Genomic DNA, 56,648 nt, shown 5'->3' with positions numbered 1-56,648 from the left:
ACCTGGCCGTTTTCCCCAACCACCAGATCGCCTTCGGTAACTACCTCACCCTCCAAGGCACCATCAATGCGGATGGCCCCGCCAGAGACAAGCTTACCGGTTACCCTGGCACCTTTACCGATAACCGTATCTACCATCGTTGGCTCAGCATTATTCTTTTTTCCCAGCACCGGTTACTTCATCCCCTTCCTCCAGGTAATTTAGCGGGTCGACCAGTTCCCCGTTTAGTTTAATCTGAAAATGAACGTGGGGGCCGGTGCTGCGACCGCTGCTGCCCACCCGGGCGATGGCCTGGCCCCGCACCACCTGATCCCCTTTTTTGACCAGGAGTTCGAAATTATGGCCGTACAAGCTCGTAAACCCATAACCGTGGTCGATGATTACAGCCTGGCCATAAACCGGCATCCAACCGGCAAAGGTCACTCGGCCGTTGCCGGCAGCTTGGACTTCGGCCCCATAGGTAGCTGCAATATCAATGCCGTCATGGAACTCTTCCCGCCAGCCAAATGGGGAATCCCGGCGGCCGAAGGGTGAAGTAACAGGCCCCTGCACCGGCCAATGGGAGGGCCGGGCGGCCTGGTAAGCAAGGTGCTGTTCCAGTTCCCTGGCCAAATTCTGCAAGCGTAGTTGCTGCTGGGGTGCATCCCTGTCCACCTCTGCCAGGGCTTCCTGAACCCTGACCAGGGTCTGGGATTGTTCCGTTGGCCTCAGTCGACCGCTGCGAGAAGCCCCGCTGGAAAGCTGACCACCGCCCTGGCCCAGTCCCGCCAGGGAGCGTACTTGCTGATCCAGGCGGTCCAGGGATTGCATCTTATCCTGCAGCAGCCGGGCCTGCTCCTCCAGTTGGCGGATCTGCCGGGCCTGGGCGGCGTTCAACTCGTCAATGTGATGCAACTCAGCCACCCTTTTTTGATAATGGTAAACCCCCAGCAAGGCGCCGCTCAGGGCCACTAGCAGGGCTACCAGCATAGCCGCCAGAGCAGGAAAAAACCACGGTGGTAGCAACCACCGGTGTACATCCCGGCGTCCTTCCGGGATCAGCATCAGGGTAAAAAAACGATCGCGCCGGTTCTTTGGCACCCCTGGTCCCCCTTACCGACTATTGACTAGCTGACGGCCTTTTCCGGCGCCAGGAGTCCCAGGGCCATGGCCAGGGCTTTTTCCTCTTCTTCACTCAACCGGTACCGGGAACGGCCTTCTTGCACCGGCTTGACAAAGACCCGGGTCTCATCCCGGGCATAGAGACTGGTAAGGATAAAACCGTTGCCCTCACGGTTAAGGAGGGCCAGGGCAAAACTGAGATCACTGCCTGTATCCGGAAAAGCATTAAAACGAATAAGCCCCATCCGGCTAAGGCAGCTTTCAAAACCCACCTGGAGATCAGCAACTTTTTGCTGTAACCCATCAAGGGTTTTTCGGACCTCTCCCAGATCGTGAAAACGCCCCAGCACCTCGGCCAGGTCCTGGCCTTCACCGGTTTCAGCCAGCCGGCGGATACGCCCGTTCAAGCGCCGTAATTCTGCCTGGCTGTGCCAGAGCCAGAGAAGTAACACCACCTGGAGGACCAGCAATCCTATCAGGATCGGCGCATAATAGGGCATGAGCAAGGAATTTAGTGATTGCAAGTTAAAAAGCCCCCCCGCCATAATACAGCAACAGATATATTTCCACACTAAACGCCATTTTCCTCTCGCCTTTGCACATTTTTCATCGAAAACCCTGGAACCCGGGGTAATTTTTCCTGATTTAAACTAACCCCTCCAAGAAGGATTTATAGCCTCTGGAAGAGAAAAGATCTAAATTTGCCAGATCCAGGCCTGACTGAAGCTGGGAGCCTGTACCCACCCGCCCCTATGAACCAACAGTTGCCTAATCCGGTAGAAACCTACTTTCGGCATAGGAGATGATCAATATGTTGTCTGACTTAGCCACCAAGCTGGCCACCCTGCAAGAAAAACTACAAGAATGGGAAAGCATCCTGATTGCCTATTCCGGCGGCGTAGATAGCAGCCTGCTCCTTAAAGTAGCCAGTATGACGCCGGTTAAGGTCCTGGCTGTAACCGCGGCCTCACCTACCTACCCCCAGGTAGAAATCGACGCTGCTACCAACCTGGCCAAGGAATTGGGGGTCCAGCATATGGTAATGAACTCCAAGGAGATGGACAATCCGGAATTCTGTGCCAACCCCCCGGAACGCTGCTATCACTGCAAAAAGGAGTTATTCGCCGACCTGCAAAAACTGGCCCGGGAGCATGGACTCAAGGTGATAGTTGACGGGGCCAATGTCGACGATTGCGATGACTTCCGCCCCGGCAGAAAAGCAGCTCAGGAGTATGGCGTTAAAAGCCCCCTCCAGGAAGCTGGCTTGACCAAAGCCGACATCCGCCAGCTGGCCCGGCATCTGGGATTACCTAACTGGGATAAGCCCTCGATGGCCTGCCTGTCTTCGCGCATACCTTACGGCCAGGCGATAACACCGGCGAAGCTCGCCCAGGTAAACGCCGCCGAAGCCTACCTGCGGCAACTCGGCCTGCAGGAGCTACGGGTGCGCCACCACGGCAGCATCGCTAGAATCGAAGTTAACGCGGCCGCCTTTGCCCTGCTCATTGATAACCAGGTACGCCAGGCCCTGGTCAACCATTTTCATGAAATCGGGTTCACCTATATAGCCCTGGATCTGGAAGGCTTCCGCAGCGGAAGTATGAACGCCGTCCTGCCGGTGGAAGAGCATGGAGCCTGTGTACCACCAGCCCTGCAGCAATAATGTAAATCACATCCATTTTTGTTTTGGTATTGGTAGAAATCTATTTTCGAAGGAGATAAGAGGATGCGCATCGCTTATTTTGATTGTTTCTCCGGTATCAGTGGTGATATGTGCCTGGGGGCCCTGTTGGCCAGCGGCCTGAGCCGGGACGAACTGGTAGTCGGCTTAAATGAACTAGGGCTGGCCGGCTGGGAATTAAGGACTCAAGAGGTAAAGCAGCATAGTATAGCCGCTGTGGATGTCGAAGTCCAGGTCAGCGGCCCTCAACCCCATCGCCACCTGGGCGACATCCTGGAACTCATTAATAACAGTTCCCTGCCGGCCCCGGTCCGGGAAAAGGCTACAGCAGTATTTACCAACCTGGCCCGGGCCGAGGCCCGGGTGCACGGTATCGCCGCCGGCGAAGTCCACTTTCACGAGGTGGGAGCCGTTGATGCCATCATCGACATCATCGGTACGATCCTGGGCCTCCACCTCCTGGGGATTGAAAAAATAATCTCCTCGCCCCTGCCCATGGGTTCCGGCTGGGTTGAGTGCCGGCATGGCAAATTACCAGTACCAGCACCGGCCACCATGTACCTCCTCCAGGGTTTCCCTATTTACGGTACCACTGATCAAGCCGAGCTGGTGACCCCCACCGGTGCGGCCCTGATCACCACCCTGGCTGCTAATTTCGGCCCTTTCCCGGCCATGAACCTGCAGCGCGTCGGTTTCGGCGCCGGGAAAACCAAACTAGAGCGTCCCAACCTCCTGCGCCTGGCCGTTGGCGAAGTTATCACCGGGCAGCTAGAGGGGGAGGAGAACAGCCTGGTCATCGAGACGACCATTGACGATATGAACCCGGAGTTTTTTCCCGCCCTTATCGAGGCTACTATGGCTGCCGGCGCTGTTGATGCCTACTGCACCCCAATACAAATGAAGAAGGGCCGCCCGGGTGTTCTCTTTACGGCCCTCTGTCCGGAAAATAAGCTGGCGAAGGTAGCGGCAACTATCTTCCGCGATTCCACTACCTTGGGGTTACGCTTCCGGCGCGACGGGCGCCTGGTCTGCCAGCGCCGCACCGGCGAAGTCATGACTCCCTTTGGCCCGGTAATTGTGAAATGGGGGCTCTACCATGACACTGAAGGTCAGGCCATAACCCAGGTGGCGCCGGAGTATGAATCCTGCCGCCAGGCAGCTCAAAACGCCGGTGCACCAGTCAAGGAGGTCTACGCTGCCGCCCTAGCAGCTGCCCGGGCACTACCGGGGATTGAATAACAACTATTTAAAGCCAATTAAAGCCAAAAACACCCCGCACCTGCAGTCCAGCTGCGGGGTGTTTTTCTGATCTCATCAAGAAGGATACGTCTCGCCACGAAGGTTCACATATCCCTGCTGGGGCAAGGAGAACCATCTTAGAGCAAGCAAGGGATCCGAGAAATCGTTGGCAAAATACCCTCATGGAACCCTATTGCCATCTTAGCGCTAATAGGGCCGCCAAAAATATGGCCGGTAAAAGGTTACCCACATGGATCTCCTTAATCTTCAGCACGCCCAGAGAGATGGCGATAATCAACAAGCCGCCGGTGGCCGTGATTTCTGTTACTACCGCCGGCGTCAGGTAGTTCTGCAACCAGGCAGCCAGGAGGGTAATGCTACCCTGGTAAAGTAACACCGGCAGGGCCGACAGGGCAACGCCCCACCCGAGGGTAGAAGCCATAGTAACAGCCAAAATACCATCTAATAGAGCTTTAGCATAAAGAGTACTATAATTTCCCCGCAAGCCGGCATCCAGGGAACCCATAATGGCCATAGCCCCGACGCAATAGAGAAGGCTGGCGCTGACGAAGGCCCGGGTAAGCCGGCCACTACCGCCCCGGGTAAGGAGGGCTTCCAGGCGCCGTCCAAATCCCGCCAGGCGGCCTTCAATATCCAGCAGTTCGCCGCAAATACCCCCGCCCATCAGGCTGACAATCACCAGCACGCTATTTTTACTCTGGGTCGCCATGGTTATGCCTACCAGCAAAATACCCAGGCCCGTGGCCTGGGTGACAGTTGTTACCAAACGCTGCTCCAAACGCCAGCCGATCATGCTCCCCAGCAGGGAACCGGCAATAATAGCCAGGACGTTAACAAATGTACCCCACAAACTATCCACCCCGATAAAAATCTACCATATTTTATTCACGGTCTATTCTTTAAGGCTCTGATAATTGCCATTGTGCAACCTATGGTAGTCCCTACCAGCAAAGCTAGGAGTATCGTAATAGTGGCGTAGTAGGCATCCCCTAAATAACCTGTACCGGCGATCTGATGGGCAAAAAAGAAGGAAGCCACCGCCACGAGAAGGCCGGTCAACATCGCCGTCGGCATAACCTTCACCATCTTCCTCATAAGTTAATATTAAAACTCCCTGGGCTTGCAAATTATTTCTTTAATCCTGGTGGCAAAAAAGTCCTGGGAGTGGGCCGGCCGTAAAACCAGAGCCGTATCAACTCCTTCATTGCTGCCGCCCAGGGCGATAATATCCACCCCGGCTGGTATCAACCCCGCATCCAGGGCCATGCCGGCTACCTCCACCGCCACCTTAGTCCCTTGACCAAATAGGCGCAGGGTATTGGCTATAATCTCGGCCGGGTAGACCCCCTGGAAGGTGAAGCGCAGGGCCCGGTCCAGGCCGGCAAACAGGTGCGTAGTAGTAAGAACTTTAATTCCGCCATCTTCCAGCCGCCGGCGCGTGGCCGGATCTATCTCGATTTCCCCGGGATTTTTAAAGCCGGCCTGGTGGGTAACGCAAATTATATTTAGTTCTTGATGGCCCAGGCATAGGCTGGCGCTATAACCTGTAGCCGAGGCTACCACTATGTCCCTAAGGCCGAGTTCGCGAGCCCGATCCAGGGCCAGTTTCACCGTACCTTCCGTGTTTTGCTTGCCCTTATCTAGCCAGTAAGTAGTCATCATATTCGCCTCCATAAAAGCTCTAAAATGTTTCACGTGAAACATTTTCTCCGGTAAGGACAGTAATAATCCTCTCCAGTTCCTCGGGGCCGAAATAATATATTTCTATTTTGCCGCTGTTTTTACCTGCCTTCAATTTTACCCTGGTACTCAATGCTTGCTGCAAGCGTTCCTCGAACTGTCGGGTTTCCAGACTTACCGTGTCATCTTTTTGTTTCTTAACTATTACTTTCCTTTCAGTAAGCTTTTTAATTATGTTTTCCGTTTCCCTGACAGAAATGTTTTCAGCAACGATTTTTTTAGCCAGCTCGATCTGCAGTTTGCTATCTTTGATTCCTAATAACGCCCGCGCATGACCGGAAGATAGTTTATTCTCCCGCACCATGTCCTTAATTTTTTCCGGTAATTGCAGCAAGCGCAGGGCATTGGCAATTACCGGCCTGCTCTTACCTACGCGCCCGGCTACATCTTCCTGAGTCAGGCCATATTCTTCAAGCAGGGTTTGATAGGCTTCAGCTTCTTCCAGGGGATTAAGATCCTCCCGCTGGAGGTTTTCAACTAAAGCAATCTCGGCGGTAGTCCTGGCATCCAGGGATTTAATAATGGCCGGGATCTCTTGCAAACCCGCTTGCCGGCAGGCGCGCCAGCGTCGTTCGCCGGCGATAATTTCATATCCCTCGTTGCCTGCCGGTTTAACGACTATCGGCTGGATGATGCCGTGGGCTTTGATGGACTGGACCAGCTCCGCCATTTTAGCGTCGTCGAAATCCCGGCGCGGCTGGTGTTTTCCCGGCACAATCCGGTCTACAGCGACGCTGGTAATTGTGCCCGCCTCATTCTCTGGGGCAGTTTCCTTTGGCGGAAGCAGGGCGTCCAGTCCCCGCCCCAGCCCTCTTTTAGCCATTGGCGATTACCTCCCGGGCCAGTTCCTGGTAGGCTTCGGCGCCCCGTGAGCGGGGGTCATACAGGCTGATGGGTTGGCCATAGCTGGGGGCCTCACTCAAGCGGACGTTACGAGGAATAATAGTTTTCAAGACCTTTTCCGGAAAGTGATTCTTGACTTCATCAACAACCTGCAGGGAGAGATTCGTCCGGGGATCAAACATAGTTAAAACAACTCCTTCTACTTCCAGCTCGGGATTTAAGTGCCGGGCTACCAGTTGAATGGTATTCATTAATTGTCCCAGCCCTTCCAGGGCGTAATATTCACATTGGATGGGAATCAGAACCCTGGAGGCAGCCGTCAAAGCATTAAGGGTTAAAAGGCCCAGGGAAGGGGGGCAATCGATGATTATGTAGTCATACCTATCTTTAACTTCATCCAGGGCTCGCTTTAATTTTTGTTCCCGGGCAATAGCCGTTACCAGCTCTACTTCGGCGCCGGCCAGTTCAATTGTAGCCGGAACCAGGTCCAGGCCGTTTATCGCAGTGGCGATGATAACACTGCTTAAGGGAGCGCTGTTGATGATTACATCATAAATACAATGCTCGATTTTAAACCGGTCTACGCCCATCCCGCTGGTAGCATTACCCTGGGGATCAATATCCAGCAAGAGAACCTTTTTGCCTTCCTGAGCCATAAAGGCGCTTATGTTGACGGCAGTAGTGGTTTTACCTACACCCCCTTTTTGGTTAGCAATGGTTAATACCTTTCCCATGGACAGGCCTCTCTCCCTTTGTTTTTTCTTTAATTCGGCAGAAGATAGCCTACTTCCTCCTGGAAAAAATAATATCTCTAAGTCAGGGGACGCTTAGCAGGCATGCCCGGGCGCCGGGGATAGAGCGCCGGGGTAGGGTTTTCCTTGATGATCGTAATGAGCATCCTTTCTTCCCCTCCCCCGGGCAGGCGACCGCGCCAGATCTTCTCAATCCTCCCCCCTAAAATACTAATGGCTCTGGTCGCGTTTTTTAATTCTGCGGCGCCCCCCGGTCCTTTATAAGCAACCATAGAACCGCCGAGCCTTATCAAGGGGAGGCAGTATTCCACCAGGGTATTCATGCCAGCCAGGGCCCGGGCTACAGCCAGATCGAAACTCTCCCGGTAACCCGCCTGCCGGCCCAGCTCTTCAGCCCGGCTCCAGCGATACGTAATACCTCGGAGGCCCAATTTAGCGATTACCTCCTCCAGGAAGGTTATCTTTTTATGCTGGGACTCAACTAAAAATACCTGCAGATCCGGGCGGTAAATCTTCAGCAGCAGGCCGGGTATCCCTGCTCCGGTACCGACATCAACTACCCTGGCACCTGCTGGTATTTCCAGGGCTAAAAAAATAAGAAGGGAATCCAGGACATGTTTACGCCAGATTTCCTCCTCTGCCGTTATGGCTGTCAGTTTAACCTTTTGGTTATATCCCTGCAGCAGCCGGATATAATCCTCCAGGCGGGCCACCTGCTCCCTTTGCAGGTTAATTCCTGTAGCCAGGGCAAAATCCGCTAGTAAACCGTCTCTATCGTGCATAGGCTTGCCTTCCCTCCCGCCTTTTTTGCTCCAGGTAAAAAAGGAGGACGTTGATGTCGGCCGGCGTGACCCCGGGGATACGCAGGGCTTGGCCCAGGGATCGCGGTCTGACCCTTTCCAGGTGATCAACGCTTTCCCGGGAAAGCCCTCGGATGTCCCGGTAGTTTAAATCCGCGGGTAAACTCCTGTTCTCCAGCTTTGCCAATCTTTCGGCCTGGATCCTTTCTTTAGCAATATAACCTTCGTACTTAATCATCATTTCTACTTCGCCGGCTACATCCAAAGGCAATGCCGGCACCAAACCGGTGCTTTCCAAATCCTGATATCTTATTCCGGGCCGCTTCAAAAGATCATAGAGACTGGCGGTTCCCTTTAAAGGTACTTCCTCACATTGGGTTAAAAGAAATTGTACTTCTCGGTTATCACTAGCGACATGGCTTTTTCTCAAAGTCGCTATGCTTTCCTTAATGGCCTTCTCTTTTCGTTCCAGCTTTTGGAACTGGACGGCATCCAGCAGGCCTATTTCATAACCGATACCTCCCAGGCGCAGGTCAGCATTATCCTCGCGCAACAGCAAGCGATGTTCCGCGCGGGATGTCAATAACCGGTAAGGTTCTGTTACCCCCCTGGTTACCAGGTCATCGATTAAGACACCAATATAAGCTTGGTCCCGTCTTAAAACCAGGGGTTCCTGGGCCTGCACCAGTCGGGCGGCATTAATTCCGGCCATTAATCCCTGGGCTGCTGCCTCTTCATAACCGGAGGTGCCATTAAGCTGGCCGGCAGTAAAAAGGCCACTGATAGCCTTTACTTCCAGGGAAGATTTTAATTGCGTCGGATCAATATAGTCATATTCGATGGCATAACCGGGCCGCATCATTTCCGCTTGTTCCAGTCCTGGTACACTATGCAGAACTGCCAGTTGTACATCTTCCGGCAGGCTGGTCGACAGGCCCTGGACATACCACTCGTCGGTACCTAGTCCCTCCGGCTCTAAAAAAATCTGGTGCCCGGGCCGGTCGGCGAAACGAACTACTTTGTCTTCGATAGAAGGACAGTACCGCGGCCCCTTACCTTCAATTAAACCGCTGAAAAGGGGCGCCCGGTGGAGGTTGTCAGTAATAATTTTATGAGTTTCCTTGTTGGTATGGGTTAACCAACAAGAAACGTTGGGTCGGTCCTTTTCTTCTACCCAGAAGGAGAAGTTTAAAGGTCCGGGGTCGCCTGGTTGCTCAGCCAGCTTATCCCAGTTGATGGAACGACCGCTGACCCGGGGTGGTGTTCCTGTCTTAAAACGTCCCATACGCAGACCTAGCTCTTGCAGGCTTTCAGCCAGTTCAATGGCCGGTACCTGCCCGTTGGGACCCCCGGTATAAGCTAACTCACCAATAATAATGCGGCCGCGCAGGTAAGTTCCCGTTGTCAGGACAACTGCCCGGGCGGCAAAAAAGGCCCCGGTTCGGGTCAGAACACCCTGTACCCTGCCGCCGGCGGTTAAAATCCGCGTGACCTCGGTCTGTTTAAGATCGAGATTCTCCTGGTGTTCCAGGGTCAGGGTCATGACTTGCTGGTAAAATTTTTTATCGGCCTGGGCCCGTAGGGCCCTGACCGCCGGTCCCTTGCCGTTGTTCAAACGCCGGATCTGAATGCGGCTGCGGTCAATATTGATACCCATTATACCGCCCAGGGCATCAATCTCCTTTACCAGATGCCCCTTGGCGGGGCCGCCAATGGACGGGTTGCAGGGCATCATGGCTATACTCTCTAGGCTGATAGTTAACATGAGGGTCCGGCAGCCCAGTTTAGCTGCCGCCAGGCCGGCTTCACAGCCGGCATGACCGGCACCGATCACAATTACATCGTAATTACCTGCTTTATACACTCCTTTTCACCTACCTTTCCTTATTCCTTTGAAAATAGGTTAACTAAATTAGGCAATTGTTAGTTTGCTACCTGAGGGCTGTACCCGCCAGCTCATTAGCCAGCATTTTCATAGTTTCGTTGCGAGGGCGACAGCCACTATGGGTGGCTCCTCCGAAAATAGGCCCACTACTTACCGATACAAAAGTCGCTGAAGATCCGGTCCAGGAGATCCTCCCGGGCCGTAGAGCCGGTAATTTCACCGAGGTAATTTACGGCCGCCCAGAGGTCGACAGCGATTAAGTCCTCGGGCAACCCCTTCTCCCAGGCTGCGCTAGCGCTCTGGAGGTGCTCCCGGCATCTTTCTAGGGCATCCCGGTGGCGTACCTTCATGATTAAAGGTTCATCTGCCTGTCTGGAAACCCTACCGCCCAGAACTAATTCCCTGATACGCTGCGCCAGTTCATTCAGGCCGACACCTGTAAGGGCGGATATGGCTACGTAGGGATTATCGCCGGCAAAGGCGGCCAATCCTTCACAATTATCGCCGGCAAGATCCCTTTTGTTGCCGGTAATTATGACCTGTTTATTCTTTACAGTCGCCAGGATGCGCCGGTCTTCCGCCTGGATGCCGTCCTGGAGATCAATTACCATTAAAACCAGGTCGGCAGCCTCGATAGCCTGCTTGCTCCTGGCCACCCCAATACTCTCCAGGGTGTCAGCTGTTTCCCGCAAGCCGGCTGTATCTATTAAGCGACAGGTAAAACCGCCCAGCTGCAGGGTTTCCTCAATGGTATCCCTGGTGGTACCGGGAATGTTACTGACAATGGCCCGTTCCTGGTTTAACAGGGCATTCAGGAGGCTGGATTTACCCACATTAGGCCGGCCGACAATTGCTATCCGCAAGCCCTCACTTAGCAGGCGTCCTTCTTCCCAGGAAGCCAGGAGTTTCTCTACGCCGGCCAGGATCTGGCGCAATTCCTGGAGCTTTTCCTGGTCAACCGGGCCTACTTCCTCTGGAAAATCCATGCTGGCTTCAAAGGCCGCCAGGATGCCGGTTAAGCCTGTGCTTAATTCCTTAATCTTGCCGGAAAGTTGGCCCTGCAGGTGAGCCATAGCCGCCTGCAGGCCCTGGCTGCTGCGGGCGCGGATCACCTCCAGAACCGCTTCCGCCTGGGCCAGGTCCAACCGCCCGTTGAGAAAGGCCCGCCTGGTGAACTCCCCCGGTTCCGCCAGCCTGGCCCCCTGTCGCAAAACGAGTTGTAGGACCCTGGCCGTTGCCAGGGCGCCACCGTGGCAGTTTATTTCTACCACGTCTTCGGCCGTATAGCTGTGGGGGCCATACATGACGCTTATTAAAACCTCGTCAATGGTTTCCCCGGTGTCAGGGTCCTGGATTAATCCCAGGCGCAGGAAATGGCTCCGGGAAGCCGCCAGTCCCGGCCCTTGCCGGGGATTAAAAATCTTACCGGCTATAGCTACAGCCTGGCTACCGCTCAAACGTATGATGCCGATACCGCCTTCCCCCGGTGGGGTCGCCAGGGCGGCGATGGTATCCTCAAGCATATCCTTCCGGGCACACCTTTCTCACATAACAAGACCCAGTAATACAGGGGGTATCACTGGGCCGATCGACAATTCTATTTTAGCGCAAATAAATTAATGACGCAAGGCAATGACTACTTTGCGATTGGGTTCCTGTCCTTCACTAAAGGTTAAAATCTGGCTGTCGTTTTGCAGGGCTGTATGGATGACCCGCCTCTCCTGGGGGTTCATGGGTTCCAGGACAATCCGGTTACCCGTTTCTTTAACCCTATTAGACAGGCGCCGGGCTAAATTAATTAAGGTCTGTTCCCGCCGCTTACGGTAACCCTCCACGTCCAGGATAATCTTGATTTTATGCTCCAGGATCCGGTTAACAGCCAGGTTAGTCAAATACTGCAGTGCATCCAGGGTCTCTCCCCGGCGGCCAATCAGAATACCCAGATCCTGACCATGGAAACTGACAAAGTAATAACCCTCCCGGGGCCGTAGTTCCATCCTCGCCTGGATATGCATATCCGCCAAAACCTTACTTAAAAAATCGTTAATTACCTTTTCCGGGCTGTCAGGCAAGACTACCTTTACCCGGGCCTGGCGTGAACCCAGGAGTCCTAAAAAACCCTTGCTGCCTTCTTCTAAAATAGTGACCTCAACTTCCTCCCGTTTTGCCTGCAGGGATTTCAGCGCATTCGTAATAGCCTCTTCAACTGTCCTACCGCTTACTTCAATCTCTTTCATTTAGCGCTGACTTCCTCCTTCACCAGATGCGGCTGGCGGCGAATCAACCATTGCTCTAATATGCCCATCAAGCTAAAGGTTACCCAGTACAGGGAAAGGCCAGCCGAAAAATTACGGCTCATCCAGCCAATTACCAAGGGCATTACATAAAGCATCGTTTTCTGGGTCTGATCCTGACTACTGCTTGCAACCATGCTCACCTTTTGTTGGAAAAAGGTCCCAATGGCCACCAGTATCGGCAAGATATAGGGATCAGGTTGCCCCAGATTAGTTACCCACAAAAAGTTGGCATGGGCCATGTCTACCGCCGGGTTCAGGACCGGATTAAAAAAGTTCCTCAAGGCACTAAATAAAGCAAAGAGAATGGGCATCTGAATCAGCAAGGGCAAACAACCGCCCAAGGGGTTAACCCCTTCCTTTTGGTAGAGTTCCATCATCGCTTGCTGGGACTTCTGAGGGTTACCTTTATATTTTTTCTGTAACTCCTGGACCTTAGGTTGTAGTTCCTGCATGCGGCGCATGGAGCGCAACTGCCTGTAGGTTAAGGGATAGAGAATGACCTTCACGACAACAGTGAATAAAATAATGGCCAGGCCATAGTTGGGTATACCAATGGTCCTGGTGATATTATATAAAAATTGTATCGATTGTGAAAGGAAATCAACTAATATACTCAAAAGCAACCAGCCTTTAACCATCTCTCTATCTTATTATGGTTAAGACGGGTTTTCACCTCCGCAATTTTTTTAAGGGACCGGGTCATAGCCGCCACTATGCCATGGATGGCAGTGGGTTATTCTTTTAAGGGCCAGTAGACCTCCCTGTAACAATCCATACTTTTCCAGGGCTTCAATGGTATACTGGGAGCAACTGGGATAAAAACGACAGTGGTTTCCCAATAACGGTGAGATACATCTTTGATAGAAATGGATCAATTGGATCAATAAAATAACCAGTTTTTTAAGCAAGGGTCTTACTCTCTCCGTTTACTAAAATTTTCCCCCCACGGCCTAAATTTAATACTTCTTTTTCCAGTTCACTGTAAGAAGCGGCAACAGCCCTTTCCCTGGCTACCAGCACAACATCTATACCCGGCTGGAAAGAGGCTAGATGTTGCTGGCAAATGGCGCGCAAACGTCGTTTCAAGCGATTACGGATTACCGCCTTGCCTACCTTTTTCGAAATCGAATAACCGAAACGGGTGTTACCATACTTATTTACCAGGTAATAGAGTTTAAGGAACCTGCCGCTTTTTTTATTGCCGGAACGATAGACCCGGCGGAAATCCCTGCTGGTGGTGATACGACCTTCCTTCGTTAACAATACCTCTCCTCCTGCAGGGGGAAAGGCCTGCCTTAAGCAGACAGGCGCTTCCTGCCTTTCTGGCGACGCTTCTTTATAACCACGCGGCCAGCATGGGTCCGCATTCTTTTTAAAAATCCGTGTACCCGCTGGTGGCGCCGCCTTTTGGGTTGATAAGTCCTTTTCAACCTTTTCCCTCCTACCTATAACTGTATCTAAGCTTCCAGCCTATCATTTCAATTATAGCCGAGTTTTTTTTCATCTGTCAAGGAAAAGGAATTTCTTTGCCTGTTGATAGTTATCCCCAAACCTGTTATGATAAAAATACCAATTTTAACTGGGCCGAGCACCCTTTTCCCCAGGATCCTATTTATTAACAACCTGCTTTTTGAACACTTTTCAAGGAGGTTGCCTTTTTGGCTCCTGTACAGCTTGACCTGGCCTGGCAGCAGGCCCTATCAATTATAGAAAAAGAGATTAGCCCTTCGGCCCTGGATACATGGTTTTATGGTGCCAGGCCGATTACCATGCAGGGTAACACCCTGGTGCTGGCAGCACCCAATGAATTCGCCCGGGATTATCTCCAGAGCCGTTATTACCCTCTGGTGCAGGAAGCCCTGCAGCAGGTCCTGGGGCGCAAAAATATTAAAATCCAGGTTACCTGCTTCCCTCCAGGGGATGCTGACCAGCGCGAAGATATCCAGGGTGAAGATGCCAGCCTGCCTCGTCTCAATCCGAAATATACCTTTGAGACCTTCGTCGTCGGCAACAGCAATCGTTTTGCCCATGCCGCCTGCCTGGCAGTAGCGGAATCGCCGGCCAGCTCTTATAATCCGTTATTTATCTATGGTGGCGTTGGTCTAGGGAAGACTCATTTAATGCAGGCCATCGGCCACCGGGTCCGCCAGCATTTACCAGAACTAAAAGTGATGTATATCTCTTCGGAAAAATTTACCAACGATCTGATTAATTCTATTAAAGATAAAGCCACGGAGCAGTTTCGTACCAAATACCGCAATATCGACGTCCTTTTAATCGATGATATCCAATTCCTGGCCAAGAAGGAGAGCACCCAGGAAGAATTCTTTCATACCTTTAACCATTTATATGAAGCCAATAAACAAATAATTATCTCCAGCGACCGCCCCCCAAAGGAAATACCCACCCTAGAAGATCGCCTGCGCTCGCGTTTTGAATGGGGTTTAATCACCGATATTCAACCACCGGATCTAGAAACCCGAATGGCTATCCTGCGTAAAAAAGCAACTGACGAGGGTACTAACTTGCCTGACGAGGTCATGTTTTTTATTGCCCAAAAAATTGATTCCAATATTCGTGAGCTTGAAGGAGCCCTGATCCGGGTAGCTGCTTACGCTAACTTCACTAAAAAAGAAATAACCCCGGAACTAGCGGAGGGTATTTTAAAAGACGTCCTGGATCTGGCCCGGCCCAAACCTATAACCCCGCGTTTAATCCAGGAGGTCGTTGCCAATTACTTTAATTTAAAGATCGAAGACTTAAAGGCCAAAAAAAGGACGCGTTCGGTAGCCTTTCCGCGCCAAATTGCCATGTATCTCTGCCGGGAACTGACGGAGAATTCCCTGCCCGATATCGGTAAGGAGTTTGGCGGCCGGGATCATACCACGGTTCTGCATGCCTGTGAAAAAATACGTGAGGAACTAAATTCTGATCCTTCCCTGCCCCAGGTAATCACCCAGTTAATGCAACAGATTAGAAACCAGTAACCCACAGTCGTTTCTATTCCAGTTACTTCTCCGCGCGATTTTACTAACATATCAACAGCCCCTATTACTACTGTTACTATAATAATTTTTATATGATGATGGAGGCGAAAAGGCCATGCGGTTCCTTTGTCCTCAACCCCAGCTTGTTAATGCTGTGCAAAAGGTTTACCGCGCTGTAGCTACAACCACTACTCTGCCAGCTATTACTGGGATCTTACTGCAGGCCCACGATAATAACCTGACCTTGACGGGTACCGATTTAGATATGGGGATTATCTATAAATTTCCTGTTGAGATTATCGAGGAAGGAGATTTATTACTGCCAGGGCGTATTTTTACGGAAATGGTCCGGCGGCTGCCACCCACTTCCCTTTCCCTGCGTAGCCTGGACGCCACTGCCGTAGAGATTGCTTACCAGCAATCTCGGGTTCAACTCAATAGTTTTGATCCGGGCCAATTTCCGGCTTTACCACCGCTAGAGGGCGATTTTTCCTTGCAAATGCCGTTAAATGTTATCAAAGACGCTATTCGTAAAGTCACTATCGCCGCCGGTAACGACGACCTGCGCAATGTCTTTAATGGTGTTTTATGGGAGCTGGATCTTGAAGGAAACAGGTTAAACCTGGTAGCAACTGATACCCACCGCCTGGCTTTTTATGGCGGTCAACCTCAAAGTTTTACCTCAGATAAAGGTGCCAGCGCCCTGGTGCCTAACCGCGCTTTGAATGAACTAGCGCGGTTGCTGCCCGGAGATGAGGGTGCCGTAAGCATAACCCTGGGCGCAAGCCAGATCTATGCTCAGTTTGAAGGTCTGACCCTCTATACCCGTTTACTTAGTGGCAAATTCCCTCATTATCAACAGGTTATCCCAAAAGAACATACAACAACTGTTAATATCAATACCAGGGAATTACTGGATACAGTCGAACGGGCCACCTTACTGGCCAGGGATGAGAATAAGGCCCGGGCTCATATTATTATCCTGCGGGTAGGGGAAAAATCTTTAAAAATAACCAGTGAGGCAGCGGAAATCGGCCATCTGGAAGAGGAGTTAACGGCCGCTATCGAGGGCGAAGCCCTGGAACTAGCCTTGAATGGCCGTTACTTACTAGATACCCTGCAGGTAATAGATACGGAAACAGTTGTCCTGGAACTCCTGGCACCCTTAAAACCCGTCGTCGTCAGACCGGCCGGCCAGGATAATTACTTTTGCTTGATCTTGCCTGTTAGGATCGGGTGAAAGTATCCAGAGGTGATTGCCATGCAAAAAGTGATGCTTAACACGCCAACTATCAGGTTGGATCAGTTTTTAAAGTGGCAGGGTCTGGCGGCTACTGGAGGCCAGGCGAAGGAATTAATAATCGCCGGTTTGGTCCTGGTGAACGGACAGGTAGAAACCAGGCGCACTCATAAGCTCGTTCCCGGTGATGAGGTGGAGGTAAAGGGTGCCCGCTTTAAGGTTGCTGCAACTCCAGCTGGTTAACTTTCGTAGTTATAATTACCTTACCTGGGATTGCCTTCCCGGGTTAAATATTATCTATGGTCCCAATGCCGCCGGTAAAACCAACCTATTAGAAGCCATTGGTTACCTGGCTGTAGCCCGATCCTTCCGGCAACAGCTGGACCAGCAATTATTAGCCTGGGGAGCAACCTCCTTTCAAATTAAGGGTTTGTGTTTAAGCTACGACGATGAAGTAGAGCTTTTTATTAACTACCAGCAGCACAATAAAGGGTTAACAATTAACGGTATCCGCAGCCGCTTGGTGGAACTCCTGGGCGTTTTTCCCGGGATCTACTTTGGCCCTGACGACCTGAACTTGATTAAGGGCGGCCCGTACCAACGCCGCCAGTTTTTGGACCGGGAACTCAGCATGGGTGATCGTCTCTATTGTCGCAGTTTGCAGGAATACCGGCGTATCCTATTGCAACGTAACCTTTTACTGCGGGCCCTGAAGGTGGGAAGAGGGAAGGCGGACGAGCTGGAACCCTGGGATATCCAACTACTGCAGGCCGGCCAGGGAATTATGGCTAAAAGGGAGCGTTTTTTACAGGCCCTGGAACCCCTGGCTGCAGATTTATTTCAGAAGATGGCCGGTGGTACCGAACTGACCCTGGCCTACCGGCCGGGGGTGGGTGATCGCCAGGAATGGGAAGAAAGGTTGCAATCTGGGCGCGAGCGGGAAATCCAGGCTGGGATGACTCTCTGGGGTCCCCACCGGGACGATTTTAGCGTCACCTTTAACGGCCACGAAGCCCGCTATTTTGCCTCCCAGGGCCAACAAAGAACAATGGTCCTGGCCTTGAAACTGGCGGAAGCCCGTTATTATTGGGAGATGCTGGGGGTTACACCTGTCCTGCTCCTGGATGACGTCTTTTCCGAGCTCGATGAGCAGCACCAGCAAGCCTTATTGGAACTCCTGGCAGTAGCCGATCAGGCCTTCTTAACAACCACGGCGATTAGTTTATTACCAGAACAACTTATAAAACAGGCCCGGATCTGGGCATTATCCAGGGGAGAGGAACCCCGCCTGATTTCCTGCCCAGATGGGAAATAACTATATCTCAAGTGAGGACTAAGAAAGGGGCTGGATTACCTCGCAAACCCTATTTTCGGAGTAGCCGACCATGGTGGCGGATCACCACCAACGAAGGAAAGAAATGAGAGGCGGGCAAGCTTTAATCCGAAACTGGCGCAGCCAGTTTTGACAAGCCTCCCACCTCTCACCTTCAACCTCACACATATCATTTCGGAGGAGGCGTTAAGTATGTACCTGCATATCGGCAACGACACCGTAGTTCCTTATAAAGAGATAATTGCCATTATTGATCTGAATACAGCCGGACGGGCGGCAGCTACCAGGGAGTTTCTAGAAGGGTTAAACGCTAAAGCCCGAAGGGATTCCGGGACCGGCGAAATCAAATCCTGCGTCGTCACTGATAAAGAAGTCTATTACTCCACCATCTCCTCAGGAACCCTGATGAAACGAGCGACAACTTTTGACCTTGCTGACTAAAGAGCACCCATGCCCTGGCGGGCAGCATTAACTCCCTACCTCCCGGCTTGAATCAAGTATTGATTATATGCTATATTTGTTAAGGTAAAGATTAGGTACTGGAGGAAGAAATGGAACAGGTTCACACAGAGTATGACGCCAGTCAGATCCAGGTCTTAGAGGGCTTAGAAGCCGTCCGCCGCCGGCCCGGTATGTACATCGGCAATACCGGGGTCCGAGGGTTGCATCAATTAGTTTTCGAGCTTGTGGACAACAGCATTGACGAGGCCCTGGCCGGTTTTTGCGACCGCATCGAGGTCACCATCCACCAGGACGGCAGCCTGACGGTAGCCGATAACGGCCGCGGCATTCCGGTTGATATTCACGAAAAGACCGGCCTGCCGGCAGTAGAAGTAGCCCTGACCATGCTCCACGCCGGCGGAAAATTCGGCGGTAATGGTTATAAAGTGGCCGGTGGCCTCCATGGCGTCGGCCTTTCGGTTGTCAATGCCCTGTCGAAACGGCTGGAGATCAAGGTTAAGCGTGATGGAAAAATATACCAACAAGAATACCAGCGGGGGCAAAAGATCTCCGACTTAAAGGTTACCAGCAAAGCCAGGGGTACGGGAACCAGTGTCACCTTTTACCCGGACGGGGAAATTTTCGAGGACCTGGTGTTCCAGGATGAGATTATCGGCCGGCGGTTGCAAGAATTGTCCTTCCTGAACCGGGGCGTGAAGATAGTTTTGCGCGACGAAAGAAATGATAGCGAGACCACTTACTACCACACGGGTGGCCTGCTGGATTTCGTCCGCCATTTAAATAAAAATAAAACGGTCCTCTTTAATAAACCCCTGTACTTCAGCGGGGAAAAAGACGACGTCCAGGTTGAGATAGCCCTGCAGTATAACGACGGCTATAACGAACTAATACTATCATATGCCAACAATATCCATACCATGGAGGGTGGCAGCCACGAGATTGGTTTTAAGACGGCCCTGACCAGGGTAATCAATGACTATGCCCGCCGCTTCAATCTCTTAAAGGACGCCGAAGCCAACCTCTCCGGCGAGGATATCCGGGAAGGCTTGACGGCCGTGATCAGCGTCAAGGTTCTGGAGCCCCAGTTTGAAGGCCAAACTAAAACCAAACTCGGCAATACCGAAGTCCGGGGCATCGTCGACGGCCTGGTAGCTGACTGTTTGACTGCCTACTTAGAAGAGAACCCCTCCGTCGGCCGGCGGATTGTTGAAAAAGCCCTGAACGCTTTTCGCGCCCGGGAAGCGGCGCGCAAGGCCCGGGAGCTGACCCGCCGCAAAAACGCCCTAGAAATAACCTCCCTGCCCGGCAAACTAGCCGACTGCACCCATAAGGACCCGGCCTTAACCGAACTCTTCCTGGTGGAGGGCGATTCCGCCGGCGGCTCGGCCAAACAGGGACGGGATCGCCGTTTCCAGGCCATTCTGCCCCTGCGGGGTAAGATTTTAAACGTAGAGAAGGCCCGGCTGGATAAAATTCTCAACAATGAGGAGATCCGAACGATCATCACCGCCCTGGGTACAGGAATAGGTGACGATTTCAATATCAACAAAGCCCGTTATCACAAAACCATTCTTATGGCCGATGCCGATGTAGATGGTTCCCATATTCGCACCCTGTTGCTGACCTTTTTTTACCGTTACATGAGGCCCCTGATCAGCGAAGGCTACATCTATATCGCCCAGCCGCCCCTGTATAAGGTTTCCCGGGGCAAGAACGAACGCTATCTCTATAACGACGCCGACTTGGACAGGTTTCTCAAGGAACACAGCGGTGAACGCTGGGAGATCCAGCGCTATAAAGGCCTAGGGGAAATGAACGCCGAGCAGCTCTGGGATACGACCATGAACCCCGATTCCCGCACCCTCCTGCAGGTGAACCTGGAAGACGCCATGGAGGCCGACGCCATTTTTAATATTCTCATGGGTGATCGGGTAGAACCACGCCGGGAGTTTATCCAGCAGCACGCCCACGAAGTTCGCAACCTGGACATCTAGCCACGGTTTAGCTGCGGTGGGGTAGTTTCTTTCGGGGGTAAGGCCCCCGTTTTCCTTTAGTTCGCTGCAGGTGGGAGTACCGGGTAACGGCAATTCATAGGACCTGCAGCCAACGGGCAGGCCGAACCCTAGTGTATGCCGGCAAGAAGTATGGCAGTAAGAAACAGCAACATAGTTTGCCAGGTATAGAACAGGTATAGAATAGGTAGAGAAGCAAGGGTGAAGGAAGGTGGCAATTACTTGGCCCTGGAAACCGGCGGGAAAATAATGCCCGTAGTTTTAGAAGAAGAAATGAAGCGGTCCTACATCGATTACGCCATGAGCGTCATTGTCGGCCGCGCTTTACCTGATGTGCGTGATGGTTTAAAACCGGTCCACCGCCGCATCCTCTACGCCATGTATGAAGAAGGCTTGACCCCGGATAAGGCCTATAAAAAATCGGCGGTGGTCGTGGGTACCGTCCTGGCGCGCTATCATCCCCATGGTGATGCCGCTGTTTACGAAACCATGGTCCGGCTGGCCCAGGATTTTGCCTGCCGCTACCCTCTGGTAGACGGCCACGGCAACTTCGGCTCCGTGGACGGCGATTCCCCGGCGGCCATGCGTTATACCGAGGCTCGCTTGTCCAAGCTGGCCCTGACTATGTTGGCCGATATTGATAAAGAGACCGTCGATTTTATCGATAACTACGACGGCAGCCTGAAGGAGCCGGTGGTTCTACCGGCGCGTATTCCCCAACTCCTGGTGAATGGTTCGGCCGGTATCGCCGTGGGTATGGCCACCAATATTCCCCCCCATAACCTGGGGGAGGTCATTGATGCCCTGGTCCTGCTCATTGATAATCCCGATGCCGATCTCAAGGATATTACCAGGATTATCAAGGGACCAGATTTTCCCACGGCAGGGTTGATTATCGGCCGTGAGGGGATCCGGAATGCCTATCGCACCGGCCGTGGCAGCATCAAGGTCAGGGCCCGGGCCCAGGTGGAAACCCTGAACAACGGCAAGAGCCAGATTGTCGTCACCGAGATACCCTACCAGGTGAATAAGGCCCGCCTGGTCCAGACCATCGGCGAGCTGGTCCGGGAAAAGAAGATCGACGGCATTACTGAGCTGCGGGATGAATCCGACCGGACCGGCATGCGCATTGTTATCGAACTGCGCCGGGACGTTCAGCCCCGGGTGATCTTAAACCAGCTTTATAAGCACACCCAGATGCAGGAGAACTTCGGGGTAATCATGCTGGCCCTGGTGGACGGCCGGCCGCGAGTCCTCAACCTGCGCGAGATGCTGACCCTCTACCTGGATCACCAGAAAGAGGTTATCACCCGTCGGACCCGTTACCTCCTGGCCCAGGCCGAGGCCCGAGCCCATATTGTCGCCGGCCTGCGGATAGCCATCCAGTTCCTGGATGAAGTGATTCGTATTATCCGCCAGTCGCCCAACGAGCCCGAGGCCTGCCGGGGCTTGATGGAGCGTTTTCAGTTAAGCGACAAGCAGGCCAAGGCCATTGTCGATATGCGCCTGGGTCGCTTGACAGCCCTGGAGAGGGAGAAATTGGAGGAAGAATGGCAGGAACTGCAAAAGCGCATTGCTTATTATCAAGAGGTTCTGGCCAGCGAAGCCAAAGTCTATGGTATCGTCAGGGAAGAACTCCTGGAGATAAAAGGTAAATTCGCCGACCAGCGCCGGACCCAGATTGTTCTGGAAGAGGAAAACCTGGAGCTGGAGGATCTCATTGCCCAGGAGGATATCGTGGTCACCCTGACCCACCGGGGCTATATCAAGCGTCAGCCGGTAGATACCTACCGCAGCCAGAAGCGGGGCGGCCGCGGCATCCAGGCCATGGGCACCCGGGAAGAAGACGTGGTCAGGGATATTTTCGTCACCACCACCTATCACTACCTGCTCTTCTTTACCAACCAGGGCCGGGTTTTTCGCCTGCGGGGTCATGAGATACCCGAGGCTGGCCGCCAGGCCCGGGGTACGCCCCTGGTCAACCTGATCTACCTGAATAAAAGTGAAACCATCACGGCCGTTATTCCCATTCGCGACTTAGAAGAAGACGCTTACCTGTTTATGGCGACCAGGCAGGGCATAATTAAAAAGACGCGCTTGGGTGAGTATAATACCTCCCGGCGGGACGGCCTGATTGCCATTAACCTGGAGGAGGGCGATGAACTCGTTGGTGTCCTGCGGACGGAAGGGAAAAATGAGGTCATGCTGGTGACGCGCCAGGGTAAAGCCATCCGCTTCAGGGAAAACGACGTGCGGCCTATGGGCCGGGTAGCCCGGGGCGTTAAAGGCATTACCCTGGAAGGCGAGGATCAGGTCGTCGGCCTGGTGAAAGTTAAAGAGGAGGCCGAGCTGGTCGTCGTCTCCGAGAAGGGTTTTGGCAAGCGTACCGCCCTGGAGGAGTACCGCGCCCAGAGCCGGGGCGGTAAAGGGATAATAACCATGAACGTCACCAGCCGCACCGGTCCGGTAGCGGCGGTAACCATGGCCAAACTCGACGACGAGTTGATGCTGATCTCCGCCGAGGGTATTCTCATTCGCCTGGGGGTGGAGGATATCTCCCGCCAGGGCCGTAGCACCCAGGGCGTAACCCTGATGCGCCTGGAACCCAGTGACCGGGTAGTGGCCATGGCTCGTGTACAGTAACACTTTATTTAACGGCAACTTATAGAGTATAATTAAATAGTTATTGCCCGGAGGTTGTTGCTGTAGTAGAATTGAGAGGTAGATTTTAATAACTGCACGTAATAAGGCCCTATCGCCGGCGATTCCCGGGGAATAGGGCGGTAGAAGTAACCCGCGGGCTGGGGGCCGCCCGTGGGGTGGTTTTCCGGCAGGCAATATCCCGCCTTAGTAACTAGTAGTTTGAAGGGGACCTTCGGGGTAATTCTGACTAAAATGTTTAAGTGTAATATTATCAGGGGGGATTTATCGATGGCAGCAGCAGAAGTAGGAACCTGGACGGTCAAAAAAGGCCTGGCCGAGATGTTAAAGGGCGGCGTCATTATGGATGTTACCACCCCGGAGCAGGCTAAAATAGCGGAAGAGGCCGGCGCCTGCGCCGTCATGGCCCTGGAACGGGTACCGGCGGATATCCGGGCCGCCGGGGGCGTCGCCCGCATGGCTGACCCGACGATTATTAAACGGATTATGGATGCCGTCTCTATTCCGGTCATGGCCAAGGCCCGGATCGGCCATTTCGTTGAGGCCCAGATCCTGGAGGCCCTGGGAGTCGATTATATTGACGAGAGCGAAGTCCTGACCCCGGCCGACGAGGACTTCCATATCAATAAACACGAGTTCAAAGTACCCTTCGTTTGTGGCGCCCGCAACCTGGGCGAAGCCCTGCGGCGTATCGGCGAAGGGGCGGCCATGATCCGTACCAAGGGCGAACCCGGCACCGGCAACGTGGTGGAGGCCGTACGCCATATGCGTCGGGTAATGGGCGAGATCCGCCGCCTGCAAAACCTGCCCGAGGAGGAACTCATGACCTTTGCCAAGGAGATTCAGGCCCCCTATGAGCTGGTAAAGCAGGTTAAGGAGCTGGGCCGCCTACCGGTCGTCAACTTCGCCGCCGGCGGTATCGCTACCCCGGCCGACGCGGCTTTGATGATGCAACTAGGCTCCGACGGTATCTTTGTCGGCTCCGGCATCTTTAAATCCAGCGACCCGGTGAAACGCGCCCGGGCCATCGTCGCCGCCACCACCCACTTTCGCGAGCCGGAGGTTCTGGCCGAGGTTTCCCGGGACCTGGGCGAAGCCATGCCCGGCCTGGAGATCGCCACCATTAAACCCGAAGAGCGCATGCAGGAACGTGGCTGGTAGCTTCACGTATAGATGTTTTTGTCCTGCCGGGGCGCCGGTTCAGGACGGCTAAAGATGGATTGAGGTAGAGAGGCGAGTTAATAATGAAAATCGGCGTACTGGCCATGCAGGGCGCCTTCCGCGAGCACATTAAATCCCTGGCGGCCCTGGGGGTCCAGGGGGTGGAGATTCGTCACGCCAACCAACTGGAAAGCATCGCCGGCCTGATCATCCCCGGTGGGGAGAGTACCACTATTGGTAAGTTAATGGTTGAATTCAACCTGCTGGATCCCGTCCGCCATCTTGCCGGGGGGGGGCTACCTATTTTCGGCACCTGCGCCGGCATGGTCCTTATGGCCCGGGATATCATCGGCAGCGACCAGCCCCGCCTGGGATTAATGAACGCCAGAGTGCAGCGCAACGCCTTCGGCCGCCAGGTGGATAGCTTCGAAACCGACCTGGAAATCCCCGCTTTAGGGCCGGCACCCTTCCACGCCGTCTTTATCCGGGCGCCTTATTTAGAAGCAGTAGAGCCACCGGCCGAAGTCCTGGCCACCTTTAACGGCAAAATCGTCATGGCCCACCAGGGTAATTTCCTGGCCACGGCTTTCCACCCAGAGTTGACCGACGATTTACGGGTGCATCGCTACTTCTTAGGGATGATAAAATAACTTCTATGATATGGCTTTGATATGGCTTTCGGGTTAAAGATTAGAGGGATAATCTAAAGGGGTCTGGTGAAAGCTCCTGAATAGCCCTTTTTCAAAGTAGGCAGCCGGGCAGGCTGCTTTTTGTTGTATATGTATGTCTATTAAGTTTCGGTTACTTTCGTGTTAAAAAGATCTTGACAATAACAAGAAGCAGTCGTAAGATAAAAGCAACGAAAAGAATAAAAACGAAATATGAGAGGAACGGCGAATGTTCCCTAGCGAACGCAAACAAAAAATAGTGACCATCCTGGCGGAGACGCCGGCAGTTAAAGTGGCCGAGTTGAGCGAGCTTTTCCAGGTATCCGAAGTGACCATTCGCCGCTACCTTCAGGAACTAGAGGAAGCGGGTTTATTAAAACGTACCCACGGCGGTGCGGTGAGCATCACCACAGCCTCCTTTGAACCGGCACTGATTGAAAAAGAAGAAGAGTACCTGGAGGAGAAAAGGACCATCGCCCGGGCGGCCCTGGATTTAATTAGCGAGGGTGACACCATCCTGCTGGACGCCGGTTCGACTACCTTGCAACTGGCCCGCCTGTTAAAAACCAGCAAAAAACAAAAGCTAACCGTCGTGACCAATGCCCTGAATATTGCCTGGGAACTATCCTTTGACGAAAACATTGACTTGATCCTTACCGGCGGCCACCTGCGCCACCGCACCCTTTCCGCCGTCGGTCCCGTGGCCGATAATAGCCTGCAGGGTTTATACGTCGATAAAGTATTTCTAGCCACCAACAGCCTGGACGTAGAGCGGGGACTATCCACACCTAATATTTACGAGGCCCAGACCAAACAGAGGATGATTAAGGCCGGTCACGAGATCATTCTCCTGGCCGACCACAGCAAGTTCGGCCGCATCTCTCTGGGATTTGTTTGCCCCTGGACTGCCATTCACCGGTTTATTACCGACGCCGGTGCCCCGGCGGCGGACCTGGCGCGCCTGAGGGAGCAAGGAGTAGAAGTAATCGTCGCTGGGAGAGACTAACCCGCGTAGGGGGGACATTTTTGTCTGCACCTGTCGTCACTGTAACTTTGAACCCGGCTTTGGATAAGACAACCATTATCGAAAATTTTGAGCCGGCCAAAACTAATCGTTCCCGAAGGGTAAGCTATGAAGCCGGGGGAAAAGGAATAAATGTTGCTAAATTTTTACATGAATTAAATTATCCGGTTATAGCCACCGGGTTTATCGCCGGTCAAAACGGTTACTTAATTAAAAAAGCCCTGCAGCAAAAGGGAGTACCGCAAGATTTCGTTGAAATAACCGGGGAAACCAGGGTTAACCTCAAGGTTATCGATCCTGTCAGCCAGACCGAAACGGAAATCAACGAACCAGGATTTATCGTAAGGCCGGAGGATCTGCAGGACCTGGTGAATAAACTGGATGCTTTGTTGGGCAATTGCCGGTTGCTGGTTTTATCAGGGAGCCTGCCCGGTGGTCTAGCCGCGGACGTCTACGCCGGATTTATTAAGCGGGCCCGGAACCGGGGCATCGCCACAGTGCTGGATGCCGAGGGAGAAGCCCTGAAACAGGGACTGCGGGCCGTACCCCTGCTCGTAAAACCCAACAAGTTTGAAGCCGAAACCCTGCTGGGCGAAAAGCTAATTACCCCTGCCGACGCCGCCAGGGCCGGGGCTAAAATCCGGCGCCTGGGGGCGGAAATTGCGGTGATTTCCCTGGGGCCCCTGGGCGCCGTTGGGGTAGACAGCCAGGGGGCTTTATGGGCTCAGCCGCCCCGGTTAAATGTAGGCAGCACCGTGGGCGCGGGCGACGCCATGGTCGCCGTCCTCGCCCGGGCCCTCTGCGAGGGGATAGATTTACGGGAAGATCTGCCCCGGGCCGTAGCTGCCGGTACCTGGCTGGCGGCCAGCCGCGCCGGCCGGAGAGAACTAACCCTGGAAAACCTGGCCTGCCAGGTTAGAGTAGTGGTCCTGGAAACTGCACCTGGCAAAAATATAAGTACAGGGGTTAGCCTTTCTGGCTGAACCGGGAAAATGAAAAATTGAACCTATCCATGATCAGTAATTATTTAGCCCGTGCATTAACCGGTCTTTATGGAAGCCGCGGGATAAGAGCGCTAGCAACAACTAATATCAGTAGTGGGCTGAGTAGTTACACGAAGTGAGTTGGAGTAACTGCTGTTCTGACAAAAAAGGGGGAAACAGACTTGAATTCCTACGAACGCGCCGTAGCCACCCTGCAAGGGGAAATCCCCGACCGGGTTCCTACCTTTGAACTGATGATCGACCCGGCGGTGATGCAGGCCTTGATTGGCAGTGACGATTACGCCGACTTCTGTGAGTATGCCGGCCTGGATATAGTCGTCACCGGAACGCCTTCCAAGCTCTACGAGGAAAAGGTGATCGACGCCGCCAGCCGGACGGTCGTCAACGAGTGGGGTGTCGTCCGCCGCTACAGCGAGCAGGTGGTTTCCATCCCCCTGGAAGGTCCTATTAAAGAACCCGCCGATGTCGAGAATTACACTCCTCCCGATCCTTACGATGAGCGCCGTTATACCCAGCTGCAAGTCCTCCTGCAGCGCTTTAAGGGCAAGAAACTTGTAGGCATGCACCTCCATGACTCCTTCAACTACCCCGTTTACCTGCGGGGTATGGAACAACTCTTTATGGATCTGATTATGAACCCGGAACTGGTGCAAAAACTGGTCCACATCTCCGTGGAACACAACATTGCCATTGCCGAGCGGGCCATCGACCTGGGCGCCGATTTTATCATCCTGGGCGACGACTACGGCAGCAGTACCAGCACCCTGGTATCGCCGCAGCATTTCCGCGAGTTTTTCCTGCCGGGGTTAAAGGAAGTAGTCCAGGCCGTCAAGGCCAAAGGCGCCTTCTGTTTGAAACACTGCTGCGGCAATATCAACGCCATTGTTGACGACATGGTGGCCACCGGCCTGGACGGCCTCCATCCCCTGGACGCCGGCGCCGACATGGACATGTTGGCCGTGAAAAACCGCCATCCGCAACTGACGGTCATCGGCGGCATTAGCTGCGCCGAGCCGCTGACGGAGTACAGTGTCGACGAATTGAAGCAGGAGGTTCAAAGGGTGATTCAACGGGTAGCCCCCGGCGGCCGCTATATCCTGGCTTCCAGCAATTCTATCCACAGCAAAGTGAAGCCAGAGAACTTTATGGCCATGCAGGCAGCGGTAAGGGAGTACGGGAGGTATAATTAGCACTTTAATAGAGGCTGGTGAGCAATAATGCCTGAAGTAGTTTCCTTTGGCATCCTGGTAGCTGACCTGATTGCCTACCCGATCAAAGAGTTACCCGAGAAAGGCAAACTGGTTCTGGCGGAGCGGATGCAATTATCAACGGGTGGCGGTGCGGCCAATACTGCTGTTGGCTTGAAAAAGCTGGGCATCGACGTGGCCATTATCGGCCGCGTTGGCACCGATGGTCTGGGCGACTTTGTTATTAACAAGCTCAATGAAGCAGGCTTGAATACTGCTGGTATCAAGCGTGATCCTGATAAAGGGACCTGCAGTTGCATGGTTTTGGTCCATCCTGATGGGGAACGTAGCTTTATCTATTATCATGGGGCCAATACCAGCTTAAAAGCCGAGGATGTTGATTTCAGCCTGCTGAAGGGCTGCAAGGTTTTCCACGTCGGCTACGCCCTGTTTCTGCCCTCCTTTGACGGTCCGCCGGCAGGAGAACTATTGAAGAAAATACAGCAACGCGGCTGCTTAACCGTCGTCGATACGGCCTGGGATAATGAAGGCAAGTGGATGACCACCCTGGAGCCTTATCTTCCCTATACCGACGTTTTCCTGCCCAGCTTGAATGAGGCGCAGATGTTAAGCGGGAAGGAAGAGCCCCCGGAGATAGCCCAATTCTTCCTGGATTGCGGAGTTAAAGTAGTTGGTATTAAACTGGGGAGCCAGGGTTCCTACGTCCAGAGCCAGGAAGAAAAGATATGGGCGCCACATTTTAAAGTCAACCCAGTTGATACTACCGGTGCCGGGGATTCTTTTGTGGCCGGCTTTATCGCTGGCCTGGTTAAAGGTTGGCCCCTGGAGCAGGTAGCCCGGTTCGCCAACGCCGTCGGCGCCCTGGCGACGACAGGGCTGGGGGCGACGGCCGGGGTAAAGGATATGGAAACGACCCTGCGGTTTATGGAAAAAAGCTCCTATTAGAGTTAGGGAGGTTCAACAAAATGGACTTTGTAACCATGAATGACATTGTTACCCAGCCGGGTAAGCAGGGTTGGGCGGTAGGTTCCTTCATAACCTTTAATATGGAAATGACGGAGGCTATCTTGGAAGCTGCAACTGAAGAACAGTCACCGGTAATCATGATGCTTTACCTGCCCTTTTATCTTAAACTTGGTAAAGGCTTGGTTCCCATGATTCGTGCCCTGGCTGAAGATATAAAGGTACCAGTATGCCTACATCTAGACCATGGCCAGAACCTGGAGCAGATTGTACAGGCTATCAAAATTGGTTTTTCTTCAGTAATGATTGATGGATCGGTACTTCCCTTGGAAGAAAACATTGCTCTGACCAAGAAAATTGCAGAAGTAGCACATGCTAGTGGTGTTTCCGTGGAAGCCGAACTGGGACATGTACCGGGAGGTGAGCAGTATTTAGGCCAAGAAAAGGTTGGGGAGCAGAAAACCAATCCAAATATTGCCGCGCGTTTTGTGGAGGAGACAGGTGTGGACGCCTTAGCTATCGCTGTAGGGAATCTTCAAGGAGGTGAAGTTGGAAGCGCAAGTATTGATCTTGATTGCCTGGCAGAGATTCGCCGCAGGGTCTCTTGTTTACTCGTGCTGCATGGAGGGACCTCCCTGGGTTCTAAGGAAGTAGAACGAGCAGTAAAGGCTGGAATTGATAAAATCAATTACTTTACCGATTTACGTCGCGCTTATGCAAGGAGTCTATTAGGAACAATAAACGGCGACCCCGACAATGCAGAACCAGAGGATTTGATTTTTAATGCCAAGGAACAGGTGAAAAAGGTAATAAAAGGAAAAATGCGGGTGTTTGGAAGTAGCGGCAAAGTATTTTAAAGCATTTTTCAGGAGGTGAAATTTATAGGATAAAGTTTATAGGATAAAGATGCTGAAGGTTAATGATGGCAATAACATTTTATAGGAGGAGGTATAATCGATGAACATGAAGAAGATTATTATGGGTTTGCTAGTACTGGTTCTAGCTCTGGCTTTTATAGGGTGCGGGGTTAGAGGGCCCGGCCAAACGAAGCAGGAGGGCAATAACGGACAACAAACCGCCCAAAAGAGCGGCAAAAAAATTTCTAAAGTCGGCTTTACCGTTATGACTATGAACAATCCTTTTTTTGTCAAGATGAGGGACGTAGCCAGACAGGAGTTAGAGAAAAACGGTATTAGTATGGTAGAGGCCGATCCCCAGTTTGATCCAGGTAAACAGCTTTCAGCAGTAGAAGACTTTGTTAACCAGGGTGTTGGCGCTATTTTTCTCGATCCGGTAGATGCAAATGCTATTGTCCCGGCAATTAAGAAGGCCAACCAGGCTGGCATCCCGGTATTTACCTTAGATGGTAATGCTGCCGGTGGTGATATTGTTAGTTTCGTAGGGACTGATAATGTTCAGGCGGGTCGCATTGTTGGTGAGTATTTGGCCAAACGTTTGAATGGTAAAGGTAAAATCGCCGTAATTGACTATCCTTTGGTAACTTCCTGCCTGGAAAGGGTACAAGGTTTAAAAGAAGCTCTTGCCAATTACCCGGATATTAAAATTATAGCTGAGCAAAAGGGCGGGACCGTTACAGACGCTTTAAAGGTTGCTGAAACCTGGATGAATCAGTATAAGGATCTTGACGCTATATTTGCCATTAATGACCCCAATGCTCTCGGTGCTTTAACAGCTATCGAGAATGCTAAAAGGCAGGATCATATTTTTGTTGTTGGTATCGATGGAGCCAAAGAGGCTTATGACGCTATGAGCCAGGGTAGGAATTTTGGCGCTACAGCTGCCCAATTCCCCGACAAAATGGCTATAAAAACCGTGGACAACTTGCTTAAATGGGCTAAAGGTGAACAAGTAGAAAAGGAGACCAAAATTCCAACAGAATTAATTACCAAGGATAATATTCCAAAATCCTAACTGGACCTCATGCCGTCTTGGCGGTACCATCAAAATGTGTAAATAATAGATGCAGGATTTTCAGATGAAATTTTCGACTACCTGTACCGCCGGTTAACCCGGCGGTACAGGTAATAACTCAACCCACCAGGGGTGGGAGGGAAAGAAATGCCCCAAATGATCCTGGAAATGCGGCAAATAACCAAAAGCTACCCCGGGGTTCAGGCTTTAAACAAGGTCGATTTTGTTCTTTATGCCGGCGAGGTGCACGCCCTAGTGGGAGAGAATGGGGCCGGCAAGTCGACCCTGATGAAAATCCTGGCCGGGGCTGTCCCCAGGGACGCAGGGGAAATAAAAGTTAAAGGGGAAGCAGTTTCTACCTGGGACCCCCGGGAAGCCCAAGCTCAAGGCATAGCCATTATTTATCAGGAGCGCAACCTGATTCCCTACCTTAATGTAGCCCAGAACATCTTCCTGGGCCGCGAACCGGGCGCCAAAGGTCTGGTCGATTTTCCCCGGCTTTATCGTAATGCCCGGGAGCTAATAGGCAAAATAGGTGCGGATATAAATATCCACGCCCGGGTCGGCAAGCTCACTGCCGCCCAGCAGCAAATGGTCGAAATAGCCAAGGCCCTCTCCATGCAGGCCGAGATCATTTTAATGGATGAACCAACCTCATCCCTCTCCGAACGCGAAAAGGAAGCCCTGTTTACCCTCATTCGCCAGCTTAAAGACCAGGGAAAAGCAATCATCTATATTTCCCACCGCATGGAAGAAATTTTTGAGATAGCCGACCGGATAACAGTTTTACGCGACGGCGAGAAAATCGGCACCTATCTCCCCGCTGAGATTGACAAAGAGAGCCTGGTACGCCTGATGGTGGGCCGGGCCATTAAAGAAGATAGCTACTATCAGCAAATAAAGGTTGGCGCTAAGGTCCTGGAAGTTAAAAACTTAAGCCGCAAGGGTGCCTTTAATAACATCAGTTTCTCCCTGGCTGCCGGCGAGATCCTGGGGTTTGCCGGCCTGGTGGGAGCCGGTAGAAGCGAAATGGCCCGGGTGCTATTTGGAGTCGACAAACTTGATGGCGGGGCAATCTATTTTAAGGGTCAGAGGGTCAAAATTAATGCCTCCCAGGACGCCTTAAAGCTGGGCATCGGCCTGGTGCCGGAGGACCGCAAAGAACAAGGCCTGATTCTCGGGATGACAGTTAAGGAAAATATGACTCTGGCCCTGCTAAGGGAAATAGCTCCCCTGGGAGTTATATCACGTCTGAGACAGTTAAAGTTCTGCCAGCAGTACACTGCAAGGTTAAATCTAAAGACCCCTAGCTTCGAACAAAAGGTGCGTAATTTAAGTGGTGGCAACCAGCAAAAAGTAGTTATTGCCAAATGGCTGGCGGTCAATCCTGCCGTACTGATTCTTGATGAACCAACCAGGGGCATCGACGTCGGTGCCAAGAGCGAGATCCACAACTTGATCCGGCAGATGGCCGAAAACGGCATCGCCGTAATGGTCATTTCCTCGGAACTACCTGAACTCCTGCAGCTTTGCCACCGCATCCTGATCATGCGGGAAGGGGAGCTGGTAGGGGAAGTAGCCCGGGAAGCGGCCAGCGAGGAATTGATTATGTCCTATGCAACGGGAGGTAAGAGAGATGGCGGAAGTAGCATCGTCAGCTCAGGAAGAGGCTAAGAATAATAAAAAGAAAAAGGGGTTTAGTAATCTTTCCCTACAGCATGAACTCAGCGTTTTAATCGGTTTAATGGTGTTAGTGGGGATCTTCAGTCTCCTTTCCGATCGCTTTTTAACCTTGAATAACCTCATTAGCGTTGCCAACCAAGTTTCCATGGTCTTTATCATTAGCGTGGGCATGACTATTGTTATTATCCTGGCCGGCATGGACCTGTCGGTAGGCTCGGTGGCCGGCCTGGCGGGTATGATCACCGCCGGGTTTTTATCGGCCGGTCATGGCGTCCTGGTAGCCCTGCTGGTTGGCCTTTTAATCGGGGCTGCCGTAGGGTTCTTTAATGGCCTGGTAATTACTAAAGTCGGTATCACCGACTTTATCGTCACCTTGGCCACTATGTCGATAGCCCACGGTTTCATCTTCGCCTACACCGGCGGCTATCCCATTTATAAGAATATCCCGGACACTTTTTTATTGTTGGGGCAGGGTTATATCGGCTTTGTGCCCATACCGGTCATCCTGGCCCTGATAGCCTTCGCCGCCGGGCATTTTCTCCTCTCACGCTGCCGCCTGGGTACCTATTTCTATGCCGTGGGTGGCAACCGGGAGGCAGCCCGGTTGTCGGGAATTAATGTCGACCGGATCCGGTTGCTGGGCTACGTTATAAGCGGGGTTCTGGCAGCCTTTGCCGGTATTATTATGACCTCCCGTTTGGGCTCGGGACAACCGACTGCCGGTGATACCTTCCTCTTCGACGCCATCGGGGCGACTGTCCTGGGTGGGACTAGCCTCATGGGCGGCGAGGGCACCATGTTTGGTACGGTTATCGGTGTGGCCATCATCGGCATTATCAGTAACGGTTTAACCCTGTTAAACGTGCCTTTCTTTTACCAGGAGGTAATCAAAGGGCTGATAATCGTCCTGGCCGTGGCTTATAACTCTTATAAATCAATGCGGAATCGTTAAACACCCGGGTAAAAAAGGAGTCGGAGCAATGCTTTATCCCTTAAAATTTAAGCCTCAGGCCGGGGTTCTAAGTATGGCTCAGCAGCCGGCGATAAATTATATAGACCTGCTGATGGCAATGAAAGCTGGTATCAAGGCTGAAGTTCAAACGTAAAATGCATCTTTTTAGTAGTAGCGGTAAAGATGGATAAAGCTTATTTATTAGCGACCATAATTCATGCTTCGCTCGCATAAACTCCAAGGCCATTTGCCGCCCTGATTCTGGAAGCGCATTACCCCGTCCCATCACGCCTACGCAGTTAACGGTGTTGATCAGGGGCTTCAGCTTCCGCTCGCAGGATATTGCCTTTCATATATCATTTCATGGCCTCCTTCTCCCTTAAAAATACCAGTCTGGGTGGATCTTCCCCCTTAGACTCCCCCGCTAATCTAAAATAGTCCGGTAAACTCCGCCAAACTTCCTATTTTGATGCTTTTCCGGAGGAGTATTTTTAATTTACCAGGGTCTTCAATCATAGCCAGCTTCTGCTTGACGGAATCATCAACTATTCCAAAGCGCTCTTCCAGAACTTCGATAATGTCTTCCCTGGCTTTCTCCAGCTTCCCTTCTTCTCGCCATGGCTGGCCGATATACTTCAGTTGCAGGGACATCTCCTTCCACCTCCGCAGGGTTTCGTTGAATTCTTCCAGTTCCTGGGGGCTGTACATACCCTCCAGGTAATAGCCAAGCATGGTCAGGATCTTGTCTATGTATTCTTGCGCTACCTTTAACTCAACCAGCCTTTTTGCTATGGCAGCGACCATTTCACCGGGCGTCATTCTTGTCCGGGTAAAGGGTAACAGCGGCCATATCCCGGGCTCATCGCTGCTGAGCAATTCCGTGTCCTGCAGACTGTTCACCTTGAATACCAGGCAGGTAAAGGTGGCAATGGTTACGGTAGTTTCGGGTAGTCCCAGTTGCATCATGGGACGCGTTTGCCAGGTTACGGGGTTGCCCCCTTGTTTTTCTTTATTGTAGTCTACCAGGATGGGCAGGATAGTCAGCCCGTGTTTGCGCTTTAATAGTACGGCATACTCCCACAGGCGCTCCCAGATAGTCGGGTCATGGTAACGCTGAAACTCCTGGATGACACCGATGCTGCTACCGTCCGCCAGTATTATTTTTACCACCTGGTCGCTTTCTACCCAGCTGCGGAAGGTTTCCTTCACGATTTCTTTATCCAGCAGGGTCACTTCTTGGGGTTGAAGGCCAGGTAGCAGAAACTTTAAAAAATCCCTGGTAAAGTGTTCGGCCGCCGTCTTGTCACCCAGGTCCCAGTAGTTGGGCAAGCGTTCTTTGAGCCGTTCTTCTTTTTGCACAGTTGCCTTTTCACGATCCATTTTACCAACTCCTTTGGCTCATGTCGAGGCATAATTAACTCCATTCTTTTAGAATATATGTTCGTAATTAAACTTGATTTCCCTTCTTTATAAGGATAAAAAAGTGGCAAGCAGGAAAAGAATTTTTTAAAAAGCTAACCTTGTAAGCAGGAATCCCGAAAGTAACGTCGAATATATGACAACGATAGTCATAGACAACGTTATCAAATCAGAGGAGTAAGGTTTATTTTGATAAATGGAAACGATGCTTTCCGGAGCCTGCCGACAATAAAGGATGTAGCTGCCGCCGCCGGGGTTTCCCTAAAGACTGTTTCTCGGGTTATCAACGGCGACGAACACGTCCGCGAACAGACCAAAGCAAAGGTCCTGGCGGCCATCAAGGCGATGGGTTACCAGCCGAACGCCATCGCCAGGAGTTTGCGGGTTAAGAAAACCTATACCATCGGCGTCATCATCGCTGATATAACCAACAGCTTTTACAGTGCTATTGTCCGGGGCATCGAAGACATCGCCACTAATAAAAACTACAGCCTCCTTATTGCTAACTCTGACGAGATGCTGAAGAAAGAAAAGCAGTATACCCGTATCTTTGTGGAAAAGCAGGTAGAGGGTATGATTATCGTCCCGGCGGGCGGCTCCCACCAGTACCTGGAGCACCTGGCCGGGCACCTGCCCCTGGTCTTCGTGGACCGGCAACCGGAAGATTTTAAGAGCGCTTCCATTGTTAAGGTGGAAAATAGCCAGGGTGCCTATAACCTAACTTGCCATTTACTGCAACACGGCTACCGGGAAATTGCCTATATCGGCCATATCGCCGGTCTAACAACGGGGGAAGAACGCTTCGCCGGTTTTCAAAAAGCCATGGAGGAACATGGCCAGGAGATCACACCTTCCCTGGTGCGGATGGGTAGTAAAACGGTAATGGATGCCTTCCGGGCCACCCAGGAGGTTTTAACGAGACAGCTGCACCGCCCTCAGGCAATTTTTGCGACCAACAACATCATGGTGCTGGGAGCATTACGGGCCTTGACCCATCTGGGCCTGGAGGTGCCACGGGATATAGCCCTGGTGGGTTTTGATGACTTTGAAACGGCGGATACCTGCCGGCCCCGCCTGACCGTCGTATCCCAGCCGGCTTACGCCATGGGCCGGGAGGCAGCCATGATGTTGTTCCGCCAGATGGAAGGGACTGCCGCCGTGCAGGAAATTACCTTGTCGACGGAATTGATCATCAGGGAATCCTGCGGCTGCCTGGGGCAATTCCAGCGACAACCCGGACAGGAGAAGATAAGCTAAATTAGCATCAATTGACAACGTTGTTTTTTGTCGAGCTGCCGCATTAATATTTCAAAATTAGCGTTTATGTAACCGGAGCCTTTTAGCGAGGTGGCTGTTGATGCCGGAAGTAATCTGCCTGGGAATTATGGTAGCCGATTTAGTGGGCCGGCCCGTACGCAGCTTCCCGGAGAAAGGAAAATTAGCCCTGGTAGATGCCATGGAACTGCATACCGGCGGCTGTGCCGTTAATACCGGGCGAGCCTTGAGCAGGCTGGGGGTTAAGACGGGCGTTATTGGCAAAGTAGGAGCCGATGCCCTGGGCGACTTTATCATCAAGGAACTGGAGCGTGGTGGGATAGATACCGGGGGCATCAGGCGGGCCGCCGGCGTCAATACTTCAGCGACCATGGTCATGGTCAGTGAAGATGGTGAACGCTCCTTTATCCACTATATCGGCGCCAATGCTACCTTAAGACCGGAGGATATTAACTGGGATCTGGTCAAGGGCGCGCGCCTGCTGCACCTGGCCGGCAGTTTAGTAATGCCGGGTTTTGATGGTGAGCCGGCAGCCGCGGTGCTGAAAAGGGCGCAGGAGATGGGTTGCCTGACCAGCATCGATACGGCCTGGGACGCCACCGGCCGCTGGCGGGAACTCATTGACCCCTGCCTGCCCTATACCGACGTCTTTTTACCCAGCCTGGACGAGGCGCGGATGCTATCCGGCTATGAGGAACCAGCAGCGATAGCGGCCAGCTTCCTGCAGAGGGGGGTGAAGATAGTCGGCATTAAGATGGGTGCCGCCGGTTCTTTTGTGGCTTCGGCCGGGGAAAGCTTTTTGATGCCGCCCTTTAAAGTAGAAGCCGTTGACGCTACCGGGGCCGGCGATGCTTTTGTAGCCGGTTTCCTGGCCGGGCTGGTGCGGGGCCTTGATTTAAAAGCAACAGCCCGGCTGGCCAATGCCGTCGGGGCCCTGGCCGTCACCGCCGTGGGCGCCTCCAGCGGCATCCGTAGCTGGGAAGAAACTCAAGGATTTATTACAGCAAATTGTAATAACACCAACTAACAAAGGAGTCATAGTAGTATGCTTTATCCATTAAAATTTCGTCCTCATTTACGCTTTTATCCCTATGGCGGCTACCGCATTGCCCGCATGTTTGCCAAGGAGGATATCCCCACTGACAGGACCGTAGCGGAAAGCTGGGAAATCAGCGCCTGTCCCGGGTCGGAAGGGATCATTAAAAACGGACCCCTGGCAGGGTTAAACCTCCAGGAAGCAGTGGATAGATTCCAGGCCGGCCTGGTAGGGGAAGCGGTCTGGCAGCAATATGGGAATTACTTTCCCCTGTTAATCAAGTTTCTCGACTGTGCCAAGGACCTGCCGCCCCAGGTGCACCCCGATGACAAGTATGCCGCGCAAGTAAACCTGCCCTACCGGGGCAAGACCGAAGCGTGGTACGTTTTGGCAGCAGATGAAGGGGCCGGCCTCTGGTGCGGCAGCAAGCCGGGATTGACTGTAAAGGAATTTCGCACCCTTATCGAGAGGGGTGATACCTTTGCCCCTATGAAAAAGGTGCCCAGCAAGGTAGGAGCCACCTACTTTATCCCCGGCGGTCATCTCCACGCCATTGGCGCCGGCAATTTTATCGTGGAAGTGCAGCAGAACAGCGACGCCATCTTTGCCTGGGACTGGCTGGACTGGGATTTTGATGAAGAACGCCGTAAGAGCGATATTGAACACAGCCTGCAGGCAGCTGTCATCCAGGATGGCGATCCCGAGGATATCACTCCTATCGCTTTAGAAAAAGGGAAAAACCTCCAGGAATATCTTTGCGCCTGCCGTTACTTTACCATGGAACGATTAAGCCTCAGGGAACCCTGGGCCGAAGGCGGGGACCCAAGGCGATTTACTACCCTGATCCCGGTAGCAGGTCAGGGGCAGTTGCAGTACGACGACGGGGCGGAGCAGGTTAAAGCCGGGGAATCCCTGCTTTTACCGGCGCAGATGGGCGCCTGGACCCTGGAACCGGAAGGGGAATTGATTTTAATCCGTGCCCTGGTGCCGGTGGACTTGCTGGAGGATATCATCCAGCCCCTGCGTGCGGCTGGAATAAACGATGAGAGAATTATATCCCTTGGTGGTTATGGTATCCAGAACGACCTGCGCGTGGTACTTAAAAGATAAGAGATGCTCCCTTTCAGGGGTATCAATATAACTTTATCACAAAGGAGGAGGATCCTTTATAGTAGCAAAACTATCATAAATTAAACAAACTGGTAGGCATGAGGGTCGAGGGTTTCTAAGTTTTACTCAATTTTTTATGGGAGGGATTAAGATGAAAAATTTCCAGAGTGTAAAAAAGGTTTTAGTAGGGATTATTGTGGCGGTTTTAGCTCTATCGTTAGTGGCCTGTGGAGGATCCAAAAACGAGGGAACCCAAACTGGAGGTTCGTCAGCTACCCAAACGGAATCAAAGGCCTCTAAACCTGCTAAGATAACAGTGGCCGGCGTCGTATTCCAGGAAGATCAATTCATGAAGCTATTGCAAAAAGGTTACCAGGATGCGGCCAAGGCAGCCGGAGTAGAGTGCTTAGTGAGCAATACCAATAATGACCAGGCTAAAGAGACGGAGTTAATCAATACCTATGTTGCTCAGAAAGTCAACGGTATTGCCATAGCTCCCTTGAGCGCCGATGCTTCGGTGGTCACCCTTAAAAAAGCCTCCGAGCAAGGAGTGAAGATTGCTGTATCCAATATAAATTTAAACAATGCTCCCTTCATCGTAGGCGGCTATACTTCGGACAATAAGGAACTTGGAAAGCGTACAGGTCAGGAAGCCGCTAAGTTTATCCAGGAAAAACTAGGCGGAAAAGCTAAAATAGCTATTCTTCAATTTAAATCTCTTCTTCCTGAGCAAAGCGGTGACCGTACTAACGGATTCCTAGACGAAGTCAAGAAACTTCCCGGCGTGGAAATTGTGGCGGATCAAGATGCCTGGCTGCAGGATAAAGCGGTACAGGTAGCAGGCGATATTATTACCGCCCATCCTGACGTCAACATCATCTGGGCTGCCAATGAAGGCGGCACCATAGGCGCCACCATGGCAGTGCAAAATGCAGGTAAAGCAGGCAAGATATTTACCTTCGGAACGGATGCCAGTGAGCAACTGGTTGCCATGTTAAAAGATCCGGCCAATATATTACAAGCTGTAACGGGTCAGGACCCGTATAATATGGGGTACAAAACCATGGAGACCCTCATCAAAGCCGTCAAGGGTGAAGACGTAAGCAGCACAAAAGGTAAATGTATTACAGTTCCCGGTGTGGTTTTAAGTCGTTCCAATCCCGATGGCATAGCCAAATTTGAAGCCGATTTAAAGGAAAAGATGGGTAAATAATTAGGTACACAGAAAATATGAACAGTGGGGATTTGCAATTTGCAAATCCCCACCTATAAAAATGCGAGGTAAAATGTCATGAGCATTTTACAGACACGTAGCGTCACGAAGATATATCCTGGCACCATAGCATTAGAAAACGTATCCGTATCTTTTACCAGCGGTAAAGTTCACGCCTTAATCGGCAAAAATGGTTCCGGAAAATCAACCTTAGTAAAAATATTTTCCGGAGCAATAGAACCCACCAGGGGTGAAATTTTAATAGATGGCACCCCCATTAAATTTAGCGACCCGGCAGAAGCTTTTTTAAAGGGTATAGCCACTGTCTATCAAGAACTCAGCCTCATACCAGGCCTAACAGTAGCCGAAAATATCTTCATGGGGAGATTACCCATGAAAGGAAGATTTGTAGACTGGAAAAAGATTTACGCCATGGCCGAAGAACTCCTGGCTGAGATGAAAGTAGATATTTCCCCCCAAGAAATAGTCTATAATCTAAGCATGTGGCAGCGGCAAATGATAGAGATAGTAAAAGCCATGAGCTTTAAACCCAAAGTATTACAATTGGACGAACCTACCTCAGCTTTATCTTATCATGAGACGCAGTCCCTCTTTAAAATGGTAAGAGAACTTAAGAAAAAAGATGTCATTATAATATATGTTTCCCACCGCCTCCAAGAGCTTTGGGAGGTAGCCGACACCTGCACGGTCTTAAGAGACGGAAAACTAATAGGCACCATACCTATGCAAACTGCTACCCATGAGCAAATAATAAAAATGATGTTTGGCGACGTTAAAATAAACACCAGGCCCTCTGACCTCAAAATATCCGATGAAATAGTATTAGAAGTAAAAAACCTCACTCGTAAAAATTACTTTGAAAACATTTCCTTCCAACTTAAAAAAGGAGAAATACTGGGGATAGCAGGCATGTTGGGCTCCGGAAGAACAGAACTATTAAAGTCTATTTTCGGTGCCGATCCCCTAGATAGCGGTGAAATAATAATAAACGGTAAACGTATCAGCGCGCCTGATCCTATAAAAATGAAAAAAGAAGGTCTGGCCCTGACGCCGGAAGATAGAAAAAACGAAGGGTTAAACCTGATAGGGTCAATCAAAGATAATCTATGTGTCGCAAGTCTTGACTTAATAGCAAACGGTTCCTTTATAAACCCTAAAACAGAAAACAACTTCGCTAATCGTCAAGTAAGAGAACTGGAAATAAAAGTATCAGATATAGCCCATCCAGTATCCTCCCTTTCAGGAGGGAACCAGCAAAAAGTAGTAGTAGGTAATTGGCTAAATATAGATCCCAAAATAATATTCTTCGATGAACCTTCCCGGGGCATTGATGTAAATGCCAAACAACAAATATTTAAGATAATTTGGGACCAGTCCAGAAAGGGTGTATCCAGTGTCATAGTATCCTCAGAGTTGGAAGAACTCTTAGAGGTATGCCATAGAATACTCATTATGAGGCAAGGGCGTTTCGTAGGAGAAGTAAAGCCGGAAGAAACGAAAATAGAACAGCTATATTCGTTATGTATGGGAGTGGAAAAGAATTGAAACTGGAAATGCGAAAAATATTAAATAGATATATGCTGGAATGCATTCTTTTAGTAATTAGTATCGCTATAGCCTTTATGGCGCCGGGCTTTTTGACTCCCAGTAACTTGCTGAATATCTTAAGGAATATATCTTTACAGGGAGTTATAGCTTTTGGTATGACCATGGTAATTATAGCCGGAGAGATAGACCTATCTATTGGCTCCACTGTAGCCTTGACCGGTGTCATTATAGCCCTTACCGCAGGTGGCCTGGCAAAAGCCGGTATAATGCCCATGGAGACAGGAGTTATAGTGGGTATAATCCTGGCATTTATTATAGCTGCCTTAGTAGGACTTTTTAACGGATGGCTTTTGACCACCTTTAAAATGCCCTCCTTCATTATTACTTTGGCAATGCTGAATGCCTTATACGGCATAACGGCCATCATATCCAGAGGATTTCCTGTTACCACACTTCCCAGATGGTATAACATGCTAGGTGCGGGTCATATATTTTCCATACCTATACCTGCCATCATCCTGCTTATAGTATTTGTGATAATATCCATCATAATGAACAAAACAAAGTTTGGGCGCTCCGTATATGCAGTGGGTGGTAACCCTGAAGCGGCTCGCCTTTCAGGTATAAATGTGCGCAGTGTAAAAATCATGGTCATGATAGCTGTGCAGGTCCTGGCAGCCCTTGCCGGCACATTAGTATCATCCCAGGTTATGGCGGGTTCTTCTACGTTTGGCAAAGGATGGGAATTAAACGTCATCGCCTCGGTCATTATCGGTGGTGCTAGTCTATTCGGCGGCATAGGCAAAGTATGGGGCACCTTCATAGGTCTTGCATTTCTAGGTATATTAATAAACGGCATGACCCTCTTGAATATTAATGAATACGTGCAATATGTAGTAAGGGGTTTATTGATACTTGCAGCGGTTCTCGTAAATACCATGCAAACACAAGTGAAGAAATAAGAAAATCCCTATATTCCTTTCCTGTTTTCCTCTATTTATTGCTACCCCTTTACCAATGTAACTATCCAGGGAATCCACCTCAGGGCCAGATAACCTTTGGTTTTGGCCAAAACGCTTAATAAAGCTTAAAAAATATGGAGGTGCTTAAAATGCGCGCAATGACTCCCCTCCAACGATGCCTGGCCGCTCTCCGTTTTGAGGTTCCCGACCGGGTGCCGGTAGTACCCCAGTCCTTTATGGTAGCCTGCGCTACGGCCGGGTACAAGATCGGTGAGATCAATAAAAGTGGCAAGCTCATGGCCGAAACCCACCTCGTCAGCCAGGCCAAATACGGCTACGACGGCGTCGTCATCGATATAGATGATGCCACCCTGGCCGAGGCCTGCGGCGCCAAAGTTATCTGGCGGGAAAATGATGTGGCTATAGTGGATGAGGAAGATGTGGTTTTAAAGGACCTGCGGCAGATTGACGACCTCCCTTTGCCCGATCCCTACAGTTCCGGGCGCCTGCCGGAATGGCTGGAGGCCACCCGGATTTTGCGGGAAAAGATCGGTGACCATGTTTTCATTATGGGCCGGGCCGATCAGGGTCCCTTTGACCTGGCCTGTCTCCTCCGGGGGGCGCAGCAGTTTATGATTGACCTGGTAACCGAACCGCCGGAACTCATCTGGAAGGTCCTGGACTACTGCCGGCGGGCCGGGACGCTGTTTGCCCGGGCCCAGAAGGATGCCGGGGCCCACGCCACTTCCATTGGCGATTCCTTTGCCGGCCCCAACCTTATTTCCCCGGCCATGTTCCGCCAGTTCGCCCTGGAGCATGAGATTACTATGACTAAAGAAGTCCAGGATTACGGCATTCCTTTCTCCATTCATATTTGCGGTGATACGACGGCCATCCTGGAAGACATGGCCTCTACCGGCGCCCAGATCCTGGAGCTTGACTGGCAGGTCGATATGGGCTATGCCAAAAGGGTCGTTGACAACCGGGCCGTTCTCATGGGTAATATCAACCCCAGCGATCCCCTGGTCTGGGGCACACCGGAAACAATTGAAGCCCAGGCTAAGAATATTATTGAGGCCACTGGGGGTATTGGCCTTTTCCTGAGTTCGGGTTGCGCCATGGGTTACAATACACCGGAGGCCAATATGCGGGCCTTGTGTGAGGCCGGTAAAAAGTATGGCAGCTATGAGCGGTTAATGGAGTTGCAGGAGAAAAGGAGTAAGGCTTAATGGCGTACCTTTTTGACCGGGAGTTTACCCGCCGGGATATCCGGCGCTACTTTGGCAGCCTGGAACAGGTGGCCGGCCTCCGCCCCTTTACCTACGGTGAGGGAAGGGCTGAGGGCCTCAAGGCGGTTGAGGTCAGGACGGGGAGCGGTTTCCGGTTTGTCGTCCTGCCGGGGCGGGGCCTGGATATCGGCCTGGCCGAGTACCGGGGCCTGCCCCTGGCCTTTCGTTCGGCAGTGGGAGAGAGTGGTCCCCAGTATTTTGAACCGGCCGGCCTGGGATGGTTGAGGAACTTTGGCGGCGGCCTCCTGGTTACCTGCGGCCTGACCTACCTGGGCTCACCTTGCCAGGATGCCGGGGAGGAACTGGGCCTTCACGGCCGCATTAACAACGTTCCGGCCGAGGAGCTGGGTACGGCGACTGCCTGGGAGGGGGATGAGTGCATCTTTACTATTAAGGGCTGGGTACGGGAGGTTGCAGCCGTCTTTGGGCCCAACGTAGTACTGGATAGGACCATCCGGGCGCGCCTGGGGGAGAACCGCCTGTTTATCCACGACGTGGTCACCAATGAGGGCTGGCAGCCGGCGCCCCATATGATCCTTTATCATATCAATCTGGGGTATCCCGTCCTCGATGCCGGTGCCGAACTGCTGGCTGCCAGCCGGGAGGTAAAACCCCGGGACGAAGTGGCTGCCCGCGGGACATCTTCTTACAGCATTTACCAGGGTCCGACGCCTGGTTTCCCCGATACTGTCTTTTATCACGACCTCCTGCCTGATGCCAAAGGTTGGTGCCAGGCCGCCCTGGTCAACCGCCGCTTCAATCTGGCTGTATATGTCCGTTATGAACGCCAGCACCTGCCGAACTTTATCCAGTGGAAGTTTACCGGCGAAGGTAACTATGCGGCTGGCCTGGAGCCGGCCAACTGCCTGGTGGAAGGGCGGGCTAAAGAGCGGCAACGCGGCACCCTGGTGTACCTGGCCCCGGGCGAGGCCCGGGAATACCGCCTGGAGATTGGTGTCCTGACCACGGCAGCTGAAATAGACGCCTTTGCCAGGGCCCTGCCGGCTGTTTCATAAGCCGATGGCGGCAGCGGCATTAATTGAAGGCCAGGCAGGTAAGGAGAAAACGAGGAGCATGGAGTGATTTTTTTGCGTCCAGCAGTAGGTATTATTGAAGCCATGGGCTTAACGGCAGCCATCCAGGCGGCCGATACGGCCGTCAAGGCGGCTGACGTTCAGCTCCTGGCTTATGAACTTTCCAAGGGCAAGGGTATGGTTACGGTACGCTTCAGCGGCGATGTCGGCGCCGTTACGGCGGCCTTGGAGGCCGCTGTGGCGGCAGCCAGGGAAGTAAGTGGCGTTTATGCCTCGCTAGTTCTCCCCCAACCCCATGAAGAACTGGACAAGCTATTGTACCGTCACAAGAAGGATAGTGTTGACTAGGAAAGGGGGGAGCACTAAATGCCACTCATGACTTTAAAAGAAGTCCTGGCTGACGCCGACCGGCGCCATTACGGCGTGGGGGCCTTTAATGTCCTTAACGTCGAGATGCTGAATGCCATTGTAAGCGCGGCTGAGGAAGAGCAGGCGCCGGTAATCCTGGCCTATGCCGAGGTGCACCAGAAGTATATCGCCATGGAAACCATTGCCCCGCTGATGCTTAAAGTCGCCCGGGAAGCCACGGTGCCGGTGGTGGTTCATTACGACCACGGCCAGCAGTTTGAAAACATTATCAAGATCATGCATTACGGTTTTACCTCGGTAATGTTTGACGGCTCGACCCTGCCCTATGAAGAGAATGTCCGCCGCACCCAGGAAGTGGTGCGGATTGCCAGAATCCTGGGCGTTTCCGTGGAAGCTGAACTGGGGCATGTCGGTGGGGCGGAAGGCGGCCCGGGCGGCGAAGATGACCCGCAGGCCGGTTATACTGATGTCAACCAGGCGGCCGATTTCGTGGCCCGGACTGGTGTCGATGCCCTGGCGGTAGCTATCGGCACCGCCCACGGGGTATACCGAACCCGCCCCAAGCTCGATTTAGAGCGCCTGGCGGCCATCAAAAAACGGGTGGGAATCCCCCTGGTCCTCCACGGCGGTTCGGGGTTGAGTGATGATGATTTTCGCCAGGCTATTGCCCGGGGGATAGCTAAGATCAATATCTTTACCGACATGTCCCTGGCAGCCGTCGATCAATTAAAAACCAACTTGTGCACCTGTAGCCAGGGCAGCTGCGATGCGTCCTGTGCTGATAACTGCCTGCTCCAGCGTGATTACAGCGGCGCTTTGCCCGGGGATAGCATGGAAGACCTAATCCAACGGGTGGTGGCCCGGGTATGGCGGGAGTTGGCGCAGAAGGAAATAGCCCAAACCCAGCCGGTACAAAGTTACCCGGATTTAATTTTAGCGACCACGGCCGGGATTAAGGCCGAGGTTAAACGCAAGATACGCCTTTTTGGCAGTAACGGCAAGGCTGATTAAAACATTTCTATTTAAGTTAAGGAGGCATTTTCCAATGATTAATGGTGCTCTAGGCATGGTGGAAACCAAGGGTTTGACCGCGGCTATTGAAGCGGCCGATGCTATGGTGAAGGCAGCCAGTGTAAGCTTGCTGGGTATGGAGAAAATCGGCTCCGGGATGGTGACGGTTTTCGTGGCCGGCGATGTCGGTGCGGTTAAGGCGGCTACCGAAGTCGGCGCCCAGGCCGCCCAGAAGGTTGGCGAGCTGATAGCCGTCCATGTCATTCCCCGGCCCCATGCTGACCTGGAAAAAATCCTGCCGGCCATGGCATAGTTCTGTCCTCATAAAGTGAGGGAGCGATAAAGTGCTGCCACAGGAAGAATTACTGGCCATCATCACCAGGGCGGTCCTGGCTGAACTAAAGGAGCAAAAGCGTTTCATCCCGGTAGGTGTTTCCGCCCGCCATCTCCACATCAGCCGCGCCGACCTGGATGTCCTGTATGGCCCCAGTTATCAGTTAAAAAAATTAAGGCCCCTCATGGCCGGTGAATTTGCTGCCGAGGAGACAGTGACCCTGGTGGGTCCTAATATGCGGGCCCTGGAGCACGTCCGTATCCTCGGGCCGGAGCGCCAACAGACCCAGGTCGAGCTGGCCCGGACGGACGCCGTCCGCTTAGGGCTCAATCCCCCGGTGCGCCGGTCAGGGGACCTGGCAGGTTCAGCGGGATTAGTAATTGTAGGCCCCAAGGGAGCCGTGGTCCTGCGGGACGGTTGCATTATTGCCAACCGCCACCTTCACATGACCCCGGCCGATGCCCGGGCCCTGGGCTTAAAGGATAATGTCTACGTTGATGTACGGGCCGCAGGGGAAAAAGGTGCCGTTTTACACCAGGTACAGGTACGGGTTCAGGAAAAGTTTCGTACCGAGCTGCACATCGACACCGATGATGCCAACGCCCTGGGGTTACGCTGCGGCGACCGCGTCATGGTGGTAGCGTGAAAGCTGGCGAGATAAATGTTAATCGGTAAAGTTATCGGCACAGTAGTATCCACCCGGAAACACGAAGGCCTGGTAGGCTTGAAGCTCCTGATCATCAAGCCGTTAAACGCCCGCTCCCGGCACCAGGACCTGGTAGCTGTCGACAATATTGGCGCCGGCACCGGGGAAACAGTGCTGGTTACCACCGGCAGCAGCGCGCGCCTGGCGATCGACAACCCCCGGGCGCCGGTAGATGCCGCCGTGGTAGGCATTGTCGACAACCCGGCCGGGGTGTCGTCCGGGTAACTACTGCTGCCTTTTAAAGGGGTAATAACTTTGCAGGCAGGAGAAGAACGGATTGCCCAGATTGTAGCGGAAGTGCTAAAAAAATTACAGCCCTATCTGCCTCCCGGCCAGCCGGCACCCGCACAGCCGGCGGCCGCAGCGGCACCGGCTAATATTCCCGGTGAACAAGGCATTTTTAATGATCTGGAAGCGGCCCTGGCGGCAGCCAAAAAGGCCCAGGCCGAATTGATGGCCCTGGCCAGAGAAACCAGGGAGAAAATTATCGCCGCCATCCGCCAGATCTTCCTGGAAAATGCTGAGAAGCTGGCGCGCCTGGCGGTGGAAGAAACTGGCCTGGGACGTTTTGAAGATAAGATCGTCAAGAATAAGAACGCGGCTTTGCTGACGCCGGGTATGGAGGATTTGGAGCAAAGGGTCGATGCCGGTACGACGGGAATGATTTTTAGCGAGCGCGGTCCCTTTGGCTTGATAGTTTCCATTGAGCCGACCACCAACCCGATAGCTTCGCCGGTCAATCATGGCCTGGCCATGATTGCCGCCGGCAACAGCGTTTGCTTTGCTCCCCATCCCCGGGCCGTCAAATGCTGCCACGAGGTGGTACGCCTTTTTAACGAGGCGATCGGTAAGGCCGGCGGTCCCGTTAATTTAGTTGTATCTACCCGTGATGTCAGCCTGGATAACGTCCACCGGGCCATGGCCTCACCCCAGGTAAACCTGATCGTAGCCACCGGTGGCCACGCCCTGGTGGAGGCGGCCCTGGCCAGCGGGAAGAAATGCATTGCCGGCGGTCCCGGCAACCCTCCAGTGGTGGTGGATGAAACCGCTGACATTGAGCTGGCGGCCCGGAATATCATCCTGGGGGCGTCTTTTGATAATAACCTCCTCTGTATCGCGGAGAAAGAGGTTTTTGTCGTGGACCAGGTGGCGGATGCCCTGCTGCTGGCCATGCAGCGCCAGGGCAATTATGTGGCCGACAACCTGGAAATCCAGCAACTGACCAAACTCCTGGTGGTGGACGGTAAGATTAACAGCCGCTTTATCGGCCAGCATCCCTCCCGGATCTTAAAAGAGATCGGGGTCCGGGTTGGGGATGAGGTGCGGGCGGTAGTCATGGAAGTACCCCTGGATCACCCCCTGGTTACCCTGGAACAGCTGATGCCGGTCCTGCCGGTGGTCAGGGTCAAGGATTTTGCCACGGCATTAAAAGTTTCCCGGGAAGTGGAACACGGTTTCCGGCATACGGCCGCCATTTACACCCGCGATTATACCCGGGCATCGGCCTTCGCCCGGGCCATGGAAGCCACCCTGACGGTGGTCAATGTGCCCACTTATGCCGGCTTGGGCGGTGAAGATATCGGCAAGCCGACTATGACCGTGGCCGGCCCCACGGGTGAGGGTATTACTTCACCCCGGACTTATACCCGCGAGCGTAACGTTGTCTTTGGTGGCCAGTTAACCATTGTTTAGACCGGAGTGAGCTTAATGAGCGGGCCGGAATTGGTAGCTAAAGTTTTTCAGGCGGGAGTGGTCGGGGCCGGCGGGGCCGGCTTTCCGACCCATTTTAAAATTAAAAACCGGGCGGAAATCGTCATTGCCAACGGGGCCGAGTGCGAGCCCCTCCTCCAGGTGGACCAGCAGCTCCTGGTCAGGGAGCGAAGGGCAGTTTTAAGGGCTCTGCAGGCAGTAAAAGAGGCTGTAGGGGCCACGGAAGCTTACCTGGCCTTGAAACCCAAGTATAAAGAAGCAGTCAGTGCTTTAGAAGCAGTTTTGCCGGGGTATCCGGGCCTGACGATCAAGTTGCTACCCGATGTTTACCCGGCCGGGGACGAGCAGGTGCTGGTGTACGAGGTCACCGGGCGGGTTGTCCCCCCCGGGGGAATTCCCCTCCAGGTAGGCGTGGTTGTTTTGAACATTGAAACCCTGGTTAATGTTTATGCAGCCATGCATGACGAACCGGTAACAGCGAAGTATCTTACCGTTGCCGGCGCGGTAGCCCGCCCCGTGACCGTCCAGGTTCCATTGGGAACACCGGTGGAGGAGGTTCTGGACCTGGCAGGCGGCCCGCAGGTAGAAGATTTTTTGGTCCTTGACGGCGGCCCCATGATGGGTCAGTCAATCGCCCCTGAACACGATGTGGTGACCAAGACCACCAAGGGGCTGCTGGTGCTTCCGACCAGCCATCCCCTGGCGGCGAAAAAGCAATTGACCCTGACCAGGGCCCTGGGGCGAACAATGGCGGCCTGTTGCCAGTGCCGGGAATGTACTGACCTTTGCCCCCGCTATCTGCTGGGCCACTCCCTGGAACCCCACCGGACCATGAGGGCGGTGGCTTATGGGATCACCGGCGATAGCCGGGGTATTACCGGGGCTATGTTGTGTTCCGAGTGCGGGTTGTGTGAACTTTTCGCCTGCACCCTGGAACTCTCACCCCGCCAGGTTAATATCGCCATAAAAAAGGAACTGCGGCGCCAGGGCTACCGGCCGGGCCGGCCAGGGCAGCAACCCCTAGTTAACCCCTGGCGGGCCGGCCGCCAGGTACCCACCGGCCGCCTGGTAGCCAGGCTGGGACTGGGGGCTTATAACCGCCAAGCCCCCCTGACCCTGGAATTGTACCGTCCCCGGCTGGTGAGGTTGCCTTTACAGCAGGGCGCTGGTGTGGCCGCCACTCCCCTGGTCAAGAGCGGTGACCGGGTGGCCAGGGGCCAGCTCATCGCTACTGTTCCCGAGGAGCAAATCGGGGCCAACCTCCATGCCAGCATTGACGGCACCGTCCAGGCGGTGGGCGAGGCCATCATAATCCGGGCCGGGGAGGTGGGTGAAGATTGAAACACGCCATCGGTTTATTGGAATTGAACAGCCTGGCCGCGGGGGTCCTGGCAGCCGACACCATGGTCAAAACGGCGGCGGTGGATCTCCTCCAGGCCACCATCATGTGCCCGGGGAAATATATCATCTTAGTTGCCGGGGATGTCAGCGCGGTCCAGAGCGCCGTCGCAGCAGGCCAAGCAGGGTTCGCGGCGAACATCATCAGCAGCCTGGTCCTGGCCAACGTGCACCCGGATGTCTTCCCGGCCCTCAGGGGGGCGGTAGCAGCGACGGCAATGGGTGCCCTGGGTTTGATCGAAGCTTTTTCGGTGGCGGCGGCCATCCAGGCCGCCGATGCCGCGGCCAAGGCGGCCGTAGTGCAACTCCTGGAGATTCGCCTGGCCCGGGGTATGGGTGGCAAAGCCTTTGTTCTTTTTACGGGGGATGTCGGTGCGGTCACAGTGGCGGTGGCCGCCGGCGCCAGCCAGGCGGAGGCCGAGGGTATGCTGGCCGGCACGGCGGTAATTGCCAATCCCGACGCCCGGGTCTGGGAGCAGGTGCTGTAGAAGGTTAAACTGGCGGGCGGGCAGGGGAATTAGCAGCAGGTGCTGCCAGCTACCAGTAAAAAGAGGGTATTTTGATGCAGATTTTAGTTCTCAATTGCGGCGGTTCATCCATGAAGTACCAGCTCCTGGCCATGCCGGCAGAGAGGGTAGTGGCCAAAGGGAGCATTGACCGGTTGTTTAGTCCCCGGGCGGAAATCAGCCACCAGGCGGCGGGCCGGGAAGCAGCCCGGCAGCCCTTGCCCGGCGCGACTTTTGCCGACGGCATCCGCTGGCTGGTTACCGCATTGCGGGAAGAGGGTATCATTGCCGGGGTTACGGATATTGACGCCATTGCCCATAAACTGGCCCACGGCGGGGAGAAGTTCCAGCAGCCGGTCTTGATTGACGACGAAGTCCTGGCTACCATTACCAGCCTCTCCAGCCTGGCGCCGGTCCACCTGCCCCCGGCGGTGGCAGGCATCAGGATGTGCCAGGAATTGTTGCCGGGGGTACCCCAGTATGCTGTCTTTGAAACCAACTTCCACCGGAACGTACCGCCTTACGCCTATATCTACGGCCTCCCCTACGAGTGGTATGAACAGTATGGCATCCGCAAGTATGGCTTCCACGGTACCTCCCACCGCTATGTAGCAGAGACGGCAGCCGGAATCCTGGGACGGGAACTCCGGGAGTTAAAGCTTATCTCCTGCCACCTGGGCAGCGGCACCTCCGTGGCGGCCATCAAATACGGCCGATCGGTAGACATCAGTAGCGGCCTGACACCCCAGTCGGGGACCATCATGTCCACGCGGCCGGGGGATTTTGACCCCTGGGTCTTTCCCTTGATAATGGAACTGACCGGCATGACGGCCGCCGCAGTTAATGAAGTCATGGTTAAAAAGGGCGGCCTGCTGGGTATTTCCGGCTTGAGCGGCGATATGCGCGACCTGGAGGCCGCGGCCAGAGCAGGCCACCAGCGGGCCCAACTGGCTATCGATGTCTTTTGCTACCAGGTGAAGAAGTATATTGGTGCCTTTGCCGCCGCCATGAACGGGCTGGACGTCTTAATCTTCACCGGCGGCATCGGCGAGCGGTCCCCTGCCATCCGCGCCGGGATCTGCCGGGATTTTGACTTTTTAGGAATAGAGTTGGACGAAGGGAAAAATGAACACCGCCCCCGGCCGGATATCCTATCCAGGAAAAATGCCCCGGTGACCATCCTGGCCATTGACACAAATGAGGAACTGATGGTGGCGCGGCAGGTGGCGGAGCTGGTAGGGAAACCTTGCACTGTTTTATGAATTATAGTGCTATAAAGTGAAGTTTACGCCGGATTGGTTGTAATATATTAAGATCATGACTGGGGGAAGGATTCATGCCGGTAAAATCCCTGGACGTTGTCTCCGTAGGCGAGATTTTAATCGATTTCGTGGGCAACCCCAAGGGGTGTCCGCTGGCGGAAGTGACCGATTTTCGCCGCGCCGCCGGTGGCGGGCCGGCCAACGTCGCCGTGGGGGTGGCCCGCCTGGGTGGCCGTGCCGGTTTCATCGGTAAGGTGGGTCGGGACGCTTTCGGTGAACATTTAAAGAAGGTCCTGGAGGAAAACGGTGTGGATACGCGGGGTCTCCTTTGGGACAGGGAGGCCAACACCACCCTGGTTTTTGTGGCCCTGAATGAAAAGGCGGTGCCGGAGTTCGTCTTCTTCCGCCACGAGACAGCCGATACGAGGATGGATCCCGCCGAACTACCGCAAGAAGTACTTGGCGACACCCGAATCCTCCACTTTAGCTCCGTATCCCTGACGGTGGAACCGGCCCGCAGCGCTACCCTGGAAGCTGTCCGGATAGCCCGGGCAGCCGGGGCGGTTATCTCTTTTGACCCCAACTTGCGCCTTTCCCTCTGGCCGGACCAGGAGACAGCTAGGAGAAACATCCTGCAAGCCGCCGGAAGAGCAGATATCATCAAGCTCAACGAGGAAGAGCTGGCGTTTTTAACCGGTTGTCCAACCCTGGCCGATGGTATAGCGGCACTTCTGTCCGGGAAACTATTCTCCTGGGAGTTATCCGCGGACCAATGCACGGGGAGGGTATCACCACCAGGGATAAGCAGCAGCAATGCCGTCATCTCGAGCAGTATAGTTACAAAAATAGCGCCGGGGCCGCGGCTAATCGCCGTGACCCGGGGCGCAGCCGGGGCTGTCCTGGCCCAACAGGGGTTACAGGTTGCGATCCCGGCCCTACCGGTGACCGCTGTGGATACCACCGGCGCCGGGGATGCCTTCATGGCCGGCATGCTAACCGCCCTGGCCGGGATTTTAGGGGAGGGGCGGGATCTAACGGACCTGGAAGAAAGGGATTTGCACTATACCGGTCACCTGGCAGCCACTGCCGCGGCCATCACCTGCACCCGACCGGGTGCCATCCCGGCGTTGCCGACAAAAGCGGAGGTAGAAGAAGAGATACGGCGTAACTTAAGCGGTACTTTATGATCCATTGGTTCAGAAAACGGAGCGGAAGCGGAGAGGGTATGGCGATGGTCCGGTTTGGCCGTTAAGTAAACTTAATTAGAGAGCGCCGGAGTTATAAATCTAGTATCAGCGCGGCTTCCCGACGGTGGTGCGGAAAATGAGGTTATATTTCGCAAAGTAGTCAACTCACACCTTAGGCCAACTCATATCTCGAACGGAAAAACCGGTGCAGTGCCAGGGAGCCTGGCTGCTGGGACCGCTGATGGACGCACTGAACCCCCTGGTTCTTTATTTTGTCGGCTCCAACATCAACCGGCGGACGGTGGCTAATGTGAAAAAAGCCGGTATTACCATTGAACGGGAAGAGAATTTGGCCGGGAATATTGTGAAATTAATTATCGGCCATCCAGGCGGTTAATGGCCAATTTTAATCCTTGAGCAATTCCTCCAGGCGTCGGCAATCTGATTGACGTAGTTCCTGAATGAAACTATCGTCACGAAAGAGCGGATTACCTCCAGTTTTAAGGCAGAAAAGAGAAACCCATGATCTTAAAATGGTGGTCAAAGGTGGCGATACGAGGGATGTTTTTGCGACGTAAAATTGCGGCGCTGGAAGCGTCGGCTAAAGTAAGAGGGTGATCGGAGAATTTTTCCAGAAACATACGCGCTTCCTTCAGAATCGCATCATCGACCCAGATTATTTGAGTAAACCGTTCCTCAACCTGCTGCCTTATGATATCAAGGAACTTTAGAGCTGCCTTGGTATCTAACTTACGCATTAATAAAGTGTAAGTTTCAGATAAGATTAAGTCAGACGTTACGAGCAGGATACCTTCAGCTTGCAAGGAGATTATTACCTGCCTGGCTTCTTGATGATGCTGGTCATTTCGGACTAAATAACCAAACCACATTCCAGTGTCGATAAATACTTTCATTAATCAGCCTCCGGACCCTCTGAACCGTAAATAATTTCATCATGCCTTTCACTAGCGATAAAGGAATCTGCCTTACCTTGAAAAATCCCTACCGCCTTTAGCACGGGGTTTTTTTCCGGAGGAGTGTTACGCCGCTTTTCCTGTTCAAGGTACATGATTAGTGCCCGGCGAACGATTTCTGATTCGGAAACCCTGGAACGCTGCGAGTAATCTTTTAGTTCTTTATTCAGGGCAACTGGGACATATAATTGTCGTCTTACCATTTTGTTATAGGGCATGAGGGCAGCCTCCTTCTATTTCCATTATAAAACAATGGTGTATAGAAGGCAAGTATTATACACAAGCATCAGTGCTGACGCAATATGGAAACTGGTGGGAGTGGGAAATTGGCGTTCCCTTGCGGCTTAATGATATCGCCTTCATGGCCGGAATGCTAACAGCCCTGGCCGGGATTTCAGGGGAGGGCTGGGACTAACGGACCTGGAAGAAAGGGATTTGCACTATACCGGTCGCCTGGCAGCCACTGCCGCGGCCCTTACCTATACCCGCCCGGGCGCCATCCCGGCGTTGCCGACGCAAGCGGAAGTGGAAGAAGAGATACAGCGTAACTTAAGAAGAGTAGGGTTTTAAAGTTAATAATCCTTCAACAGGCTCAAAGTGCTTCGTATTCCTCGTCACCAGTATGGCTGTCAGGTCTAAAGAGGTACTGGCAATAATGGCGTCTACCGGGGCAAGTCCATTAGCTCTGTATTTTCGTAAAAGCTCTCCGGCACGCCGGGCAATATTAGACGATACGGGAATGGCATTAAAACGCTTAAGCAGACTCTCTATCTGCTCTTTTTCGCCTTTTTTGGGCATAGTGCCAGCCAGCAATTCCATTTCCGTAAGTACAGATATATGGCCCGTAAACTCGCCCTGAAAGATGCGTAACAAAAAATCTGTGGCCGGCTGAAAGCCCCGGAAGTGATCAATGAGGATATCGGAGTCAATTACAATGCTATTCATTGAGCAATTCCTCCAGGCGTCTATGATCTGATTTACGTAGTTCTCGGATGAAATTCTCATTGATATCATTTCTATCTTTCCATAAACCCGCCGTAGCTTTAAGTATATCTTCGCTTGTACCCTGGCTACCAGTTAAGGCCTTCTTTTTTACCTCAAGTATAATACTGTTTTCCCCGATCGCTTTGACCAGCAGGGCATCACCAGTATGAATCTTTAACTGGCGTCGAATCTCTGAAGGTATGGTTATTTGTCCTTTGGAAGAAATGCGTGTTTCCATAAACAATCTGCCTCCCTACCAACTCCTTACTCTCCATAGTTTATCATACCTGGTAAAGCAACGTCAAGAAAGGAAACACTCCAGCCGGTCCAGGCCTTCTTTAATGTTTTCCAGAGAGTTGGCGTAGGAAAGGCGTATATATCCCTCGCAGTTGCGGCCGAAGTCGATGCCCGGGGTGATGGTGATGAGCATGGCTGGCGAGGTGCCGGAAGTAACGATGATTTGATCGGGCGAGATGCTGACCCCGTACTTGCGCAGGTAGTAGCGGGCGATTTCTTCTCTGAGTTCCGGCTTGCCCAGGCTGTGGGTGTAGTGGGTGTCACCGTCCCTGAGGGCCCGCCGCGCGGCTTTTTTGATTGATTCAGGGGTGTCAAAATCAGGTTCGCCGATTTCCAGGTGGATGATTTTTTCTCCCCTGGCCTCCATTTCTTTGGCCTTTTCCAGGATGTCCATGACGATAAAGGGCGGCATTCCCGCGCCTTGGTGGCAATATTTTTTCCCTGTCAGGCAAGTAGCTCACCAACTTTACAGCAAGGTATTGTTTCTTTTTTCGCCGGAAAAAGCCTGTAATCCTGCCTGCCAGGGTTTTTGGGAATAAAAAAGCGAGTTATGATATAATAACTTGTGGTGATGGCAGCAATGGATAGGAAACTAACGGAAATAATCAAAAAGCGCTATAACCGCACGGCGCTCTTTTATGACTGGATGGACCGGATGATCCCCGATGAATGGCGCCGGCGGGTGTGGCGGGAAGCCCGGGGCCGGGTGCTGGAAGTTGGCGTAGGTACAGGGGCTAATTTTCCTTTTTACCCACCGGGATGCCAGGTGACGGCCATTGATTTCAGCCCGGGGATGCTGGCGCGGGCCAGGCAGAAGCTGCACCTGGCTAGGGTCGCGGTGGCTTTACAGGAGATGGACGTCCAGCACCTGGGCTTTGCGGATGCCAGCTTTGATACGGTAGTAGCTACCTGCGTTTTTTGCACCGTTCCCGATCCGGTCCAAGGGTTGCAGGAAATAAACCGCGTCTGTCGGCCGGAAGGGAAGATCATTCTCCTGGAGCACGTTCGCAGCGAAAACCGGCTGCTGGGACCGCTGATGGACGCACTGAACCCCCTGGTTCTTTATTTTGTCGGCTCCAACATCAACCGGCGGACGGTGGCTAATGTGAAAAAAGCCGGTATTACCATTGAACGAGAAGAGAATCTGGCCGGGAATATTGTGAAATTAATTATCGGCCATCCGGGCGGTTAATGACTATTTGCGGCCGCGATCCAAGTCCAGGGTGGCGGTTACGTGCCTGTTTTAAGGTTTTCTTAAAATTGGCCTAAAAAAATTTCTACCTGTGCAGTTGCATGTACCATGATTAACCAATAATGGCAACAATCTCACTAGACAACGCTAGCAAAAAAAATT

Annotated in this window: 64 protein-coding genes (1 of these 64 running past the window's edge); 42 read left to right on the top strand and 22 right to left on the bottom strand. The window is 52.9% G+C overall.

What is annotated here, in order from left to right:
* The 3 genes in view from SDD30_RS04595 to SDD30_RS04585 are tightly spaced (at most 26 nt apart) and all read right to left on the bottom strand, a layout consistent with a single transcriptional unit that may run on beyond the window.
* Positions 1–170 carry the start of a bactofilin family protein gene (locus SDD30_RS04595; protein WP_434073764.1) on the bottom strand. The gene continues 229 nt to the left of window position 1, outside the view, so the window shows 170 of its 399 coding nt (coding positions 1–170); its start codon is at positions 168–170; its stop codon lies beyond the left edge, outside the window.
* On the bottom strand, positions 151–1,080 hold the full coding sequence (locus SDD30_RS04590; protein WP_434073763.1) for a peptidoglycan DD-metalloendopeptidase family protein: 930 nt from the start codon (positions 1,078–1,080) through the stop codon (positions 151–153). The genes SDD30_RS04595 and SDD30_RS04590 overlap by 20 nt, the downstream gene beginning before the upstream one ends.
* 26 nt (positions 1,081–1,106) lie before the next feature.
* Positions 1,107–1,625 (bottom strand): DUF4446 family protein, encoded by a 519-nt coding sequence (locus SDD30_RS04585; protein ID WP_434073762.1) that lies wholly within the window; start codon positions 1,623–1,625, stop codon positions 1,107–1,109.
* A gap of 287 nt (positions 1,626–1,912) precedes the next feature.
* Between SDD30_RS04585 and larE the strand changes: the two genes are divergently transcribed.
* Together larE and larC are read left to right on the top strand one after the other, a co-directional pair.
* Positions 1,913–2,764, top strand: a complete 852-nt coding sequence (gene larE, locus SDD30_RS04580; protein WP_434073761.1) for an ATP-dependent sacrificial sulfur transferase LarE — start codon at positions 1,913–1,915, stop codon at positions 2,762–2,764.
* A 63-nt stretch (positions 2,765–2,827) separates the two neighbouring features.
* On the top strand, positions 2,828–4,021 hold the full coding sequence (gene larC / locus SDD30_RS04575; protein WP_434073760.1) for a nickel pincer cofactor biosynthesis protein LarC: 1,194 nt from the start codon (positions 2,828–2,830) through the stop codon (positions 4,019–4,021).
* 190 nt (positions 4,022–4,211) lie between these two features.
* On the opposite strand, the gene SDD30_RS04570 is transcribed toward larC, so the two are convergent.
* The 13 genes from SDD30_RS04570 to rpmH all read right to left on the bottom strand — a co-directional run bounded on the left by SDD30_RS04570 (position 4,212) and on the right by rpmH (position 13,789).
* A complete protein-coding gene (locus tag SDD30_RS04570) occupies positions 4,212–4,892 on the bottom strand; it encodes a DUF554 domain-containing protein (RefSeq protein ID WP_434073759.1) in 681 nt (226 codons plus the stop codon).
* A 35-nt stretch (positions 4,893–4,927) separates the two neighbouring features.
* The gene (locus SDD30_RS04565; protein WP_434073758.1) at positions 4,928–5,116 is read right to left on the bottom strand and encodes a hypothetical protein; all 189 of its coding nucleotides are present in this window, start codon (positions 5,114–5,116) and stop codon (positions 4,928–4,930) included.
* Between the two features lie 30 nt (positions 5,117–5,146).
* Positions 5,147–5,701, bottom strand: coding sequence for a pyruvate kinase alpha/beta domain-containing protein (locus SDD30_RS04560; RefSeq protein WP_434073867.1), 555 nt, complete (start codon positions 5,699–5,701; stop codon positions 5,147–5,149).
* Between the two features lie 22 nt (positions 5,702–5,723).
* A complete protein-coding gene (locus tag SDD30_RS04555) occupies positions 5,724–6,605 on the bottom strand; it encodes a ParB/RepB/Spo0J family partition protein (RefSeq protein WP_434073757.1) in 882 nt (293 codons plus the stop codon).
* Positions 6,598–7,359, bottom strand: coding sequence for a ParA family protein (locus tag SDD30_RS04550; RefSeq protein WP_434073756.1), 762 nt, complete (start codon positions 7,357–7,359; stop codon positions 6,598–6,600). Before SDD30_RS04550 ends, SDD30_RS04555 begins: the two co-directional genes overlap by 8 nt.
* A 77-nt stretch (positions 7,360–7,436) precedes the next feature.
* Positions 7,437–8,159 carry a 16S rRNA (guanine(527)-N(7))-methyltransferase RsmG gene (gene rsmG, locus SDD30_RS04545; protein ID WP_434073755.1) on the bottom strand — a complete coding sequence of 241 codons (723 nt, stop codon included), beginning with the start codon at positions 8,157–8,159 and terminating at the stop codon, positions 7,437–7,439.
* Entirely contained in the window at positions 8,149–10,041 is a 1,893-nt protein-coding gene (gene mnmG / locus SDD30_RS04540; RefSeq protein ID WP_434073754.1) for a tRNA uridine-5-carboxymethylaminomethyl(34) synthesis enzyme MnmG, read from the bottom strand. The genes rsmG and mnmG overlap by 11 nt, the downstream gene beginning before the upstream one ends.
* Positions 10,042–10,208: 167 nt before the next feature.
* Positions 10,209–11,585 (bottom strand): tRNA uridine-5-carboxymethylaminomethyl(34) synthesis GTPase MnmE, encoded by a 1,377-nt coding sequence (gene mnmE / locus SDD30_RS04535; RefSeq protein ID WP_434073753.1) that lies wholly within the window; start codon positions 11,583–11,585, stop codon positions 10,209–10,211.
* A 93-nt stretch (positions 11,586–11,678) separates the two neighbouring features.
* Positions 11,679–12,299 carry an RNA-binding cell elongation regulator Jag/EloR gene (jag, locus tag SDD30_RS04530; RefSeq protein WP_434073752.1) on the bottom strand — a complete coding sequence of 207 codons (621 nt, stop codon included), beginning with the start codon at positions 12,297–12,299 and terminating at the stop codon, positions 11,679–11,681.
* Entirely contained in the window at positions 12,296–12,976 is a 681-nt protein-coding gene (locus tag SDD30_RS04525; protein ID WP_434073751.1) for a YidC/Oxa1 family membrane protein insertase, read from the bottom strand. The genes jag and SDD30_RS04525 overlap by 4 nt, the downstream gene beginning before the upstream one ends.
* Before the next feature lie 69 nt (positions 12,977–13,045).
* The gene (yidD, locus tag SDD30_RS04520; RefSeq protein WP_434073866.1) at positions 13,046–13,255 is read right to left on the bottom strand and encodes a membrane protein insertion efficiency factor YidD; all 210 of its coding nucleotides are present in this window, start codon (positions 13,253–13,255) and stop codon (positions 13,046–13,048) included.
* Between the two features lie 4 nt (positions 13,256–13,259).
* Entirely contained in the window at positions 13,260–13,622 is a 363-nt protein-coding gene (gene rnpA / locus SDD30_RS04515) for a ribonuclease P protein component (protein WP_434073750.1), read from the bottom strand.
* A gap of 32 nt (positions 13,623–13,654) precedes the next feature.
* On the bottom strand, positions 13,655–13,789 hold the full coding sequence (gene rpmH, locus SDD30_RS04510; RefSeq protein WP_161955021.1) for a 50S ribosomal protein L34: 135 nt from the start codon (positions 13,787–13,789) through the stop codon (positions 13,655–13,657).
* Positions 13,790–14,017: 228 nt separating this feature from the next.
* Here rpmH and dnaA point away from each other — a divergent pair, with 228 nt between their 5' ends.
* From dnaA to SDD30_RS04420, 18 genes are all read left to right on the top strand, one after another.
* Positions 14,018–15,346 carry a chromosomal replication initiator protein DnaA gene (dnaA, locus tag SDD30_RS04505; protein WP_434073749.1) on the top strand — a complete coding sequence of 443 codons (1,329 nt, stop codon included), beginning with the start codon at positions 14,018–14,020 and terminating at the stop codon, positions 15,344–15,346.
* Positions 15,347–15,461: 115 nt separating this feature from the next.
* Positions 15,462–16,586 (top strand): DNA polymerase III subunit beta, encoded by a 1,125-nt coding sequence (gene dnaN, locus SDD30_RS04500; RefSeq protein ID WP_434073748.1) that lies wholly within the window; start codon positions 15,462–15,464, stop codon positions 16,584–16,586.
* Between the two features lie 21 nt (positions 16,587–16,607).
* Complete coding sequence (locus SDD30_RS04495) at positions 16,608–16,829, top strand: RNA-binding S4 domain-containing protein (protein ID WP_434073747.1); 222 nt, start codon at positions 16,608–16,610, stop codon at positions 16,827–16,829.
* Complete coding sequence (gene recF, locus SDD30_RS04490; RefSeq protein WP_434073746.1) at positions 16,792–17,901, top strand: DNA replication/repair protein RecF; 1,110 nt, start codon at positions 16,792–16,794, stop codon at positions 17,899–17,901. The genes SDD30_RS04495 and recF overlap by 38 nt, the downstream gene beginning before the upstream one ends.
* A 210-nt stretch (positions 17,902–18,111) precedes the next feature.
* A complete protein-coding gene (remB, locus tag SDD30_RS04485) occupies positions 18,112–18,360 on the top strand; it encodes an extracellular matrix regulator RemB (RefSeq protein ID WP_434073745.1) in 249 nt (82 codons plus the stop codon).
* 110 nt (positions 18,361–18,470) lie between these two features.
* A complete protein-coding gene (gyrB, locus tag SDD30_RS04480; RefSeq protein ID WP_434073744.1) occupies positions 18,471–20,375 on the top strand; it encodes a DNA topoisomerase (ATP-hydrolyzing) subunit B in 1,905 nt (634 codons plus the stop codon).
* Between the two features lie 267 nt (positions 20,376–20,642).
* The gene (gene gyrA / locus SDD30_RS04475) at positions 20,643–23,036 is read left to right on the top strand and encodes a DNA gyrase subunit A (protein WP_434073865.1); all 2,394 of its coding nucleotides are present in this window, start codon (positions 20,643–20,645) and stop codon (positions 23,034–23,036) included.
* A 288-nt stretch (positions 23,037–23,324) separates the two neighbouring features.
* A complete protein-coding gene (gene pdxS, locus SDD30_RS04470) occupies positions 23,325–24,215 on the top strand; it encodes a pyridoxal 5'-phosphate synthase lyase subunit PdxS (RefSeq protein WP_434073743.1) in 891 nt (296 codons plus the stop codon).
* A gap of 83 nt (positions 24,216–24,298) precedes the next feature.
* Positions 24,299–24,865 (top strand): pyridoxal 5'-phosphate synthase glutaminase subunit PdxT, encoded by a 567-nt coding sequence (pdxT, locus tag SDD30_RS04465; RefSeq protein WP_434073742.1) that lies wholly within the window; start codon positions 24,299–24,301, stop codon positions 24,863–24,865.
* A gap of 247 nt (positions 24,866–25,112) precedes the next feature.
* Positions 25,113–25,889: a DeoR/GlpR family DNA-binding transcription regulator gene (locus tag SDD30_RS04460; protein WP_434073741.1), complete on the top strand. Its 777-nt coding sequence runs from the start codon at positions 25,113–25,115 to the stop codon at positions 25,887–25,889.
* 20 nt (positions 25,890–25,909) lie between these two features.
* Positions 25,910–26,890 (top strand): 1-phosphofructokinase, encoded by a 981-nt coding sequence (gene pfkB / locus SDD30_RS04455; protein ID WP_434073740.1) that lies wholly within the window; start codon positions 25,910–25,912, stop codon positions 26,888–26,890.
* A gap of 182 nt (positions 26,891–27,072) precedes the next feature.
* The gene (locus SDD30_RS04450) at positions 27,073–28,101 is read left to right on the top strand and encodes a uroporphyrinogen decarboxylase family protein (protein ID WP_434073739.1); all 1,029 of its coding nucleotides are present in this window, start codon (positions 27,073–27,075) and stop codon (positions 28,099–28,101) included.
* Positions 28,102–28,128: 27 nt separating this feature from the next.
* Positions 28,129–29,064 carry a carbohydrate kinase family protein gene (locus tag SDD30_RS04445; protein WP_434073738.1) on the top strand — a complete coding sequence of 312 codons (936 nt, stop codon included), beginning with the start codon at positions 28,129–28,131 and terminating at the stop codon, positions 29,062–29,064.
* 20 nt (positions 29,065–29,084) lie between these two features.
* Complete coding sequence (locus SDD30_RS04440) at positions 29,085–29,939, top strand: class II fructose-bisphosphate aldolase (RefSeq protein ID WP_434073737.1); 855 nt, start codon at positions 29,085–29,087, stop codon at positions 29,937–29,939.
* 100 nt (positions 29,940–30,039) lie between these two features.
* Positions 30,040–31,014 (top strand): substrate-binding domain-containing protein, encoded by a 975-nt coding sequence (locus tag SDD30_RS04435; protein WP_434073736.1) that lies wholly within the window; start codon positions 30,040–30,042, stop codon positions 31,012–31,014.
* Positions 31,015–31,161: 147 nt separating this feature from the next.
* The gene (locus tag SDD30_RS04430) at positions 31,162–32,688 is read left to right on the top strand and encodes a sugar ABC transporter ATP-binding protein (RefSeq protein WP_434073735.1); all 1,527 of its coding nucleotides are present in this window, start codon (positions 31,162–31,164) and stop codon (positions 32,686–32,688) included.
* Positions 32,651–33,649, top strand: a complete 999-nt coding sequence (locus SDD30_RS04425; protein ID WP_434073734.1) for an ABC transporter permease — start codon at positions 32,651–32,653, stop codon at positions 33,647–33,649. Before SDD30_RS04430 ends, SDD30_RS04425 begins: the two co-directional genes overlap by 38 nt.
* Positions 33,650–33,677: 28 nt before the next feature.
* Positions 33,678–33,803 (top strand): hypothetical protein, encoded by a 126-nt coding sequence (locus SDD30_RS04420; RefSeq protein ID WP_434073733.1) that lies wholly within the window; start codon positions 33,678–33,680, stop codon positions 33,801–33,803.
* A 275-nt stretch (positions 33,804–34,078) separates the two neighbouring features.
* Here the strand turns inward: SDD30_RS04420 and SDD30_RS04415 are convergent, their stop codons facing one another.
* Entirely contained in the window at positions 34,079–35,029 is a 951-nt protein-coding gene (locus SDD30_RS04415) for an RpnC/YadD family protein (RefSeq protein ID WP_434073732.1), read from the bottom strand.
* A 228-nt stretch (positions 35,030–35,257) separates the two neighbouring features.
* Here SDD30_RS04415 and SDD30_RS04410 point away from each other — a divergent pair, with 228 nt between their 5' ends.
* The 19 genes from SDD30_RS04410 (at position 35,258) to SDD30_RS04320 (ending at position 53,436) form a co-directional block, all read left to right on the top strand.
* Positions 35,258–36,325: a LacI family DNA-binding transcriptional regulator gene (locus tag SDD30_RS04410; protein WP_434073731.1), complete on the top strand. Its 1,068-nt coding sequence runs from the start codon at positions 35,258–35,260 to the stop codon at positions 36,323–36,325.
* Between the two features lie 100 nt (positions 36,326–36,425).
* Positions 36,426–37,370 (top strand): carbohydrate kinase family protein, encoded by a 945-nt coding sequence (locus SDD30_RS04405; RefSeq protein ID WP_434073730.1) that lies wholly within the window; start codon positions 36,426–36,428, stop codon positions 37,368–37,370.
* Positions 37,371–37,388: 18 nt separating this feature from the next.
* On the top strand, positions 37,389–38,489 hold the full coding sequence (locus SDD30_RS04400; RefSeq protein WP_434073729.1) for a type I phosphomannose isomerase catalytic subunit: 1,101 nt from the start codon (positions 37,389–37,391) through the stop codon (positions 38,487–38,489).
* A 151-nt stretch (positions 38,490–38,640) separates the two neighbouring features.
* The gene (locus SDD30_RS04395) at positions 38,641–39,702 is read left to right on the top strand and encodes a substrate-binding domain-containing protein (RefSeq protein ID WP_434073728.1); all 1,062 of its coding nucleotides are present in this window, start codon (positions 38,641–38,643) and stop codon (positions 39,700–39,702) included.
* Positions 39,703–39,780: 78 nt separating this feature from the next.
* The gene (locus SDD30_RS04390; RefSeq protein WP_434073727.1) at positions 39,781–41,268 is read left to right on the top strand and encodes a sugar ABC transporter ATP-binding protein; all 1,488 of its coding nucleotides are present in this window, start codon (positions 39,781–39,783) and stop codon (positions 41,266–41,268) included.
* The gene (locus tag SDD30_RS04385; protein ID WP_434073726.1) at positions 41,265–42,233 is read left to right on the top strand and encodes an ABC transporter permease; all 969 of its coding nucleotides are present in this window, start codon (positions 41,265–41,267) and stop codon (positions 42,231–42,233) included. The genes SDD30_RS04390 and SDD30_RS04385 overlap by 4 nt, the downstream gene beginning before the upstream one ends.
* 149 nt (positions 42,234–42,382) lie before the next feature.
* Positions 42,383–43,462: a uroporphyrinogen decarboxylase family protein gene (locus SDD30_RS04380; protein ID WP_434073725.1), complete on the top strand. Its 1,080-nt coding sequence runs from the start codon at positions 42,383–42,385 to the stop codon at positions 43,460–43,462.
* Positions 43,462–44,538, top strand: coding sequence for an aldose 1-epimerase family protein (locus SDD30_RS04375; protein WP_434073724.1), 1,077 nt, complete (start codon positions 43,462–43,464; stop codon positions 44,536–44,538). The genes SDD30_RS04380 and SDD30_RS04375 overlap by 1 nt, the downstream gene beginning before the upstream one ends.
* Before the next feature lie 63 nt (positions 44,539–44,601).
* Positions 44,602–44,904 (top strand): BMC domain-containing protein, encoded by a 303-nt coding sequence (locus SDD30_RS04370; RefSeq protein ID WP_434073723.1) that lies wholly within the window; start codon positions 44,602–44,604, stop codon positions 44,902–44,904.
* 18 nt (positions 44,905–44,922) lie between these two features.
* A complete protein-coding gene (locus SDD30_RS04365) occupies positions 44,923–45,936 on the top strand; it encodes a class II fructose-bisphosphate aldolase (RefSeq protein WP_434073722.1) in 1,014 nt (337 codons plus the stop codon).
* Between the two features lie 34 nt (positions 45,937–45,970).
* On the top strand, positions 45,971–46,249 hold the full coding sequence (gene pduA / locus SDD30_RS04360) for a propanediol utilization microcompartment protein PduA (RefSeq protein WP_156272602.1): 279 nt from the start codon (positions 45,971–45,973) through the stop codon (positions 46,247–46,249).
* A 31-nt stretch (positions 46,250–46,280) separates the two neighbouring features.
* Positions 46,281–46,916: a phosphate propanoyltransferase gene (gene pduL, locus SDD30_RS04355; protein WP_434073721.1), complete on the top strand. Its 636-nt coding sequence runs from the start codon at positions 46,281–46,283 to the stop codon at positions 46,914–46,916.
* A gap of 15 nt (positions 46,917–46,931) precedes the next feature.
* Positions 46,932–47,201 carry a EutN/CcmL family microcompartment protein gene (locus SDD30_RS04350; protein ID WP_434073720.1) on the top strand — a complete coding sequence of 90 codons (270 nt, stop codon included), beginning with the start codon at positions 46,932–46,934 and terminating at the stop codon, positions 47,199–47,201.
* Positions 47,202–47,231: 30 nt separating this feature from the next.
* Complete coding sequence (locus tag SDD30_RS04345) at positions 47,232–48,668, top strand: aldehyde dehydrogenase (RefSeq protein WP_434073719.1); 1,437 nt, start codon at positions 47,232–47,234, stop codon at positions 48,666–48,668.
* A gap of 15 nt (positions 48,669–48,683) precedes the next feature.
* Positions 48,684–50,027 carry a 4Fe-4S dicluster domain-containing protein gene (locus SDD30_RS04340; RefSeq protein WP_434073718.1) on the top strand — a complete coding sequence of 448 codons (1,344 nt, stop codon included), beginning with the start codon at positions 48,684–48,686 and terminating at the stop codon, positions 50,025–50,027.
* A complete protein-coding gene (locus SDD30_RS04335; RefSeq protein ID WP_434073717.1) occupies positions 50,024–50,572 on the top strand; it encodes a BMC domain-containing protein in 549 nt (182 codons plus the stop codon). The genes SDD30_RS04340 and SDD30_RS04335 overlap by 4 nt, the downstream gene beginning before the upstream one ends.
* Positions 50,573–50,646: 74 nt before the next feature.
* A complete protein-coding gene (locus tag SDD30_RS04330; protein ID WP_434073716.1) occupies positions 50,647–51,852 on the top strand; it encodes an acetate/propionate family kinase in 1,206 nt (401 codons plus the stop codon).
* A 74-nt stretch (positions 51,853–51,926) separates the two neighbouring features.
* Entirely contained in the window at positions 51,927–53,039 is a 1,113-nt protein-coding gene (locus SDD30_RS04325) for a PfkB family carbohydrate kinase (protein ID WP_434073715.1), read from the top strand.
* A 241-nt stretch (positions 53,040–53,280) separates the two neighbouring features.
* The gene (locus tag SDD30_RS04320) at positions 53,281–53,436 is read left to right on the top strand and encodes a hypothetical protein (RefSeq protein WP_434073714.1); all 156 of its coding nucleotides are present in this window, start codon (positions 53,281–53,283) and stop codon (positions 53,434–53,436) included.
* A gap of 103 nt (positions 53,437–53,539) precedes the next feature.
* Here the strand turns inward: SDD30_RS04320 and SDD30_RS04315 are convergent, their stop codons facing one another.
* The gene (locus SDD30_RS04315; RefSeq protein WP_434073713.1) at positions 53,540–53,953 is read right to left on the bottom strand and encodes a type II toxin-antitoxin system VapC family toxin; all 414 of its coding nucleotides are present in this window, start codon (positions 53,951–53,953) and stop codon (positions 53,540–53,542) included.
* Positions 53,953–54,231 (bottom strand): ribbon-helix-helix domain-containing protein, encoded by a 279-nt coding sequence (locus SDD30_RS04310; RefSeq protein ID WP_434073712.1) that lies wholly within the window; start codon positions 54,229–54,231, stop codon positions 53,953–53,955. The genes SDD30_RS04315 and SDD30_RS04310 overlap by 1 nt, the downstream gene beginning before the upstream one ends.
* A 17-nt stretch (positions 54,232–54,248) precedes the next feature.
* On the opposite strand from SDD30_RS04310, the gene SDD30_RS04305 reads away from it, so the two are divergent.
* Both SDD30_RS04305 and SDD30_RS04300 read left to right on the top strand, forming a co-directional pair.
* Positions 54,249–54,428 (top strand): hypothetical protein, encoded by a 180-nt coding sequence (locus tag SDD30_RS04305; RefSeq protein WP_434073864.1) that lies wholly within the window; start codon positions 54,249–54,251, stop codon positions 54,426–54,428.
* 20 nt (positions 54,429–54,448) lie between these two features.
* Positions 54,449–54,583 carry a hypothetical protein gene (locus SDD30_RS04300; protein ID WP_434073711.1) on the top strand — a complete coding sequence of 45 codons (135 nt, stop codon included), beginning with the start codon at positions 54,449–54,451 and terminating at the stop codon, positions 54,581–54,583.
* Here SDD30_RS04300 and SDD30_RS04295 read toward each other — a convergent pair.
* The 3 genes from SDD30_RS04295 to SDD30_RS04285 form a co-directional block, all read right to left on the bottom strand.
* On the bottom strand, positions 54,563–54,958 hold the full coding sequence (locus SDD30_RS04295) for a type II toxin-antitoxin system VapC family toxin (RefSeq protein WP_434073710.1): 396 nt from the start codon (positions 54,956–54,958) through the stop codon (positions 54,563–54,565). The genes SDD30_RS04300 and SDD30_RS04295 overlap by 21 nt on opposite strands.
* Positions 54,951–55,235: an AbrB/MazE/SpoVT family DNA-binding domain-containing protein gene (locus tag SDD30_RS04290; protein ID WP_434073709.1), complete on the bottom strand. Its 285-nt coding sequence runs from the start codon at positions 55,233–55,235 to the stop codon at positions 54,951–54,953. The genes SDD30_RS04295 and SDD30_RS04290 overlap by 8 nt, the downstream gene beginning before the upstream one ends.
* A gap of 63 nt (positions 55,236–55,298) precedes the next feature.
* Positions 55,299–55,706 (bottom strand): aminotransferase class I/II-fold pyridoxal phosphate-dependent enzyme, encoded by a 408-nt coding sequence (locus SDD30_RS04285; RefSeq protein WP_434073708.1) that lies wholly within the window; start codon positions 55,704–55,706, stop codon positions 55,299–55,301.
* Between the two features lie 168 nt (positions 55,707–55,874).
* On the opposite strand from SDD30_RS04285, the gene SDD30_RS04280 reads away from it, so the two are divergent.
* Positions 55,875–56,486 (top strand): class I SAM-dependent methyltransferase, encoded by a 612-nt coding sequence (locus SDD30_RS04280; RefSeq protein WP_434073707.1) that lies wholly within the window; start codon positions 55,875–55,877, stop codon positions 56,484–56,486.
* The last annotated feature ends 162 nt before the right edge of the window (positions 56,487–56,648 follow it).

It is taken from the genome of Moorella naiadis (nom. illeg.) (assembly GCF_051020825.1).
GTDB classification, from domain to species: Bacteria; Bacillota; DSM-521; order Neomoorellales; family Neomoorellaceae; genus Neomoorella; species Neomoorella naiadis.
This window is presented reverse-complemented; position numbering and strand designations above follow the sequence as displayed.

Coding starts and splice junctions, on each gene's coding strand:
- larE (WP_434073761.1), top strand. CDS start 1,913: ATGTTGTCTGACTTAGCCACCAAGCTGGCCACCCTGCAAGAAAAACTA.
- larC (WP_434073760.1), top strand. CDS start 2,828: ATGCGCATCGCTTATTTTGATTGTTTCTCCGGTATCAGTGGTGATATG.
- SDD30_RS04565 (WP_434073758.1), bottom strand. CDS start 5,116: ATGCCGACGGCGATGTTGACCGGCCTTCTCGTGGCGGTGGCTTCCTTC.
- SDD30_RS04560 (WP_434073867.1), bottom strand. CDS start 5,701: ATGACTACTTACTGGCTAGATAAGGGCAAGCAAAACACGGAAGGTACG.
- SDD30_RS04555 (WP_434073757.1), bottom strand. CDS start 6,605: ATGGCTAAAAGAGGGCTGGGGCGGGGACTGGACGCCCTGCTTCCGCCA.
- SDD30_RS04550 (WP_434073756.1), bottom strand. CDS start 7,359: ATGGGAAAGGTATTAACCATTGCTAACCAAAAAGGGGGTGTAGGTAAA.
- rsmG (WP_434073755.1), bottom strand. CDS start 8,159: ATGCACGATAGAGACGGTTTACTAGCGGATTTTGCCCTGGCTACAGGA.
- mnmE (WP_434073753.1), bottom strand. CDS start 11,585: ATGCTTGAGGATACCATCGCCGCCCTGGCGACCCCACCGGGGGAAGGC.
- jag (WP_434073752.1), bottom strand. CDS start 12,299: ATGAAAGAGATTGAAGTAAGCGGTAGGACAGTTGAAGAGGCTATTACG.
- dnaN (WP_434073748.1), top strand. CDS start 15,462: ATGCGGTTCCTTTGTCCTCAACCCCAGCTTGTTAATGCTGTGCAAAAG.
- SDD30_RS04495 (WP_434073747.1), top strand. CDS start 16,608: ATGCAAAAAGTGATGCTTAACACGCCAACTATCAGGTTGGATCAGTTT.
- remB (WP_434073745.1), top strand. CDS start 18,112: ATGTACCTGCATATCGGCAACGACACCGTAGTTCCTTATAAAGAGATA.
- gyrB (WP_434073744.1), top strand. CDS start 18,471: ATGGAACAGGTTCACACAGAGTATGACGCCAGTCAGATCCAGGTCTTA.
- gyrA (WP_434073865.1), top strand. CDS start 20,643: ATGCCCGTAGTTTTAGAAGAAGAAATGAAGCGGTCCTACATCGATTAC.
- pdxS (WP_434073743.1), top strand. CDS start 23,325: ATGGCAGCAGCAGAAGTAGGAACCTGGACGGTCAAAAAAGGCCTGGCC.
- pdxT (WP_434073742.1), top strand. CDS start 24,299: ATGAAAATCGGCGTACTGGCCATGCAGGGCGCCTTCCGCGAGCACATT.
- SDD30_RS04460 (WP_434073741.1), top strand. CDS start 25,113: ATGTTCCCTAGCGAACGCAAACAAAAAATAGTGACCATCCTGGCGGAG.
- SDD30_RS04445 (WP_434073738.1), top strand. CDS start 28,129: ATGCCTGAAGTAGTTTCCTTTGGCATCCTGGTAGCTGACCTGATTGCC.
- SDD30_RS04440 (WP_434073737.1), top strand. CDS start 29,085: ATGGACTTTGTAACCATGAATGACATTGTTACCCAGCCGGGTAAGCAG.
- SDD30_RS04435 (WP_434073736.1), top strand. CDS start 30,040: ATGAACATGAAGAAGATTATTATGGGTTTGCTAGTACTGGTTCTAGCT.
- SDD30_RS04430 (WP_434073735.1), top strand. CDS start 31,162: ATGCCCCAAATGATCCTGGAAATGCGGCAAATAACCAAAAGCTACCCC.
- SDD30_RS04425 (WP_434073734.1), top strand. CDS start 32,651: ATGGCGGAAGTAGCATCGTCAGCTCAGGAAGAGGCTAAGAATAATAAA.
- SDD30_RS04420 (WP_434073733.1), top strand. CDS start 33,678: ATGCTTTATCCCTTAAAATTTAAGCCTCAGGCCGGGGTTCTAAGTATG.
- SDD30_RS04415 (WP_434073732.1), bottom strand. CDS start 35,029: ATGGATCGTGAAAAGGCAACTGTGCAAAAAGAAGAACGGCTCAAAGAA.
- SDD30_RS04405 (WP_434073730.1), top strand. CDS start 36,426: ATGCCGGAAGTAATCTGCCTGGGAATTATGGTAGCCGATTTAGTGGGC.
- SDD30_RS04400 (WP_434073729.1), top strand. CDS start 37,389: ATGCTTTATCCATTAAAATTTCGTCCTCATTTACGCTTTTATCCCTAT.
- SDD30_RS04395 (WP_434073728.1), top strand. CDS start 38,641: ATGAAAAATTTCCAGAGTGTAAAAAAGGTTTTAGTAGGGATTATTGTG.
- SDD30_RS04390 (WP_434073727.1), top strand. CDS start 39,781: ATGAGCATTTTACAGACACGTAGCGTCACGAAGATATATCCTGGCACC.
- SDD30_RS04380 (WP_434073725.1), top strand. CDS start 42,383: ATGCGCGCAATGACTCCCCTCCAACGATGCCTGGCCGCTCTCCGTTTT.
- SDD30_RS04375 (WP_434073724.1), top strand. CDS start 43,462: ATGGCGTACCTTTTTGACCGGGAGTTTACCCGCCGGGATATCCGGCGC.
- SDD30_RS04365 (WP_434073722.1), top strand. CDS start 44,923: ATGCCACTCATGACTTTAAAAGAAGTCCTGGCTGACGCCGACCGGCGC.
- pduA (WP_156272602.1), top strand. CDS start 45,971: ATGATTAATGGTGCTCTAGGCATGGTGGAAACCAAGGGTTTGACCGCG.
- SDD30_RS04350 (WP_434073720.1), top strand. CDS start 46,932: ATGTTAATCGGTAAAGTTATCGGCACAGTAGTATCCACCCGGAAACAC.
- SDD30_RS04340 (WP_434073718.1), top strand. CDS start 48,684: ATGAGCGGGCCGGAATTGGTAGCTAAAGTTTTTCAGGCGGGAGTGGTC.
- SDD30_RS04330 (WP_434073716.1), top strand. CDS start 50,647: ATGCAGATTTTAGTTCTCAATTGCGGCGGTTCATCCATGAAGTACCAG.
- SDD30_RS04325 (WP_434073715.1), top strand. CDS start 51,927: ATGCCGGTAAAATCCCTGGACGTTGTCTCCGTAGGCGAGATTTTAATC.
- SDD30_RS04320 (WP_434073714.1), top strand. CDS start 53,281: ATGGACGCACTGAACCCCCTGGTTCTTTATTTTGTCGGCTCCAACATC.
- SDD30_RS04315 (WP_434073713.1), bottom strand. CDS start 53,953: ATGAAAGTATTTATCGACACTGGAATGTGGTTTGGTTATTTAGTCCGA.
- SDD30_RS04310 (WP_434073712.1), bottom strand. CDS start 54,231: ATGCCCTATAACAAAATGGTAAGACGACAATTATATGTCCCAGTTGCC.
- SDD30_RS04295 (WP_434073710.1), bottom strand. CDS start 54,958: ATGAATAGCATTGTAATTGACTCCGATATCCTCATTGATCACTTCCGG.
- SDD30_RS04290 (WP_434073709.1), bottom strand. CDS start 55,235: ATGGAAACACGCATTTCTTCCAAAGGACAAATAACCATACCTTCAGAG.
- SDD30_RS04285 (WP_434073708.1), bottom strand. CDS start 55,706: ATGCCGCCCTTTATCGTCATGGACATCCTGGAAAAGGCCAAAGAAATG.
- SDD30_RS04280 (WP_434073707.1), top strand. CDS start 55,875: ATGGATAGGAAACTAACGGAAATAATCAAAAAGCGCTATAACCGCACG.